The organism is Pseudomonas sp. Irchel s3f10 (assembly GCF_900187515.1).
GTDB lineage: Bacteria > Pseudomonadota > Gammaproteobacteria > Pseudomonadales > Pseudomonadaceae > Aquipseudomonas > Aquipseudomonas tensinigenes.
This window is the reverse complement of record NZ_FYDZ01000017.1, coordinates 57,672-115,342: the sequence shown is the minus strand read 5'-3', so window position 1 is coordinate 115,342 and position 57,671 is coordinate 57,672. Positions and strand designations below refer to the sequence as shown.

Sequence of the window (57,671 nt, the reverse complement as noted above, 5' to 3'; positions counted from 1 at the left end):
CACCGTGCACCAGACCGACCGGGCGCTGTCCACCCTGACTCTGGCGCCAGCGCTGCGCGGTGCCAACCATTTTGCGGCCATCGAGATTGACGTTGAAACGTCCGTCGCAGAACGCGCCGTCGATTTCGCCCAACGATGCCGTGCCACCCAACTCGTCGAGCAACTGACAGATCGGATCGCACAGACGGCGGTAGCCGGTTTCGATGCGGTTCAGATCGCCTTCGCTGCGTGGTGGTGCGTAGACCAGGGCGATATTGATTGTCGCGGCAGATTGCGGCACGGGTTCGCCGCCGGTTTCGCGCAGCAGGACGGGCCAGCCGCCGGCGGCGGAGACTTCGCAGGCGTGGTCGAATCCGGGGAGGCGATTGAGGCGGCGCGGCATGACCAAGGCGCGATCGCTGGGTTGCCAGAATAGGAGGCCGAATTCTGCGTCGCCGGCGCAGACCGAGGCCAGCAAATCCTGTTCGGCTTGCAGGCCGGCTTCGATGGTCAGCGGGGTTGGCAGCGACATGGAGGGCTCCGGCAGGTTGAATCTCTTTAGCGGATTTTAGGGACCCATCGCGAGCAGGCTCACTCCTACAGGGGGAACGCATTCCAAGTGTAGGAGTGAGCCTGCTCGCGATGGCGTCGACTCGGTCTGAAGCGAATCAGTCGAGGGTCGAACCGCTGATGGAAGTGCCACGCTCCGGGAAGAACAGGCGCTGCAGTTCAGTGCCCGGATTCTCGGCGCGCATGAACGCTTCGCCGACCAGGAACGAATACACGTCGCTGATTTCCATCAACTCGACATCGGCGCGGTTGAGGATGCCGCTCTCGGTAATCACCAGACGATCGCGCGGAATGCGCGGCAGCAGGTCGAGGGTGGTTTCCAGGCTGACGTCGAAGGTATGCAGATTGCGGTTGTTGACCCCGACCAACGGCGTGTCGAGGGTTTTCAACGCACGTTCCAGTTCATTACCGTCGTGCACTTCGACCAACACATCGAGACCGACGCTTTTGGCGACGGCGGCCAGCTCGGCCATTTTTACGCCATCCAGTGCGGAGACGATCAACAGCACGCAGTCGGCGCCCAGCGCACGGGCTTCAACGATCTGGTAAGGATCGATCATGAAGTCCTTGCGGATCACCGGCAGGCTGCACGCGGCGCGGGCCTGTTGCAGATAAGCGTCGGCGCCCTGGAAGTAGTCGATGTCGGTCAGTACCGAAAGACAGGTCGCCCCACCCTTCTCGTAGCTTTTGGCGATGTCGGCGGGAACGAAGTTCTCGCGGATCACGCCTTTGCTTGGCGAAGCCTTTTTGATTTCGGCAATCACCGCAGGCTGCTTTTTCTTCGCCTGGGTCAGCAATGCCTGGGCAAAACCACGGGGTGCATCGGCCGCCTTGGCCAGACTTTCCAGCTCGCTCAGGCTGACGCGAGCGCTACGCTCGGCGACTTCCTGAACTTTGCGCGCCAGAATGTTTTCCAGAACCGTCGGTACACTCATCCCTCATTCTCCACTTTGAATACCGCGGTAAAGGCACCCAGCTCCTCGAGTTTTTCCCGAGCGAGGCCGGTGTGCAGAGCGTCATGCGCAAGCTCGACGCCCTGTTTCAAACTACTGGCCACGTCAGCGGCATACAGCGCTGCACCGGCATTGAGCACAATCATTTCGGCGGCTTTCTGGCCGTTTTCAGTCTTGCGTTTGCCCAGTGCATCGCGGATCAGCGCCAGCGAGGCTTCCGGGCCGTCGACCGACAGACCGTGCAGGCTCTGGCTCTTCATGCCGAGGTCTTCCGGCTCGACCCAATATTCAGTGATTTCGTTGTTCTTCAGCTCGGCGACAAAAGTCGGCGCAGCGAGACTGAACTCGTCCAGACCGTCCTTCGAATGCACCACCAGCACATGCTTGCTGCCCAGACGCTGCAAGACTTCGGCCAATGGCCGGCACAGCGCCTTGTTGAATACGCCCACAACCTGATGCTTCACACCGGCCGGATTCGTAAGCGGGCCGAGCATGTTGAACAGCGTACGCAGGCCGAGATCGCGGCGCGGGCCGGCGGCGTACTTCATGGCTTTGTGATGGGTCTGGGCGAACATGAAACCGATGCCGACGTTGTCGATACAACGGGCGACCTGAACCGGCGTCAGGTTCAGATAGATGCCAGCCGCTTCCAGCAAGTCGGCGCTGCCGCTCTTGCCCGATACCGCGCGGTTACCGTGTTTGGCCACGGTGCAACCGGCTGCCGCGACGACGAACGAAGAAGCCGTCGACACGTTGAAGATGTTTGCACCGTCACCGCCGGTACCTACCACATCGACCACGCCGTCGAGAGTCTTCAGTTCGACCTGATCGGCCAGCTCACGCATTACCGACACCGCGCCAACGATCTCGTCGATGCTTTCGCTCTTCATGCGCATGGCCATCATGAACGCGCCGATCTGCGCGTCGCTGCATTGGCCGGTCATGATTTCGCGCATAACGTCGCGCATTTCATCGGTGCTGAGGTCGAGGTGTTCGACGATACGGCTCAGGGCTGTCTTGATATTCATGGGAAGTCCTTAGCGCGTGCCGCCGGTTTGTTTGAGGAAGTTGGCAAACAGTTCATGACCCTGCTCGGTCAGGATCGACTCGGGGTGGAACTGTACGCCCTCAATGTTCAGGGTCTTGTGACGCAGGCCCATGATTTCGTCGACCGAGCCGTCATCGTGTTGGGTCCACGCGGTCAGTTCGAGGCAATCGGGCAAAGTGTCCTGCTTGACGATCAGCGAGTGGTAACGAGTGACGGTCAACGGATGATTGAGGCCGGCGAAAACGCCCTTGTCCTCGTGGAATACCGGGCTAGTCTTACCGTGCATCACTTGGCGGGCGCGGACTACATCGCCGCCAAACGCCTGGCCGATGGACTGGTGGCCAAGGCAGACACCGAGGATCGGCAGCTTGCCGGCGAAGTGTTTGATGGCTTCGATGGAGATGCCGGCTTCGGTCGGTGTACACGGGCCTGGCGATACCACGATGCGCTCAGGTTTCAGCGCCTCGATTTCGGCGACGGTCAATTCGTCGTTGCGCACAACTTTGACCTCGGCACCCAGCTCGCCGAGGTATTGCACAACGTTGTAAGTAAAGGAGTCGTAGTTGTCGATCATCAGCAACATGGCGTGTCGAACCTCTTGAATTCTGATTTGAAAACAGCCTTCAGATCACTTGCCCGCAGGGCGCTGCACGATGTCGGACACAGGTAGGTGCGTCGGCACAGCGGCATTTCAAACGGGCAAGGAAGGCAAAGCGATACAGATCCGGCGGGGCCGGCAGAAAAGATTCAGGCGCGCCAACGCCAGCGGGCGTGTGCCTTGATGACTTGATCCAGAAGTTTGCTGGTGATCAACACGGGGGAGGTCTCGTTCATACGTTCCGGCACAGTAACTTAGCTGGGCGGAGCGTGCAATATGGCCGGGACTGCGGGAGATAAAACCGAGGGAGGATTCGCGACCGATGGCAAAACGCCGGGAGTTTTTGGTACTGTCGTTTCGTTCACCTACAACAATAAATAAACGGACTTGCTCATGATCAAACAGACGTTGTTTGTACCGCTGGCCGGATGCTTGCTCGCACTGGCCTGCGCCCAGGCCAATGCTGCGCCCAACCCCTATTCGAATTTCATTGTTTTCGGCGATAGCCTGAACGATGCCGGGACCTTTACCGACACCGGCGGCCCGGCCGGCTCGACCGAGCGTTATACCAACCGTACCGGGCCGGTGTATCAGGATGGCAGCGGTGAACTGTATTCATTGAATTCCACGCAACTACTCGGCGGGCGCCTGGGTTTTTCCGCAGACCAGACAGCCTCTTCCAGTTCCGCAGTGCGTGCCGAAAACGGTCAACCTGATGGCAACAACTGGGCGGTCGGCGGCTATCGCACTGACCAGATCCTCGATTCGATCACCACACAATCCGCTACCGGTGAACGCACCCGTGCCGGTTACCTGCCATCCAACGGTTTGCGCGCCGACCCGAATGCGCTGTATTACATTTCCGGCGGCGGCAACGATTTCCTGCAAGGGCGCATTCTCAGCCTGCCGCAAGCCAACGCCGCCGCCGATCGACTGGCTGACAGCGTGCAAACCCTGCAAACCGCCGGCGCCAAATACGTGATGGTCTGGCTGTTGCCTGATGTTGGCCTGACCCCGGCCATCAACGGTACGCCGCTGCAAGCCTTCAGCAGCCAGCTCGCCACGCAGTTCAACAGCCAGTTGGTCACACGCCTGCAAGGCATCAACGCCGAAATCATTCCGTTGAACATTCCGGTCCTGTTGTCGGAAGTGTTTGCCGATCCAGGACGTTTTGGCCTCGCAACCGATCAGAACCTGACCGCGACCTGCTTCAGTGGCAATAGCTGCACCGAGAACGCCCGTTACGGGATCAACAGCGCGACACCAGACCCGAGCAAGCTGATCTACAACGACGGCGTACACCCGACCGAGGCCGGGCAAAAGCTGATCTCTGACTATGCCTATTCCCTGCTCGCCGCACCGTGGGAACTGACGCTGTTGCCGGAAATGGCCCACGCCACCGTGCGCGCGCATCAGGATGAACTGCGCAACCAATGGCAAGCGGATTGGGAGAACTGGCAGGCAGTCGGCCAGTGGCGGGCGATTGTTTCCGCCGGTGGCCAGCATCTGGATGTCGACAGCCAAAGCAGCGGCGCCAGCGCCGACGGCAGCGGTTACAACCTCAACGTCGGTGGCAGCTATCGCTTGAATGAAGCCTGGCGCGTCGGTGTGGCGGGCGGTTTCTACCGGCAGAATCTGGAAGCCGGACATAACGACTCGGACTACAAACTCAATAGCTACATGGCTACGGCATTTGCCCAGTACCAGCAAAATCGCTGGTGGGCTGATGCAGCGTTGACCGGTGGCAAACTCGACTACGACAACCTCAAACGCAAGTTCGATCTTGGCGCCAGCGAAGGTGCGGAGAAAGGCGACACTGACGGCAGCCTCTGGGCCTTCAGCGCTCGTGTCGGTTACGACATTGCCCAGCCGGGCAGCGAGTGGCACCTGTCGCCATTCGTCAGCGCCGACTACGCCAGCGTTGATGTCGATGGTTATTCAGAGAAGAGCAACCGCGCCACGGCATTGACCTTTGATGATCAGACCCGTGACTCGAAGCGTCTGGGTCTGGGCTTGCAGGGCAAATACAACATCACCCCGCAAACTCAGGTGTTCGGCGAGTACGCTCATGAGCGTGAGTACGAAGACGACGTGCAAAAGGTCAACATCGCGCTCAATACCTTGCCGGCGAATGACTTCAAACTTGAAGGCTATACGCCGCAGAGTCATTTGAACCGTTTGAGTCTGGGCGTAAGTCACAAGCTCACGGCTGATCTGGCGCTGCGTGGCGGTTACTCGTTGCGCAAGGATGATGATTTTACCCAGCAGGGTGTGAATGTCGGGGTTGTGCTCGACTTCTAAAACCGCAGGCACAAAAAAGCGGCGCCCTCACAGGCGCCGCTTTTTTATGACCGAACACAGATCAAATGTAGGAGTGAGCCTGCTCGCGATTGCGGTGCTTCATTCAACACATCTGTTGAATGTTAATCCGCTATCGCGAGCAGGCTCACTCCTACAAAGGTTTTGTGTGAACTCAGGCTTCCGGGGTTTGCTCGGCTAGGGCCACGGCGCGGAACATCGCGCGGCGTTTGTTCAGGGTTTCTTCCCATTCCAGCGCCGGCACCGAGTCAGCAACGATGCCGCCACCGGCCTGCACGTGCAGTTCGCCGTTCTTGATCACCGCGGTGCGGATGGCAATCGCGGTGTCCATATTGCCGTTCCAGGCGAAGTAACCGACCGCGCCGCCGTAAACACCACGCTTGACCGGCTCCAGTTCGTCGATGATTTCCATCGCGCGAATCTTCGGCGCGCCCGACAAGGTGCCGGCCGGCAGAATCGCTCGCAACGCGTCCATCGCCGTCAGCCCTTCTTTCAACTGGCCGGTGACGTTGGAGACGATGTGCATCACGTTGGAATAACGCTCGATGACCATTTTCTCGGTGAGTTTCACCGAGCCAATCTCCGAGACGCGACCGGTATCGTTGCGACCGAGATCGATCAGCATCAGGTGCTCGGCGATCTCTTTGTCATCCGACAGCAGGTCTTCTTCCAGCGCCACATCGGCTTCTTCGGTGGCACCACGTGGGCGAGTACCGGCGATCGGGCGCACAGTGATCAGGTTGTCTTCGACCCGCACCAGCACTTCCGGGGAACTGCCAACAACATGGAAGTCGCCGAAGTTGAAGAAGTACATGTACGGCGTCGGGTTGAAGCAACGCAGGGCGCGGTACAGATCGATCGGTGCAGCCTTGAAGTCGATCGACATACGCTGCGACGGCACAACCTGCATGCAGTCGCCAGCAAGGATGTACTCCTTGATGGTGTCGACGGCTTTTTCGTAGTCGTCCTGAGTGAAGCTCGAACGGAACACCGGATCAGCCGATTGCTGTTTGCTGAAGTCCAGGCCTCGGCGTGGGGTGATCGGCTGGCGCAGTTTTTCCAGAAGTGCCTGCAGTTGCGCCTGACCTTGTTCGAAGGCATCCGCCTGCGCGGGATCGGCCAGCACGATCGCGTGCATCTTGCCGGCGAGGTTGTCGAACACCACGACAGCGTCGGAAACCATCAGCAGAATGTCCGGTACGCCCAGCGGATCCGGGTTCGGGCACTTGCCCAGACGCTTCTCGACATAACGCACGCAGTCATAACCGAAATAACCGACCAGACCACCGTTGAAACGCGGCAAACCGGCAATGGTCGGCACGTTATAGCGCGCCTTGAAGGTTTCAACGAACGCCAACGGGTCTTCCACGTCGTGGCTTTCGGTCTCGACGCCATCAACGGTGATGCTGACGTGATGGTCGTGAACCCGCAGCACGGTGCGGCATGGCAGACCGATGATCGAGTAACGGCCCCACTTCTCGCCGCCCTGCACCGATTCGAGCAGGTAGGAGTTGGGCTGGTCGGCCAGTTTCAGGTAGATCGACAGCGGCGTGTCGAAGTCGGCCAGGGTTTCGCAGGCCAACGGAATGCGGTTGTAGCCGTCAGCGGCCAAGCGCAGGAATTCTTCGCGGATCATAAGGTGCCTCGTGGTGTGAGGGGCAAATCAGTCAGGTATGCAAACGCGCCGGCAGGCCGGCCAGGAACAAGTCAGGCGCGCCAACGCCAGCGGGCCAGGGCCTTGATGACTTTCATCCAGAGTTTGCGAGTGACCACCACGATGGCGTTTCCAGAATGGGATTGAGCAGCGTCGGGCAACGTTATCTCAGCGGCCGAACCGAGGCAACCGGGAATTAGCTTGCGCAGATCGTCGATGACCAGCGCCGGTGATTCTTCGGCAATCGGTCGACCGTGGTTGTAGCCATAGCTCAGCGCCACGCATTTGACCCCCGCCGCTTTCGCCGCCAGTACGTCGCTGCGCGAGTCGCCGACGAACAACGATTGCGAGGCCGGGATGTTGGCCATTTTCATTACGAAGAACAGCGCGGCTGGATCCGGTTTTTTCTGCGGCAAGGTATCGCCACCGATGATCCACTTGAAGTAGCGGCCGATCTTCATCTGATCCAGCAGCGGCGCGACGAAACGCTCCGGTTTGTTGGTGATCAGCGCCATCGCCACGCCTTGCTTGTGCAGCCACTTGAGGGTGTCGCGCACGCCGGGATAGACCACGGTCAGCTCATGGCTGGCGCCGTAGGCTTGCATGAACACTTCCAGAGCATGTTCGGCTTCGACGTCATCCACCGCCGAATGATCGATACCACCGGCCAACGCACGGCGCACCAGGACCGGCGCGCCGTTGCCAACCCACTCGCGCACCGAATCGATGCCCGCAGGCTTGCGGCCGAGGGAGAGCAGCATGGTGTCCACCGCCGCTGCCAGGTCTGGAACCGAGTCGATCAGCGTGCCATCCAGATCGAACATCACCAGCCGTGGCAGTTTTCCCGGGAACAGCTGCTCAAACCCGCTCATGGGCGCGCCAGCGCCAGTTCGGAACGCATCTTGTCGATGACTTCCTGATAGTTCGGCGCATTGAAGATCGCCGAGCCGGCAACAAAGGTGTCAGCACCAGCAGCGGCGATTTCGCGGATGTTGTTGACGTTGACGCCGCCGTCGATTTCCAGGCGGATGTCACGGCCCGAGGCATCAATGATCGCCCGTGCTTCGCGCAGTTTGTCGAGGGTGCCGGGAATGAACTTCTGCCCGCCGAAGCCCGGGTTGACGCTCATCAGCAAGACCATGTCGACCTTGTCGATCACGTACTTGAGCACGTCCAGCGGGGTCGCCGGGTTGAACACCAGACCGGATTTGCAGCCGCCTTCACGGATCAGTTGCAGCGAGCGATCAACGTGCAGCGTGGCTTCCGGGTGGAAAGTGATGTAGGTGGCGCCGGCTTCGATGAAGTCGCCAACGATGCGATCCACCGGGCTGACCATCAGGTGCGCATCGATCGGCGCGGTGACGCCGTATTTGCGCAATGCCGCGCAGACCATCGGGCCGATGGTCAGGTTTGGCACATAGTGGTTGTCCATGACGTCGAAGTGGACGAAGTCGGCGCCAGCGGCCAGAACGTTGTCGACTTCCTCGCCGAGGCGGGCGAAGTCGGCGGAGAGAATCGACGGAGCAATTACGAAGGGCTGCATGACGCACCTTTTCTGAGCTAAATCACGATGGCGCGCATTGTATACCTCAAGTTTCCAAGCGCGCACCGTGACCGCGATGATTGGGTTGTGCCATGACGGAGGACGGGCGCTGACTCAATACGCCGCGCGGTAGATCTTCTCGATGTCCCCAGCGCTGAGTTTGCGCGGATTGTTGCGCATCAGGCGCTCGATCCCCGCCGCTTCCACGGCCATCGCCGGGATCGCTTCTTCCGGCACGCCGAAACTACGCAGTCCGGCCGGAATTTCCACGGCTGCGCACAGATCGCTCATTGCCTGCACGGCTTTGTCCGCTGCTTCGGCGGCGCTCAGATGAGCGGTCTTCACCCCCATGGCTTCGGCGATATCCTGCATGCGCTCAACGCAGGCCATCTTGTTCCAGGTCATGACGTACGGCAGCAGCAACGCATTGCTCACGCCATGGGCGATGTTGAAACGCCCGCCCAGTGGATACGCCAGCGCATGCACCGCGCCGACCCCGGCATTGCCGAACGCCATGCCGGCCATCAGGCTGGCGGTGGCCATGTCTTCGCGGGCTTGCAGGTTGGCGCCGTTGGCGTAGGCCTTGGGCAGGGCTTTGGCGATCAGCTTGATTGCGCCGATTGCCAGCGAGTCGGTGATCGGCGAGGCGTTGACCGACAGGTAGGATTCGATAGCGTGCACCAGCGCGTCGACACCACTGGCGGCGGTGACGCTGCGTGGGCAGGTCAGGGTCATCTGCGGGCTGACCAGCGCGACGTCCGGCAACAGATAGTCGCTGACGATGCCTTTCTTCAGTTGCGCGACTTTGTCCGAAAGGATTGCGACGTTAGTGACTTCTGAACCGGTGCCGGCGGTGGTCGGGATGGCGATCAGTGGCGGGCCTTTGCGTGGCACCTGGTCGACACCGAACAGATCTTCCAGTGCGCCGTGGTAACCGGCATACGCCGCGACACTTTTGGCGATGTCGATGGCACTGCCGCCACCGAGACCGATCAAGCCGTCGTGCCCGCCTTCGCGGTAGACACGCATGCAGTCTTCGACGATGGCGATTTCCGGGTCGGGCAGCACACGGTCGAAAATCTCGTAGTCGCGCCCGCCGAGTTGCACCAGCGCAAGCTCGACCGTGCCGGATTTGACCAGCGCGGCGTCGGTGACGATCAGGGGGTTGTCGATGTCGAGGCGGGTGAGTTCGGCGGCCAGTTGTTCGATGGCGGCGGCGCCGGTGATCAGTTTGTGGGCGATTTTGAACTGGGACAGACTCATCGTGCGCAGCCTCTTATAGATGTGGGAGCTGGGCACAAGATTAGCTGGGGATTTGGGGTTGTCTGCTATTCAGGTGGTGAATGACTCATCGCAGGCGAGAGCAAGATCAAGAGCCCCTCACCCTAGCCCTCTCCCAAAGGGAGAGGGGACTGACCGCGCTGTACTTTCGAAGTACACTGACCTGAAATACCGAGTCGAACTCAGATTCTGAACAGCACGAATATCTGCTCCCTTTCCCCTCTACCCCTTGGGGGAGAGGGCTGGGGTGAGGGGGTAAGCTCTTGATCTGGCCCTTAAACCTGAGCAGTACGCAGTTTTTCGCTACGACCGCGCAGCCATTCCAGCGTCAGCAGCAGGATCACCGAGAAGGCAATCAGCAACGTAGCCGCAGCCGCAATCGTCGGGCTCAGGTTCTCACGAATCCCGCTAAACATTTGCCGTGGCAACGTCGCCTGCTCAGGTCCCGCGAGAAACAACGTCACCACCACCTCATCAAACGAAGTCGCAAACGCAAACAGCGCCCCGGAAATCACCCCCGGCGCAATCAGCGGCAAGGTCACCCGGCGGAACGCAGTCAACGGTGATGCACCCAAACTCGCCGCCGCCCGCACCAGATTATGGTTAAACCCCTGCAACGTCGCCGACACCGTGATGATCACAAACGGCACGCCCAACACCGCGTGCACCACGATCAACGAGAAGAAGCTGTTACCCAAGCCCAATGGCGCGAAGAACAGATAACTCGCCACGCCGATGATCACCACCGGCACCACCATCGGCGAAATCACCAGCGCCATCACCAGCGCTTTACCGGGAAAGTCACCGCGAGTGAGACCGATCGCCGCCAGCGTGCCAAAGATCATCGCCAGTACCGTCGCCGCCGGGGCGACGATGATGCTGTTCTTCAGAGCGCGCATCCATTCCGCCGAAGCGAAGAAGTCGTGATACCACTGCAGCGAGAAGCCTTGCAGCGGATAGACCAGAAAACTGCCCGAGTTGAACGACAGCGGAATAATCACCAGCACCGGCAGAATCAGGAACAACAGAATCAGGCCGCAGAGGATCCGCAGGCTGTAGAACCACACCCGTTCAATGGGCGACATGTAAGGACTCAGCATCTCGAATTCCCCTTAGCTCAGGCGCAGGCGACTGGCGCCGACCAGCCAGCTGTAAATCAGATAAAGCACCACGGTCGCCAGCAGCAACAGGCCGCCCAGTGCGGTGGCCATGCCCCAGTTGATGCTGGTGTTGGTGTAGAAGGCGACGAAGTAGCTGACCATTTGATCGTTCGGGCTGCCGAGCAGCGCCGGGGTGATGTAGTAGCCAATGGCGAGGATGAACACCAACAGGCAACCGGCGCCGACACCGGCGTAGGTCTGCGGGAAGTACACCCGCCAGAAACTGGCGAACGGGTGGCAGCCGAGGGAAATGGCGGCACGCATGTAGGTCGGCGAGATGCCTTTCATCACGCTGTAGATCGGCAGGATCATGAACGGCAGCAGGATGTGCACCATCGAGATGTACACACCGGTACGGTTGAATACCAACTCCAGCGGTTTATCGATGATGCCCATGGCCATCAAGCCACTGTTGATCAGACCGCCCGATTGCAACAGCACGATCCACGCCGCCACCCGCACCAGAATCGACGTCCAGAACGGCAGCAGCACCAGAATCATCAGCAGGTTGCTTTGCCGCGATGGCAGGTTCGCCAGCAGATAAGCCAGTGGATACGCCAGCAACAGGCAGATCACGGTGATGACCAGACCCATCCAGAAGGTGCGGGCGAAGATGTCGAGGTAGATCGCCTGATCCGGGGTGGCCGGGGCGATTTCGCCGAGGTCGTCGATGCGATGATCGACGGACGCCAGCAAGTAATACGGGGTGATGCTGCTGGTGTTGCGTTTGACCGCCTGCCAGTAGGCCGGGTCGCCCCAACGTTCGTCGAGTGCTTCCAGGGCTTCTTTATAAGAGGCCGGTTCGCTGGCGAAGGGCAGCGCCCGGGCGGTTTTGGTCAACAGGCTGCGATAGCCGGCCAACTCCATGTTCAAGCGCTTGGACAAATCGCCCAGCGTCTGGTTTTTGCGCGCTTCGGCGAGGTCTTCGCCGGCGGCTTTGTAGACTGGTTCAGCGGGCAGGCCACGGCCGTCCCAACTGGCGATGGCCGCCACGGTGCGCGGCATGCCGCTGACCACTTCGGGGTTGCCGACGCTTTTGTAGAGCAGCGCCACGATCGGCACCAGAAACACCAGCAACAGAAACAGCACCAGCGGCGCAATCAGCGCTTGAGCCTTCCAGCGGTTGACCCGCTCGGCGCGCTTGAGCTTCTGCTTCAAGGTGGGGCTGTTGCCCTCGTTCAGGGGAACGGCGATGGCCATGACGTACTCCGCAAATCTTTGATCGTTACAGAGGTGGCGAACCACCGCTGTTGTGTTGAAACACAGCTACCTGTGGGAGCGAGCCTGCTCGCGAAGAGGCCAGCACATTCAACATCCATGCTGGCTGATCCACCGCTTTCGCGAGCAGGCTCGCTCCCACAGGGGTGGGCAAGCCCACCCTCACCAGGCTCGGCTTATTTCGCCGCCCAGGAGTTGAAGCGCTGCTCCAGTTGCTCGCCGTTGTCAGCCCAGAAGCTGACGTCGATCTGCACCTGGTTGGCGATGTTTTCCGGGGTGGTCGGCATGTCTTTCAGGACATCCTTGGCCAGCAGCGGCACGGCTTGGGTGTTGGCCGGGCCGTAGGCGATGTTTTCCGAGTAGGTCTTCTGTTGCTGCGGCTGTACCGAGAAGGCGATGAATTTCTTCGCCGCTTCGGCACGCTTGGCGTCCAGACCTTTCGGGATGGCCCACGCGTCGAAGTCGTAGATGCCGCCGTTCCACACCACTTTCAGGTTGGATTCTTTCTGTACGGCAGCGATGCGACCGTTGTAGGCCGAGCTCATCACCACGTCACCGGAAGCGAGGTATTGCGGCGGTTGCGCGCCGGCTTCCCACCATTGGATGCTCGGCTTCAGCTCATCAAGCTTCTTGAACGCGCGATCCTGGCCACCCTTGCTCGCCAGCTCCTTGTAGACGTCTTTCGGCGCCACACCATCGGCCATCAAAGCGAATTCGAGGGTGTACTTGGCGCCTTTACGCAGACCACGCTTGCCCGGGAATTTCTTGGTGTCCCAGAAATCCGCCCAACTGGTCGGTGCGGTTTTCAGCTTGTCGGCGTTGTAAGCGAGTACGGTCGACCAAACGAAGAAGCCCACGCCGCACGGCTGAATTGCGCCTTTGACGTAGTCTTCGGTCTTGCCGAACAGTGCCGGATCGAGTTGTTCGAACATGTCTTCGTCGCAACCACGGGACAGCTCTGGCGATTCAACTTCGACCAGGTCCCACGACACGCTCTTGGTGTCGACCATGGCTTTGACCTTGGCCATTTCGCCGTTGTACTCGCCAGCGACGATCTTGCCGTTGCCCGCCGCTTCCCACGGGGCGTAGAAGGCTTTGACTTGCGCCGCCTTGTTCGCCCCGCCAAACGACACCACGGTCAAATCCGGGCCAGCGGCCATTGCGCTGGCCGCACCCATCAGGCCCAGGGTCAGGGCGGTGAACTTCAGGGATCTCAACATTTATTGTTCTCTCCACGTGCAGGGTTGGTGTTGGTATTGCCGGGGCGATCAGTTCGCCTCTAGAAGAGGATCGAGTGCGCGTACGTGCTCGACCTGCCAGCCAAGCGGAACCACGTCGCCGACCGCGAGCGCTGGATCGAGCTCGGCAATCGGTTGTTTCACGAAGAAGTCGGTCTTGCCGCAGACTTCCAGGCGCACCCGGACGTGGTCGCCCAGATAGATGAATTCCGCCACCCTCCCTGAGAAGCGGTTAACGCATTGATCGCTCGAACCGTTGAGGCTGACGCGCTCCGGACGGATCGACAGGGTTACCGGTTCGCCGGTCTGGCCGACGTTGACCGCCAGCGCCTCGACCTTTTCGCCACGACCCAACTCGACCACGCAACGCTCGCCGCTCTGGCTGAGCAAGCGGCCGTTGAGGCGGTTGTTTTCACCGATGAAATTGGCGACAAAAGTGTTTTTCGGTTCTTCGTAAAGGGTTCGCGGTGGGGCGATCTGCTGGATCTCGCCTTGATGGAACACTGCGACGCGGTCGGACATGGTCAGCGCTTCACCCTGATCGTGGGTCACGTAGACCACGGTCACGCCGAGGCGCTGGTGCAGGTGTTTGATTTCCATCTGCATGTGTTCACGCAGTTGTTTGTCGAGGGCGCCGAGGGGTTCGTCCATCAGCACCAGTTGCGGTTCGAACACCAGCGCGCGGGCCAATGCCACACGTTGTTGCTGACCACCGGACAACTGCGCTGGATAGCGGGAAGCGAACGCATCGAGCTGAACCATGCTGAGGACTTTCTTCACGCGGTCGCTGACATCACTTTTGTTCAGGCCACGGACGGTCAGCGGGAACGCGAGGTTTTCCGCCACGGTCATGTGCGGGAACAGCGCGTAGTTCTGGAACACCATGCCGATGTCACGCTTGTGCGGCGGCACGTTATTGATCGAGCGCCCGGCCAGCAGAATTTCGCCGGCGGTCGGTGTTTCGAACCCGGCGAGCATCATCAGGCTGGTGGTCTTGCCGGAACCGGACGGCCCGAGCAGGGTGAGAAATTCGCCTTTGCGAATGTCCAGGTTGAGGTCTTTGACGATCAGGTTCTCGCCGTCGTAGCTCTTCTGCACACCACGAAAGCTGACCAGCACATCACTGGCCCCTGCGTTTGTATCGACCTGGCTCATACCCACACCTTTGTTGTTGATGACTGCTTGTGGATTAAGCCTAGTGGTTGCTGACGGCCACGCAAATCGGGGCGCAGGAGAGAATCGCCTCAGCCGGATGGAAGGTTGGGGGTAGGGATTGCCCTACAAGGATGGCGCTGATGGATAAGGCAGTGAAGAGGGTTGAGCTGCAGGCTGCAAGAACAAGCAAAAGCGCGTGTCGCTAATGGATATGCCCACATTTCCCGAAGGCTGAGGAGGTCCCTTGTAGGAGTGAGCCTGCTCGCGATACCGGTGGATCAGCCGACACTTCAGTGAATGATCCACCGCTATCGCGAGCAGGCTCACTCCTACAATTTTGATCACGGTGACTGTTAGAGAAGTTTGTGTTCCATCGCATATTTGACCAGTTCGGCCAGCGAGGTGATGTTGAGCTTCTGCATCAGCCGCGCCTTGTGGGTGCTGATGGTTTTGCTGCTCAGGGCCAGTTGCTGGGCGATGTCATTGACGTTGGCGCCTTGGGCCAAGCGTTCGAACACCGAGAACTCGCGTTCGGACAGCAGCGAATGCAGCGGCCGCGCATCGGTCAGGCCAACCTCGAAGACCATGCGGTCCGCCAGATCCGGATCGATATAACGCCCACCCGCCGCGACTTTGCGAATGGCGGTCAGCAACAGCGCCGGATCGCTGTCCTTGGTCGCATACCCGGCCGCGCCGACCTTGAGCGCCCGCGCGGCCATCTGCGCTTCGTCGTGCATCGACAGCACCAGAATCGCCGGCGGATTGTTCAGCGCACGGATGCGCGGAATTGCTTCGAGGCCATTGACCCCTGGCATGGAGATGTCGAGCAGCACCACTTCGCACGGAATATGGCGCAGGGTCTCGAGCAGTTGTTCACCATTGCTCGCCTCGCCCACCACTTGCAGATCCTTGGCCAGGCCGATCAATTGCTTGATGCCCTCGCGCACGATGGTGTGGTCTTCGGCTACCAGTACACGGATCACGTTTTTCTCCATTGCTCTTGTTTAGACGCCGAAATTCGCGAGCAGGCTCGCTCCCACAAGGACATGCATTCCAAGGTGGGAGCGAGCCTGCTCGCGAAGAGGCCAGCATCAACACCACCCGACCCTCAGACCTCACTCACCGGCACCCGCACCACCAGACTGGTGCCCTCCCCCGGCTCACTCTCCAGCGTCAGCCGTCCACCCATGATCAGCACCCGCTCACGCATGCCCACCAGTCCAAACGAAGTCGGCCGACCGGCAGCGGCGACAAATCCTACGCCATCATCACTGACCGTCAGACACACTTCGTCGCCTTCCAGCGCCAGCGTCAGTTCCACAGTATGCGCCTGGGCATGGCGCATCACATTGGTCAGCGCCTCCTGCAAAATCCGAAACAACCCAATCGCCTTGGCATCACTGAGCGCCGGCAGATTGTCCGGCACCTGCACCAGACACGGAATCTGTGTCCGCGCCTCGAAACGCCGCGCCTGCCATTCGATCGCCGACGCAATCCCGGCATCGAGAATCGGCGGACGCAATGCCGTCGCCACATCGCGCACCAACTGGAACAGCTGGGCGATCAGGCGCTTCATGCTGTTCAACCGCTCGTTCAGCCCCGGATCGAGTTGCGCGTAGGCCAATTCGCACATCGATGTCTCCAGTTTCAGCACCGTCAACATCTGCCCCAGCTCATCGTGCACCTCGCGGGCAATTCGCGCCTTCTCTTCTTCGCGCACGCTCTCAAGGTGCGCCGACAGTTCGCGCAGTTGCTCACGGGAGGCGGCCAGCTCCAGCTCGATACGCTTGCTCTCGGTGATGTCCCAGACGATGCCGTCCCACACGTAGGCGCCATCCTCCAGTTGCCGGGTGATCGCCTTGATCTCGGCCCAGCGCTGCTGGCCCTGACGCGTGAGGATTCGGCCCTGCCATGACCAATCGCTGTCGGTGTCCAGCGCCTGATCCTGAGTTTGGTGATAACTGGCCTTGTCGTCGGGATGCACCAGGCTGCGCAGACCCATGTCGCGATGCGCGATAGCGGCCGGTGCGTAGCCGACCAGACTTTCACTGCCTTCACTGATGTAGGCAAAGTCGATCTGCCCGGTCACTGGCGCACGCTCCAGACGGAACACCAGCCCCGGCACGTTGGCGGCGATACCTTGCAGGCGCGCCTCGCTTTCCTGCAACGCCGCCAGTGCACGGCGGCGCTCGGTGACATCTGTGAGGTAAACCACCAGATATTCGCTGTCGCGAAAACGCAGAAAACTCAGCGAAACGTCCGCCGGCAAGACACTGCCATCGGCGCGCACGCAACTGGTTTCGAAACTCAGCGGCCCTTCTTCACTGGCCCGCGCGCGCTTCCACAGATTGAGCCAGCGGTCCATGTGCAGCCCCGGTTCGAAGTCGATCAGCGGGCGCTCGATCAATCCACCTGAGGGATAACCGAGCATGACTTCCGCCGCACGATTGGCGTAGCGCACATGGCTGTCCCAGTTGACCCAGAGGATGCCGACAGTGCTTTGATCGATGGAGAACTGCGTCAACCGCAGCGCTTCTTCGCTGGCCGCGCGCAAGGCGATGTCTTCCCGGGCGGCCAGCAGCCGCTGTTCGAGGCTGTGCTGTTGGCGGCGCTGCCAGAATACGATCGCGACACAACTGAGCAGCATTACCGCGAACAACAGACTGAGGTTCTGCCAGAACCCCGGCGACTCCGACAGCCGCGGATATTTCGGTTGCAGCCATTGGCTGTGCAATTGCTCCAGATCCTTGGCCGGGATTGCACGCAAGGCGCTTTGGACGATGCCAGCCAACTCTGGCCAATCGCGGCGTGAGCCGACTCGCAGCAGTTGCGGCAGGCCAATATCGCCAACCACCACCAGTTCGGCGAACTCCGGTTCTACCGACAAGCGTCCGAGCTGCGCCTCATCGACCACGGCGTAAGTGGCCTGCTGACTCAACAGCAACTGCAAGGCCTGACGCTCCAGCGGCACACCTTGCAGATTCAGATGCGGATAGTTGCCGCGCAGATAGTCGGCGGTGCTGCTGGGCATGCGCACGGCGACGCGGGTCTGGCTGTCGAGTTTCTCCAGATCGACCACGCCACTGGCTTTCTGATCGCTGACCACCAGTTGTGGGACACGCATGTAAGGATCGGAGAACTGCCACAGGCGCAGCGCACTCGGGGTCTGGCTCAGGCCCGGAGCGATATCGATCTCGCCCTCACGCACGGCGGTTTCCAATTGCGCGAGATCCTGAAAATTGCGCCAGCTCAATTCGACATTGAGCGCCTTGGCCAATAACTTCATCAGCTCGACGTTGGCCCCCGACAACCGCTGCAAGCGCCGGTCGTATAGCGCGTACGGCGCTTGCAACACCAGGCCGACGCGCAATTCATTGTGCTGCGCCAGCCATTGCTGCTGGCCCGCCGACAATTGCGCAACATGCGCCGGGGGCGCAGGCGCCGCCCAGCCCATCAAGGGAAACCATAAACAGCCGATAACCCACAGGCAGCAAAATCGCTTCATTGAAGCCTCATACACTGACAAATACTGACCAACCCATTAGGCTGCCGGGATACTTTCTGGCCTGGAATAACCGATGCCCTCTGTTTACCGCCTGGCAATGCCAGCATTGTGCCTGTCGCTGCTCCTGCCTTGTGCGTTTTCCGTCAACGCCGCCGACCCCACCCCTGCGGCGGAAAAACCAGCAGAAGAAAAACCGGCCGAACGCCAGCCACTGCTTGAGCGTAGTCAGGAAGAGGCCGCCGCACTGGAACGTAAAGTCCCGGCGCAAGAACAGCAACAGTTGCAGGCCGGCAGCGACACCTTTCTCGCCCTGTGGAAACCGGCCAACACTGCCGAGCCCAAAGGCGCGGTGATCATCATCCCCGGCGCCGGCGAAACCGCTGACTGGCCGCAGGCAATCGGCCCATTGCGACAAAAACTGCCAAACGCCGACTGGAGCAGCCTGAGCATCACGCTGCCTGACCTGCAAAGCGATACCATTGCCCCGCGCGTCGTCGAAGCAGCTGCAGCGCCGAAGGCACCGGAAAGCGGCAGCAAGGACGCCACCACTGCACAGCCAATCGAACAGGCGGCGGGTGGTGAAGCCGAAGTGGCGGATCAAGTGGTCGCCGAAACCACTGAAGAACAATCCAAGGCTGACGCCGAACGAATCTTCGCGCGCATCGACGCGGCGATTGCCTACGCCGAGCAGCAGAGCGCGCGCAGCATAGTCGTGCTCGGACACGGCACCGGTGCCTATTGGGCCGCGCGCTACTTGAGCGAAAAACAAACTTCGCAGGTCGAAAAGTTCGTCATGGTTGATGTGCAGACACCAACCAAGGCCAAACCGGCGCTGGTAGAACTGACGCCGACGCTGAAATTGCCGACCGTGGATATTTTCTACATGGACAAGCCGCTGGATCGCAACGCAGCGCTGGAGCGCATGCAAGCGAGCAAGCGCTTGAAGACCTCGGCGTTCAGCCAGGTCGCGCTCAAGGCCTTGCCGGATAACAAGGCTGAACAGGAACAGTTGTTCCGCCGGGTGCGTGGCTGGTTGAATCCGCAGAACCCTGACTGATCGGTAAACCGCGTCGCCACCTTCGCGAGCAGGCTCGCTCCCACATTGGATCTGCGTACACAATCCATTGTGGGAGCGAGCCTGCTCGCGAAGGGGCCAGCGCAGTCGCTACACCTCTAACGACTAGCGAAAATCCCGCCGCTCACGAATCAACGTGTAGGCACTGTGCAACTCGCGGGTTTTCTCGGTTGCTTCACGCACCTGCGCTGGCGTCGCCCCCGTCCCGGCAATCTTGTCCGGATGATGACGACTGAGCAGGCGTCGATAGGCCCGTTTGATCTGCGCCGGTTCACTGGACGTGGACACGCCCAATAAACGCATCGCCTCCTGATAGCTCACCGCGGCGCTGACGATCGGTCGTTTACCCGGCTCGTAATCACTGGCCAATGCCTGCACCTGATGTGTCGTCCAGCCCAGCCACTTGCCCCACTGCGCCAGCAACTCACGCTCACTGACGCCCGCGCGACCATCGGCCCAGACCATCCGCCAACAGGCGCGCAACACACCTTCGGCGGCATGCGGCTGGGTGCTGAGGCGGCGCAGATAACCGCGCAGACTGTCACTGCCGGACTTGCCACGGTTGAACGCGGCAATCGCCCGACGCGTCGCCGGCTCGCTCATCTCCAGCGCACGCATCTCGTTGCGCGCCTGCTGGATATGGCCGTCGGTGACCCGACCATCACTCTTGGCCAGACGTCCGAGCAACACAAACAACAGTTCGTCGTTGCGCAGCATCGGCCGACCGCCGAGCTTTTCCCGCAAGTGCCCCCAGCTCTGCAAGTGCAAACGCCGATCCAGCGCTTGCCCCAACAATGCCCCAAGCATGGCCCCCGGAATGCTGGCAATCGCAAAACCCGCTCCGGCTCCAATCAGAGTCCCTGGCCACAACATGTCAGCGACTCGCTTCTATCAAGGTTTCAGCTTCTGCCAGACGCTCGTGCGTACCGACATCGACCCAGTGACCTTTCAGACGCTCGCCCGTGACTTCGCCAGCCGCCATGGCGTTGCGCAACAGCGGTGCCAGTTTGAAAGCACCGTCGGCGCAGCCGTCGAACAACTGAGGATGCAGCACCGCGATGCCGCTGTAGGTCAGGGTTGCAGCGTCCGGCTGACCGTCGTGCACCTTGCCATCGACCAAAGTGAAATCTCCACTCGGGTGATGCGCCGGGTTGTCCGCCAGCACCAGATGCGCGAGCCCGTTGATCGGCTGGTGCAGCACGCTGAAATCGTAATCGGTCCAGATATCACCGTTGACCACCAGAAAGGCATCATCGCCGAGCAGCGGCAGCGCACGGAAAATCCCGCCGCCGGTTTCCAGCGGTTCACCCTCCGGCGAGTACTGAATGCTCACGCCAAACTGCGAACCGTCACCCAGGTAATCTTCGATCTGCTGGCCGAGCCAGGCGTGGTTGATGACGATCTCGTTGAACCCCGCGGCCGCGAGGGCGCGCAGGTGATATTCGATCAGCGGGACGCCGCCGGCACGCACCAGCGGTTTCGGAGTGGTCAGGGTCAGCGGGCGCATGCGCTCGCCTTTGCCTGCCGCCAGAATCATTGCCTTCATGCCGTCGCTCCACCCCGCAGGCTGGTGAACAGCGTTTGCAGTTCCGCCAGTTCCGGACGACGCGCAATCACCGCTTCTATATAAGAGAAGAAACGCGACACGTCGGCCAGATAACGCGGCTTGCCGTCGCGGTGACAGATGCGCGCAAAGATGCCGATGACTTTCAGGTGACGCTGCACGCCCATCAGATCGCTGGCGCGCAGGAAGTCTTCGAAGTCCGGCTGCACCGGGATGTTCAGCGCCGAGGCTTGTTGCCAGTAACTTTCCAGCCAGCCGCGTACGCGTTCTTCAGGCCAGCTGAGAAACGCATCTTTGAACAAGCAGGTCACGTCGTAGGTCACCGGACCATAGACCGCATCCTGGAAATCCAGCACACCGGGATTCGGCTCGCTGAGCATCAGGTTGCGCGGCATGTAGTCGCGGTGCACCAGCACTTTCGGCTGCGCAAGGGCGCTGTCGATCAACAGGTCGCTGATGTGTTGCCATTGTTGCTGCTGGGTCGCGTCGAACTCGATGCCAAGCTCACGCTTCACGTACCACTCGGGGAACAGTTCCAGTTCACGGCGCAGCAACGCCACGTCGTAACTCGGCAACGGCGCGACCATCGGCAACTGCTGAAAAGCCAGCAGCGCTTGCAGGGCATCGTCGAACAAAGCGTCGGCATTCTCGCCATCCATCACGTCGAGATAGGTCTTGTTGCCCAGGTCATTGAGCAAAAGAAAACCGCGTTCGAGGTCTTCGGCATAAATTTTCGGCACATTTATTCCGGATTTCGCCAGCAAAAAAGCGATATCCACGAACGGTTTGCAGTTTTCCTGGGGCGGCGGCGCGTCCATCACGACGAAGCTGCGACCCTCACCTTCCCAACGGAAGTAACGGCGAAAACTCGCGTCGCTGCTGGCCGCAGTCAACGTGGCCGGGGGCACGGCGCCCCAGCCCTGATCTGCAAACAGGTTTGCCAACTGCTCATCGAGCCAAACTTTCAGGTGTTGCAAGCGTACATCTTGGTCAGGCATTGCAAGGGTCTCCGACGGCGCTAGCCGTCAAGCGGGTCATGCTTTATTATCCAGCATCTTTTTCAGACCATCGAGAGGCGTGCGGCCCACACCGCGGGCAGATGGCACGCAGGAAGCCCGGACTAATAAGATGGCATTGAAATCCCCCGCGTTTCGTAAAAAATTTCCGTTGTTGGTAACCGGCAGTCTGCTGGCTATGCAACCTCTGGCCAGTCAATTCGTTGTTGCCGCCGAGCAGTATGACTGCTCCGTCTCGGCTTCGGGTGGTTGGGCCTGTGCGCCCAAATCAACCGCTGCTGCGTTGCCGCCGCGCCCGGTGCATGACGGCAGTGCCGTCAGCGCCACTGGCGAAGCCGCGACCGAGACCGGTTCGGTTGCCGACACAGCGCCTAAAACGGCGCTGGTCACCGAAGCCAAGGGCCGCGGTCTGAAATCCCGTAGCGAAGACTTCAGTCACCTCGACTGGGTTCCGCGCGAGAAGCTCACCGCCGCCCAATTGGCCGAGACCGGGCCTTACTGCTCTGGTGCCTATATCGAACCGATTCGTCCTGGCATGAATGACAAGACGAACAAAAGCGATGCTCCGACCTTTATCGGCGCAAAAGCCTCGCGCTATAACACCGATGATCAAGTCGGTACGCTGGCCGGCGATGTCGTCCTGCGTCAGGGCAGCATGCAGGTCGAGTCCGACGAGGCCAGCCTGTATCAGGCCGAGAGCCGCGCCGAACTCAATGGCGATGTGCGCATCCGCGACAACGGCGCGCTGATCGTTGGCGACCACGCCGATGTGCAGCTCGACACCGGTGAAGCCAAAGTCGACAACGCCGAATACGTGATGCACAAATCGCGTATCCGCGGCAACGCGCTGTACGCCAAGCGTGCGGAAAACGCGATCATCCGCCTGAAGGACGGCACGTACACCACGTGCGAACCGAACAGCAACGCCTGGCAGCTCAAGGGCAACAACATCACCTTGAACCCGGCTACCGGTTTCGGTACCGCGACCAACGTGACGTTGCGCGTAAAAGACATTCCGATTCTGTACACGCCGTACATCTATTTCCCGATCGACGATCGTCGTCAGTCGGGCTTCCTGCCGCCGACCATCGGCAGCGGCAGCGATACCGGCTTCATGCTGGTGACCCCGTACTACTTCAACCTGGCACCGAATTACGACGCCACGTTGTACCCGCGCTACATGAGCAAGCGTGGCATGTTGGTGGAAGGCGAATTCCGTTACCTGACCAAGTCGAGTGAAGGTCAGTTCGGTGCGGCGTATCTCAATGACGAAGACGATGATCGCAAGCGTCAGTCCGACTACAACGAGACTCGCTACATGTACAACTGGCAGCACAAGGGCGGTCTGGACTCCCGCGTGCTCACCCAGGTTGACTACACCAAGATCAGCGATCCTTATTACTTCCAGGATCTGCAGACCGATCAGATTGGTGTGAAATCCGAAGACTTCGTCAATCAGCAGGGTTCGGTTACCTATCGTGGTGACAGCTACACGGCTCGGCTGAATGCTCAGCAGTACCAACTGGCTACCGTTTCGAACATCACACCGTATGGTCGTTTGCCGCAGATCACCTTCAACGGTCAACTGCCGTATCACCCGGAAGGCTTGAATTTCGATTACGAGACTGAGCTGGTCCGTTTCGACCGTGATCTGAGAAGTGGCACTTTTGTACAGGAAGACGGCGTTACAACCGAGTCGCGCCTGGACAACAACATTACGGGTCTGGCACGCGCCAATGGCGACCGCTTGAATCTCAAGCCGGGTGTCAGCCTGCCGATGAACTGGACTTATGGCTTCCTGAAGCCATCGCTGAAGTATCAGTACACCCAGTATCAGCTTGACCTGGACAACACCGGCAAATCGCAGATCGATGCGATGACTGCAGAGCAGAGAAAACTCAACGGTGAGTTCGACAGCAACCAGAACCGTGGTGTACCGATCGCCAGCATCGACGGCGGCCTGTACTTCGACCGCAATACCCAGTATTTCGGCAAAAACTACCGCCAGACCCTGGAACCACGCCTGTTCTATCTCTATGTACCTGAGGTCGACCAGGAAGATATTCCAGTGTTCGATACCAGCGAATACACCTTTAACTATGCATCGCTGTTCCGTGACAACCGCTTCTCCGGCTCCGACCGTGTCGGTGACGAGAACAAACTGTCGCTGGGCGTGACCAGCCGCTGGATCGAAGACGACGGTTTCGAACGTCAACGCATCAGTGTTGGTCAGGCGTTGTACTTCAAGGATCGCAAGGTTCAATTACCTGGCATCGCTTTCAACGATCGTGACGACGCGAAATCCAACGTTTCGCCATATGCACTGGAATACGAATACCGCTGGAACCGCGACTGGCGCACCACTGCCGACTACAACTGGGATCCGGACAGCCGCAGCCCGCGTTCCGGCAGTGCGATGTTCCACTACCAGCCTGAAGACAACCCGAACAAGGTTATCAACGCCGGCTATCGCTATCGCAACGACCAGGTTCGTTACGACCAGAACACCGGTAAATGGTCGGTGGGTGGTGGTGACTACGGCACTCCTGGCCAACCTGGCTACGTGAAGGACTACTACAAGATCCAGCAGCATGACTTCTCGGTCATCTGGCCGATCGTTCCGCAGTGGAACGCGATCAGCCGCTGGCAGTACGACTACAACCGCAACCGTACGCTGGAAGCCTTCGGTGGTTTCGAGTACGACAACTGCTGCTGGAAACTGCGCCTGATCAACCGTTACTGGGTTTCCTACGACGAGTTCAGTCAGGAAGCTCCGCAAAACGAAAAAGGCGACCATGGCGTCTTCCTCCAAATTGTTCTGAAGGGACTCGGCGGCCTCACCGGCGCCAAGGTAGAGAGCTTCCTCGACAAAGGCATTCAAGGTTATCGTGAACGTGAAGACCAAGCTTTCTGATTGTCTGCGCCCGCTGATGCTGGGCGCGCTGTTCCTGGGTACTGCGGCTAACGCCGCAGTTCAATCCATCGACAAAGTGGTAGCGATCGTCGACAACGATGTGGTCATGCAGAGCCAACTGGACCAGCGCGTCCACGAAGTGCAGCAGACCATCGCCAAGCGTGGCGGCGGTTTGCCGCCTCCTGGCGTGCTGGATCAACAGGTGCTTGAGCGCCTGATCGTCGAAAACCTGCAACTGCAGATTGGCGAGCGTTCCGGCATCCGCATCACCGATGAAGAATTGAACCAGGCAGTCGGTACCATTGCTCAGCGCAACAACATGACGGTTGAGCAGTTCCGTGCTGCTCTGGCTCGCGACGGCCTGTCCTACGACGATGCCCGTGACCAGATCAAACGCGAAATGGTCATCAGCCGTGTGCGTCAGCGTCGCGTGGCAGAACGCATTCAGGTCTCCGAACAGGAAGTGAAAAACTTCCTCGCCTCCGACCTGGGCAAAATGCAACTGTCCGAAGAACTGCACCTGGCCAACATCCTGATCCCGACGCCGGAAAGCGCCAACTCTGACGCGATTCAGAGTGCTGCCCGTCAGGCCATGGAGGTTTACCAGCAGCTCAAGCAAGGCGCTGACTTCGGCCAGATGGCCGTTGCCAAATCCGGCAGCGACAACGCTCTGGAAGGCGGCGACATGGGCTGGCGTAAAGCCGCGCAACTGCCACCGCCGTTCGACCGCGAGCTGAGCAGCATGGCCGTCGGCGACATCACTCAACCTGCACGCACACCGGGTGGTTTCATCATCCTCAAGCTGCTGGCCAAGCGTGGTGGCGAAGCGCAAATGCGTGACGAAGTGCATGTTCGTCACATTCTGGTGAAGCCAAGCCCGATTCGTGATGAAGCGAAAACCAAAGCGCTGGTTCAATCTTTGTATGAACGCATCGTGGCCGGTGAAGACTTCGCCACTCTGGCGAAAAACTACTCAGAAGACCCGGGCTCGGCGCTCAACGGCGGCGACCTGAACTGGATCGATCCGAATGCACTGGTTCCGGAGTTCCGCGAAGTGATGGCCAAGACCCCACAAGGTCAGCTGTCCAAGCCGTTCCAGACTCAATACGGCTGGCACGTTCTGGAAGTCCTTGGCCGTCGTGCCACTGACAGCACCGAACAAGCCCGCGAGCAGCAAGCCATGACCGTACTGCGTAACCGCAAATACGACGAAGAGCTGCAAACCTGGCTGCGTCAGATCCGTGACGAAGCGTACGTAGAGATCAAACTCCCTGGTGCAGACCAGGCAGCGCAGTGAAACCCAAGCGTTTCGCGCTGACACCCGGCGAACCAGCCGGCATCGGTCCCGACCTGTGCCTGCTGCTCGCCTCGCAAACCCAGCCACATCCCCTGATTGCCATCACCAGCCGCGACCTGCTCACCGAGCGGGCCGCGCAGCTGGGGCTGGCCGTCAACTTGCTGGATATCGGCCCGAATCACTGGCCGGACGCCCCGGCACCCGCAGGCAGCCTGTATGTCTGGGATACGCCGCTGAGCGCCCCCGTGGTTGCCGGGCAACTGGACAAGGCCAACGCTGCGTTCGTCCTCGAAACCCTGACCCGCGCCGGCAACGGCTGCCTCAACGGCGACTTCGCCGGGATGATTACCGCCCCTGTACACAAGGGCGTGATCAACGAGTCGGGCATCGCGTTCTCCGGACACACCGAATTCCTCGCCGACCTGACTCACACCGCCCAAGTGGTGATGATGCTCGCCACCCGTGGCTTGCGCGTGGCACTGGTCACCACTCACCTGCCCCTGCGCGAGATTGCCGATGCGATCACGCCAGAACGGCTGGAGCGGGTCACACGGATTCTGCACAGCGACCTGCAAAACAAATTCGGCATCGCCCAGCCACGTATCCTCGTCTGCGGACTCAACCCGCACGCCGGTGAAGGCGGCCACCTGGGCCATGAAGAAATCGACATCATTGAACCGACATTAGAGCGCCTGCGCGGCGAGGGCATGGACCTTCGTGGCCCGCTGCCTGCCGACACTCTGTTTACCCCCAAATATCTGGAGCACTGCGACGCAGTGCTGGCGATGTACCACGACCAGGGATTGCCTGTGCTCAAGTACAAAGGCTTCGGCGCTGCCGTCAACGTGACCCTTGGTCTGCCGATCATCCGCACGTCGGTCGATCACGGCACCGCCCTGGATCTGGCCGGCAGCGGCAAGATCGACACCGGCAGCCTGCAAGTCGCCCTGGAAACCGCCTACCAGATGGCCGAGACCCGTTTATGACCGAGCAATACCAACACAAGGCGCGCAAACGCTTTGGCCAGAACTTCCTGCACGATGCCGGCGTTATCGACCGTATCCTGCGTTCCATCAGCGCCAAGTCTGAAGACCGCCTGCTGGAAATCGGCCCGGGCCAGGGCGCCTTGACCGCCGGCCTGCTCAACTCCGGCGCGCAACTCGACGTAGTGGAGCTGGACAAGGATCTGATCCCGATCCTCAACCAGCAGTTTGCCGGCAAGAGCAATTTCAACCTGCATCAGGGCGATGCACTGAAGTTCGACTTCAACACGCTCAACGCCGCGCCGAACAGCCTGCGCGTGGTCGGCAACCTGCCGTACAACATCTCGACGCCGCTGATTTTTCACCTGCTGAACAACGCCGGCATCATTCGCGACATGCATTTCATGCTGCAGAAGGAAGTGGTCGAGCGTCTGGCCGCAGGCCCTGGCGGTGGTGACTGGGGTCGCCTGTCGATCATGGTTCAGTACCACTGCCGCGTAGAGCACCTGTTCAACGTTGGCCCGGGCGCGTTCAACCCGCCGCCGAAGGTCGACTCGGCGATCGTCCGCTTGGTGCCGCACGCGGTACTGCCGCACCCGGCCAAGGATCACAAGCTACTGGAGCGAGTCGTCCGCGAAGCGTTCAACCAGCGTCGTAAAACCTTGCGCAACACCCTCAAGCAATTGCTCAGCAACGCTGAAATCGAAGCCGCCGGCGTCGATGGCAGCCTGCGTCCGGAGCAACTGGATCTGGCCGCGTTCGTACGTCTGGCCGACCAGCTCGCGGTACAAGTCCCGGCCTCCCCCGCCGCCGACTGATAAACGATGAACGCTATCGGGCAGGACGCCACTCTGGTTTACTGCCCGATACTTGCCTAGACTGATTCCCCATCAGCTACGCCCCGCGTTCCGCTTCGTTTAAGGCCCCTTGCATGTCCGATTCCCGTTACCAGGTCGATGTCAGCGTCGTTACCCGCTATCTGGCAGACCAATCGCAACCCGAGCACGACCGCTTCGCCTTCGCCTACACCATCACTGTGCAGAACAATGGCGAGCAACCCGCACGCCTGATGTCACGGCATTGGGTGATCACCGATGGCGACGGCCATGTCGAAGAGGTGCGCGGCGCCGGCGTGGTGGGTCAGCAACCGTTGATCGATGCTGGCCAGAGTCATACCTACAGCAGCGGTACAGTGATGACCACCAAGGTCGGCACCATGCAGGGCACCTATGAAATGGTCGCCACTGACGGTAAACATTTCGACGCCATCATCAAACCTTTCCGCCTGGCGGTGCCAGGAGCCCTGCACTGATGGCAACGTATGCCGTTGGCGACCTGCAAGGCTGCCTCGAACCACTCAAGTGCCTGCTCAAGCAAGTAGCGTTCGACACGAAACTCGATCGGCTATGGCTGGTCGGTGATCTGGTCAATCGTGGCCCGCAGTCACTGGACACCCTGCGCTTTTTGTATGGCATGCGTGAATCGCTGGTCTGCGTGCTGGGCAACCACGATCTGCACCTGCTGGCTGCGGCTAAAAACATCGAGCGCCTGAAGAAGTCCGACACCCTGCGCGAGATTCTCGAAGCGCCGGACAGTGCCGAGCTGCTGGAATGGGTGCGCCAACAAAAGCTCATGCACTACGACGAGCAGCGCGATGTCGCCATGGTCCACGCCGGCATACCACCGCAATGGTCGCTGAGCCGCGCACTGAAGTGCGCCGCCGAAGTCGAATCGGCCCTGCGTGACGACAATCTGTTCCCTGCGTACCTCGACGGCATGTACGGCAACGACCCGGCGAAATGGGACAACGACCTTAAAGGCGTGACCCGCCTGCGCGTCATCACCAACTATTTCACGCGGATGCGCTTCTGCACTGCCGAAGGCAAGCTCGACCTGAAGAGCAAGGAAGGCCTCGACACCGCGCCCGCCGGTTACAAACCGTGGTTCCAGCATAAAGAGCGCAAGACGAAAGGTTTGCGAATCATCTTCGGCCACTGGGCGGCACTCGAAGGCAATATCCATGAGCCAGGTATCTCGGCGCTGGACACCGGTTGTGTCTGGGGCGGCAGCCTGACCCTGATGAATGTCGACAGCGGCGAACGGCTGTCATGCAAATGCGATGAACACGGCGGCCTCGCGCCAACTGTCGCACCACTTATCCCCCAAACTTCGCCAGTCAGCGCACCGCGTTAGACTGCGCTTTCAGCCGAGCAACAGGAACCCGCCATGAGCGAATTCAAACGAATCCCCCCGGAACAGGCCCAGGCCCTGCGTGAACAAGGTGCCGTCGTCGTCGACGTACGCGACCCGGCGACTTTCGCTGCCCTGCACATCAGCGGCTCGAAGCATCTGGACAATCATTCCCTGCACGCTTTCATTCAAGGCGCTGACCTTGATGCACCGACCGTGGTCGTCTGCTACCACGGCAACTCCAGCCAGGGTGCTGCGGCCTACCTGATCAGCCAAGGCTTCTCCGACGTTTACAGCATGGACGGCGGCTTCGAACTGTGGCGTACGACTTATCCTGCGGAAACTGCGCAAGGCACCGCCGAATAATTTTTTTGTCACGCGCAGGCCCCGGCTTCCGTGGGCCTGCGCGGGCAGACGAACGGTCTTGCCACAACTAATTACGTATCTCGCCTTTACCTCCCGAATTCCCAACTATCCTTAAGCCCAGGCCATCCAAATCAGGGGAGAGCCGGTACACCGGCGCACGGGTCATCGGGAGTGACTTTCACGATTGTCGATCGTGAAAGTGTTCTGGGGGGTAAACAAACAGCCGCCAAAACGGTTGTTTGCCAGCATCGACTGAGTGATCCGGCGTCGGCTCCACGTATCGAGCGAGGTGACGTCATGAGTATCTTTAGCCACTTCCAACAACGCTTCGAGTCCACACGCCAGGAAGAACTCTCACTGCAAGAGTACCTGGAGCTGTGCAAGAAAGACCGTAGCGCCTACGTTTCCGCTGCCGAGCGTCTGTTACTGGCCATCGGCGAGCCGGAACTGCTCGACACCTCGACCAACTCGAGGCTGTCACGCATCTTCTCCAACAAGGTGATCCGTCGCTATCCGGCCTTTGAAGACTTCCACGGGATGGAAGAATGCATTGACCAGATCGTCTCGTATTTCCGCCATGCCGCCCAAGGCCTGGAAGAGAAGAAACAGATCCTTTATCTGCTCGGCCCTGTCGGCGGTGGTAAATCGTCTTTGGCCGAGAAGCTGAAACAACTGATTGAAAAAGTGCCCTTCTATGCGATCAAGGGCTCGCCGGTATTCGAATCGCCACTGGGTCTGTTCAACGCCACCGAAGATGGCGCGATCCTCGAAGAAGACTTCGGTATCCCACGGCGCTACCTGAACACCATCATGTCGCCATGGGCGACCAAACGCCTGGCCGAATTCGGTGGCGACATCAGCCAGTTCCGCGTGGTCAAACTGTATCCGTCGATCCTCAACCAGATCGCCGTCGCCAAGACCGAACCGGGTGACGAGAACAATCAGGACATTTCCGCCCTGGTCGGTAAAGTCGACATCCGCAAACTCGAGGAATACCCACAGAACGACGCCGACGCCTACAGCTACTCCGGTGCGCTGTGCCGGGCCAACCAGGGCCTGATGGAATTCGTCGAAATGTTCAAGGCACCGATCAAGGTGCTCCACCCGTTGCTGACCGCGACTCAGGAAGGCAACTACAACAGTACCGAAGGCCTCGGCGCGATTCCGTTCACCGGGATCCTGCTCGCCCACTCCAACGAATCGGAATGGCACACCTTCCGCAACAACAAGAACAACGAAGCGTTCATCGACCGGATCTACATCGTCAAAGTGCCGTACTGCCTGCGCGTCAGTGACGAAGTGAAGATCTACGACAAACTGCTGTTCAACAGCTCCCTGGCCAAGGCGCATTGCGCGCCGGATACCTTGAAAATGCTGGCGCAGTTCACTGTCCTGTCACGCCTCAAGGAGCCGGAAAACTCCAACATCTATTCGAAAATGCGCGTCTACGACGGTGAGAACCTCAAGGACACCGATCCGAAGGCCAAGTCGATTCAGGAATACCGCGACTCGGCAGGTGTTGACGAAGGCATGAACGGTCTGTCGACCCGCTTCGCGTTCAAGATCCTCTCCAAGGTCTTCAACTTCGATCCGCATGAAATCGCCGCCAACCCGGTGCACCTGCTCTATGTGCTGGAACAGCAGATCGAACAGGAACAGTTCCAGGCCGAAACCCGCGAGCGCTATCTGCGCTACCTCAAGGAATACCTGGCACCGCGTTATATCGAATTCATCGGCAAGGAGATCCAGACCGCGTACCTCGAGTCTTACAGCGAGTACGGCCAGAACATTTTCGACCGCTACGTGCTGTACGCCGACTTCTGGATTCAGGATCAGGAATACCGCGACCCGGAAACCGGCGAGATCCTCAACCGCGTCGCGCTGAACGAAGAACTGGAGAAAATCGAGAAACCGGCCGGCATCAGCAATCCGAAGGATTTCCGCAACGAGATCGTCAATTTCGTATTGCGCGCACGGGCCAACAACAACGGCAAGAACCCGACCTGGCTCAGCTACGAAAAACTGCGGGTGGTCATCGAGAAGAAAATGTTCTCCAACACCGAGGATCTGCTGCCGGTCATCAGCTTCAACGCCAAGGCCAGCAAGGAGGACCAACAGAAGCACAACGATTTCGTCACTCGCATGGTCGAACGTGGCTATACCGACAAACAGGTACGACTGCTGTCCGAATGGTACCTACGGGTCCGGAAGTCGCAGTGAAGCAGCAGCAAGCTTCCAGCTACGAGCTGCAAGAACAAAGCGCGTAACCCACTGATGCCCGGGAACCTGCTTTTACTTGCAGCTTGAGGCTCACAACTTGAAGCTGCCCGGAGGGCTTCCTATGAGTTATGTGATCGACCGACGTCTCAATGGCAAGAACAAGAGCACGGTGAACCGCCAGCGTTTCCTGCGGCGCTACCGTGACCACATCAAAAAGGCTGTCGAAGAGGCGGTCAGCCGGCGTTCCATTACCGATATGGAGCACGGCGAACAGATCAGCATTCCCGGTCGCGACATCGACGAACCGGTGCTTCACCATGGTCGCGGCGGCAAGCAAACCGTGGTTCATCCCGGCAACAAGGAATTCACCGCCGGCGAGCATATTGCCCGCCCACCGGGAGGTGGTGGTGGACGCGGTCCCGGCAAGGCCGGCAATTCCGGCGAGGGCATGGACGAGTTCGTCTTCCAGATCACCCAGGAAGAATTTCTCGAATTCATGTTCGAAGACCTTGAGCTGCCGAACCTGGTCAAGCGCAACCTCAGCGGCACCGACACCTTCAAAACCGTGCGCGCCGGCATCAGCAATGAAGGCAACCCGTCACGGATCAACATCATCCGCACCCTGCGTTCGGCCCACGCACGGCGCATTGCGCTGTCCGGCAGCAGCCGCGCCAAACTGCGCGAAGTCAAAGAAGAACTTGAACGTCTGAGACGCGAAGAGCCAGACAACTTCGGCGATATTCAAGAACTCGAGGCGGAAATCGAAAAACTCAGCGCGCGCATCCATCGCGTGCCGTTCCTCGACACCTTCGACTTGAAATACAACCTGCTGATCAAACAGCCAAACCCCAGTTCGAAAGCGGTGATGTTCTGCCTGATGGACGTTTCCGGCTCCATGACCCAGGCGACCAAGGACATCGCCAAACGCTTTTTCATCCTGTTGTACCTGTTCCTGAAAAGGAATTACGACAAGATCGACGTCGTGTTCATCCGTCACCACACCAGTGCCCGGGAAGTCGATGAAGAGGAGTTTTTCTACTCGCGGGAAACCGGCGGCACCATCGTTTCCAGTGCCCTGAAACTGATGCAGGAGATCATGGCCGAGCGTTACCCGAGCAACGAGTGGAACATCTACGCAGCCCAGGCTTCCGACGGCGACAACTGGAACGACGACTCGCCAATCTGCCGCGACATCCTGATCAACCAGATCATGCCATTTGTGCAGTACTACACTTACGTGGAGATCACCCCGCGCGAACATCAGGCTTTGTGGTACGAGTACGAACGCATCGCCGAAGCCTTTTCTGACACGTTTGCCCAGCAGCAACTGGTCTCGGCCGGAGATATCTATCCGGTCTTCCGTGAACTCTTCCAGCGCAGGTTAGTGACATGACCGCCAAAGAGCAGAAGCGCCAACCCATTTCCACCGGCTCCGAATGGACGTTCGAGCTGATCCAGACCTACGACCGCGAAATCGCCCGTATCGCGGCCCGCTATGCGCTGGATACCTACCCCAACCAGATTGAAGTGATTACCGCCGAGCAGATGATGGATGCGTACGCCTCGGTGGGTATGCCGCTGGGTTACCACCACTGGTCCTACGGTAAACACTTCCTCAGCACCGAAAAGTCCTACAGCCGTGGACAGATGGGTCTGGCCTATGAAATCGTGATCAACTCCGACCCGTGCATTGCCTATCTGATGGAAGAAAACACCATCTGCATGCAGGCCCTGGTGGTGGCGCACGCGTGCTATGGCCACAACAGTTTCTTCAAGGGCAACTACCTGTTCCGCACTTGGACCGATGCCAGCTCGATCATCGATTACCTGGTGTTTGCCAAGCAGTACATCATGCAGTGCGAAGAGCGCCACGGCATCGACGCGGTGGAAGACCTGCTCGACTCCTGCCATGCGCTGATGAACTACGGCGTCGATCGCTACAAGCGTCCGTATCCGATTTCCGCCGAAGAGGAGCGCCGGCGGCAGAAGGATCGCGAAGAGCACCTGCAGAAGCAGATCAACGATCTGTGGCGCACCATTCCCAAAGGCGCGGACAAGTACAGCGACAGGGACAACGCACGCTTCCCGGCCGAGCCACAGGAAAACATTCTGTACTTCATCGAGAAACACGCGCCGCTGCTCGAGCCATGGCAGCGCGAGATCGTGCGGATCGTGCGCAAGATCGCTCAGTATTTCTATCCACAACGCCAGACCCAGGTAATGAACGAAGGCTGGGCAACGTTCTGGCACTACACGCTGATGAACGACCTGTACGACGAAGGGCTGGTCACCGACGGCTTCATGATGGAGTTCCTGACGTCGCACACCAGCGTGGTGTTCCAGCCGGGTTTCGACAGCCCTTACTACAGCGGCATCAATCCCTATGCATTGGGCTTCGCCATGTACCGCGACATTCGGCGCATGTGTGAAGAACCTACCGAAGAAGATCGTCACTGGTTCCCGGAAATTGCCGGGAGCGACTGGCTGTCGACCATCAAATTCGCCATGAGCAGCTTCAAGGATGAGAGTTTCATCCTGCAGTATCTGTCGCCGAAGGTGATCCGTGACCTGAAACTGTTCAGCATCATGGATGACGATCAGAAGGACGACTTGTTGGTGCCTGCGATTCATGACGAGCCCGGCTACCGGATCATCCGCGAAACTCTGGCCGCGCAATACAACCTCGGCAACCGCGAGCCGAACGTGCAGATCTACAGCATTGATCGGCGCGGGGACCGTTCACTGACCTTGCGTCACCAACAGCACGACCGCAAACCATTGGGCGATTCCACCGAAGAAGTGCTCAAACACTTGCATCGCCTGTGGGGCTTCGACATTCACCTGGAAACCCTGCAAGGCGACCAGATCATGAAAACCCATCACGTTCCGCCACGCAGTGAACACAGCGAAGGGGATTACGGTCGGCTCGACCTCGCAGTCATTCATCTTTGAAACGGTTCTGGCCTCCGAAAGTCCGACGCAAGGGTTATCCTGTCGGGCTAACGGAGGTTTTTTATGCAGATTTTCAAGGTTGGCGGCGCGGTCCGTGATCGCTTGCTGGGCAAACCGGTCACGGACATTGATTGGGTGGTGGTCGGAGCCACCACGGAGGAGATGCTCGCCCAGGGTTATCGCCCGGTCGGTGCGGATTTCCCGGTGTTTCTTCACCCAAAAAGCGGCGAGGAATACGCCCTTGCCCGCACCGAGCGCAAAAGCGGGCGCGGTTATGGTGGCTTCACCTTTCACGCCAGCCCCGAAGTCACGCTTGAAGAAGACCTGATCCGCCGCGATCTGACCATCAACGCCATGGCTGAGGACGACCAGCAGAATCTGACCGATCCGTACCATGGCCAGCGCGATCTCGATGCTCGCATCCTGCGCCACGTATCACCGGCGTTTGCCGAAGATCCCCTCCGAGTATTGCGCGTAGCCCGTTTCGCCGCGCGCTATGCCGAACTCGGTTTCACGGTCGCGCCAGAGACGCTGGAATTAATGCGGCAGCTCAGCGAGTCCGGCGAACTGGAGGCGTTGACCGCAGAACGCAGCTGGAAGGAAATCTCCCGCGCATTGATGGAAGATCAACCGCAGGTATTTATCCAAGTGCTTCGCGACTGTGGAGCGCTCAAGGTACTGATGCCAGAGGTCGACGCGCTGTTTGGTGTGCCGCAACCGGAAGCGCATCATCCGGAAATCGACACTGGCGTCCACACACTCAGCGTGCTCGAGCAGTCGGCGCTGCATAAACAACCGCTGACGGTACGTTGGGCCTGCCTGCTGCATGACCTAGGCAAAGGCCTCACACCGGAAGAAGAGTGGCCACGGCATATCGCTCATGAGCACACCGGACTGAAACTGATCAAAGCCGTAAACGAACGCTTCAAGGCGCCGAAGGATTGCCAGGAGTTGGCGCTATTGGTTGGCAAGTACCACACCCATGGCCACCGGGCGCTGGAGTTGAAGGCTTCAACGTTGCTGGAGTTGTTGCAGAGTTTTGATGTGTATCGTCGACCGCAGCGGTTTGAGGAGTTTATCGTCGCATGCGAAATGGACGCCCGAGGCCGCAAAGGGCTGGAACAGAGAAGTTATCCACAGGCGGATTATTTGCGCGGCGCTGCCAAGGTTGCGCGTGAAGTCGCGGTGCAACCGTTGCTGGAGAAGGGATTCAAAGGCCCGGAGCTGGGAGAAGCGCTCAAGCGTGAGCGACTGAAGGCGCTGAAAGCCTACAAAGACGCGGCGTCCGCTTGAAAAGCTTCGCGAGCAGGCTCGCTCCCACATTTTGGAATGCATTTCCCTGTGGGAGCGAGCCTGCTCGCGAAGACGTCAGTCGATCTAAAGCAAATCTGAAGGCGTGAGCCGCTGCCCGCGCCACTCGAACGCTACTGGCGCCAATACCTGATCAATCTGCGCCTCAGCCCACAACGTCGCGAAGCTTTTTCCCACACCCGGATGCACGCGATCCGGCGCAATCAGCGACAACGGCCACAGCACAAAAGCATTTTTCAGAATCTCGGCACGCGGCAGAACCAAACCGTCGAAATTCCCCGCCAGTTCGCCATACAGCAGCACGTCGATATCCAGCGGCAACCCCTTACGATCCGGCGCATAGCGGCCGTTATCCGCCTCGATGAATTTCAAGCGTCGATCCAGTTCCATCAACGGCAGATCGGTAAACGCCGACACCACAAAGTTGAAGAACGGCCCGCTCTTGATCCCCACAGGTGCGCTCTCGAACACCGCCGAACAGCGGATATCCACCAGAAATGTCGCCAAAGCGTCGAGTCCGGCACGCAAATGGGTTTCGCGCTCGATATTGCTACCGAGCCCGAGGTAGACCTGAGTCAGCGACATCCGCGCTCGATCTCCACACCCACGCCGCCCTTGGCAGCCGGAACGGCGCCAGGCTTGGTCAGCTTCAGACGCACCCACGTGATCTTGAATTCGCTCATCAGCACTTCAACCAGACGTTCGGCAAAGGTCTCGACCAGTTGAAACTGCGCCTGCTCGGCAAAAGCCTGAATCCGCGTGGAAACGCTAGCGTAGTCGAGCGCCAGGGTCAGGTCGTCACCGGCGGCGGCCGGGCGATTGTCCCAGGCGAAGCTCAGATCAAGTCGCAAGCACTGTCGGATGCCGCGCTCCCAGTCGTAGGCACCAATGACGGTGTCGACTTCCAGGCCCTCGATAAACACTCTGTCCAAGCACTTCTCTCCGCTGCACGACAAGGGCGCAATGCGCCGTTAGAATCAGGGCGTCCTCGCCCGGAATAGTTAGCATGTTTTGGTTACTGGCGACTTTCGCCTACCTGCTCGGCTCGCTGTCCTTCGCCATTTTGCTCAGCCGCCTGACCGGAAATCCGGATCCGCGAATGAGTGGCTCGGGCAATGCCGGTGCCACCAACATGCTGCGCTTGGCCGGTCGCAAACTGGCGATCCTGACCCTGCTGGGTGATCTGTGCAAAGGCCTGGTGCCGGTGCTGATCGCCTCGGCTGTCGGCCTTTCGCTGCAGGATCAGGCGTGGATCGGCGTGTGCGCCGTGATCGGTCACCTGTTCCCGCTGTATTTCCGCTTCCGTGGTGGCAAAGGTGTTGCCACCGCTGCCGGCATGCTGCTGGGCCTGTATCCACCCGCCGCGCTGCTGGCCGTGTGCGCCTGGCTGCTGACGTTCTACCTGACCCGTACCAGCTCGCTGGCCGCGCTGATTGCCACGCCGCTGACCCTGCCGTTGCTGGCCTGGCAGGAACCGGAGGCGCTGTTGCCAATGAGCGCGCTAACACTGCTGATCGTCTGGCGCCACCGCGGCAATCTACGCGACCTGTTTGCCGGGCGCGAACGGCATTTTTAAATACCGCCCATGAGCGCCACTCATCACAACGGCGACAATTGCTCCATTGGCCAGCGCGCCTGCACGCTGATTGCCAGACTTTCCTGCTGACCGGCCTGCAAGCGCTGGCAACCGGCAAACGCGATCATCGCGCCGTTGTCGGTGCAGAACTCGGGACGGGCGTAGAACACATCACCCTTCATATCGCCGAGCATCTTTTCCAGCGAAACGCGCAAGGCCTTGTTGGCACTGACGCCGCCAGCGATCACCAGACGCTTCATGCCGGCCTGTTTCAGGGCACGCTTGCACTTGATGGTCAAAGTCTCCACCACGGCCTGCTGGAACGCCAGCGCGATGTCGCAACGGGCTTGCTCGTTGTCGTCCCCGGCGCTGACGCACTGCTGCCAAGCGTTGAGCGCAGAGGTTTTCAGACCACTGAAGCTGAATTGCAGACCCGGGCGATCGCACATCGGACGCGGAAAGGTAAAACGTCCTGCAACGCCCTTCTCCGCCAACTTGGCAATTTCCGGCCCGCCCGGATAATTCAGACCCATCATCTTCGCGGTTTTGTCGAATGCTTCGCCCGCAGCGTCGTCGAGTGTCTCGCCGAGCAAGGCGTATTGGCCGATACCATCGACCTGAACCAGTTGCGTATGACCGCCCGAAACCAACAAAGCGACGAACGGGAATTCCGGCGGTTTTGGCTCCAGCATCGGTGCGAGCAAATGCCCTTCCATGTGGTGCACGCCGAGCGCTGGAATGCCCCAGGCAAACGCCAGCGCCTGAGCGCAGGAAGCACCGACCAACAGCGCGCCAACCAGGCCAGGACCCGCGGTATAGGCGATCGCATCGATCTCTGTCGGCACACAGTCAGCCTCGGCCAACACCTGACGAATCAAGGGCAGCATGCGTTTGACGTGATCACGCGAGGCCAGCTCCGGCACTACACCGCCATAGGCCCGGTGCAGGTCGATCTGGCTGAACAGCGCGTCGGCCAGCAGGCCGCGTTCACTGTCATATAATGCGACGCCGGTTTCGTCGCAGGAGGTTTCTAATCCCAGTACTAGCATGGGTTTGCGCCTTGTTTAGGCTGAATTCGAAGGCGCGCATAATAGTCGCCGCGCGATGCCCCGACCAGCGGTTTTCGATCAGAGGCTTTGCATTCCGAGCGATGAGGGGTTAACATCCGCAACCCTTAAAAACCGACGTCTTCAAGTGCTCTTTTGCCGCGAGGATGTTGACCCCGGTAATGAATGAAGGTAGCTCTGGATGCCAGCCGTCAAAGTTAAAGAGAACGAACCCTTCGACGTAGCTCTGCGTCGTTTCAAGCGCTCCTGCGAAAAAGCCGGTGTACTGGCTGAAGTTCGTAGCCGCGAATTTTACGAGAAGCCAACTTCTGAGCGTAAGCGCAAAGCAGCAGCCGCTGTTAAGCGTCACGCCAAGAAAGTTCAGCGCGAACAGCGCCGCGCCGTTCGTCTGTACTAATACACAGACGTTCGTAGCAAGCTTCTTGCCTAAGCCCGGCTCTCAGCCGGGCTAATGGCATTTGCGTAAAACGCTTGATGCTTCACCGTCGAAGCCGCACACGCGACCGAGACAAATCTGCTTCACGCGTCAGACCTGGCTCTTTTGCCAGCGGTGCACGTCTTTTCTGACGAGCCTTTCAAGGCTACTGACGAGCACACCCACTGATTCCTCTTACGACGATCAGCCCAAGGCACCTGCATGCGTGCCCGCTTTATTGAGCTATCCGAGGCCCTTTACCGGCCGCCAGCGGATTCAGCGCAACACTTTCAAATAGTCGAAGGCTGATGAGTACTAACGTCAGTGGATTTTCGGCAGATACACTTCCCGACAGCGATTACGCAGACGACACCGGTCGAGCCGCATATTTTGCGCGCTTCAAACAATGACCCGCGTTCGGCAGCATTTCGCATCGGACTTATTACAGCGCAGACAACGAGTACGCCATGGCCGGGCTGATTCCCCAGAGCTTCATTGACGACCTGCTGAACCGCACCGACATCGTCGACGTGGTCAGTTCGCGCGTGCAATTGAAGAAGGCCGGCAAGAACTACACCGCCTGTTGCCCGTTTCACAAAGAGAAAACCCCGTCCTTCAGCGTCAGCCCCGACAAGCAGTTTTATTATTGCTTCGGCTGCGGCGCCGGCGGCAACGCCCTCGGCTTTCTCATGGATCACGACAACCTGGATTTCCCCCAGGCCGTCGAGGATCTGGCCAAAGCCGCCGGCATGGAAATCCCCCGCGAAGAAAGCGGCCGCGAGCGCAAGCCACGGCAACCGACCGATTCGCCGCTCTACCCGCTGCTCACCGCTGCCGCTGACTTCTACAAGCAGGCGCTCAAGAGCCATCCCGCCCGCAAGGCTGCCGTGGATTACCTCAAGGGCCGCGGCCTGACCGGCGAAATCGCCCGCGATTTCGGCCTCGGTTTCGCGCCGCCGGGCTGGGACAACCTGTTCAAACACTTGAGCAGCGACACGCTTCAGCAAAAAGCCATGATCGACGCCGGCCTGCTGATCGAGAACGCCGAAACCGGCAAACGCTATGACCGCTTCCGCGATCGCGTAATGTTCCCGATCCGCGATACCCGTGGCCGAATCATCGCTTTCGGCGGCCGCGTTCTCGGCGACGACAAGCCGAAATACCTGAACTCACCGGAAACCCCGGTCTTCCATAAAGGCCAGGAACTCTATGGCCTCTACGAAGCGCGCAAGAACAACCGCAACCTCGACGAAATCATTGTCGTTGAGGGTTACATGGACGTCATCGCCCTCGCCCAACAAGGCCTGAAGAATGCCGTCGCGACGCTGGGCACAGCGACCAGCGAAGAACATTTGAAGCGCCTGTTCCGCGTAGTGCCGAACGTGCTGTTTTGCTTCGACGGTGACCAGGCCGGCCGCAACGCTGCATGGCGCGCACTGGAAGCAACGCTTTCAAGCCTGCAGGACGGGCGTCGTGCACGCTTCCTGTTTCTGCCCGAAGGCGAAGACCCGGACACCCTGGTGCGCGCCGAAGGCACTGACGCCTTCAAGGCACGAATCAATCAGCACGCTCAGCCGCTGGCGGACTATTTCTTCCAGCAACTGACCGAAGAAGCCGACCCGCGCTCGCTCGAAGGCAAGGCGCACATGGCCACCCTCGCGGCCCCGCTGATCGACAAAGTACCGGGCGCCAACCTGCGCATCCTGATGCGTCAACGCCTGACCGAAATTACTGGTCTGAGCAGTGAAACCGTCAGTCAGCTCGCACAAAGTGCGCCGCAGGAAGCGCCGCCCGCCTACGATCCGGGCATCGATTACGACGCAATGCCGGACTACAGCGACTACCATCAGCCGCAGGCACAGGACCTGTATGTGCCGCAGCAGGAATGGACGCCGAAAAAACCCGGCGCGGGCGGCAAGAAGTGGGACAAGAAGCCCTGGGACAAGAACGGCAAACGCGGCGGCGATCGTGACCAACAACGCCCGCGCACGCCGATCGGCGTCGAATCGCCAACCCTGACCGCCCTTCGCACATTGCTCCATTACCCGCAATTGGCCAAGCGCGTTGAAGACGCCGGACACATTGCGGACGAAAATCAGACCAACGCCCAGTTGCTTGTGGCGTTGCTCGAAGCCGTACAGAAGAATCCCAAGCTAAACTCATTTCAGTTGATCGCGCGATGGCACGGCACTGAACAGGGTCGCCTGCTCAAGGCACTGGCAGAAAAGGAGTGGCTGATTGACGGAGATAACCTTGAACAACAGTTTTTCGACACCATTACTAGCTTGTCAGCCCGCCAACGCGAGCGAAATCTGGAACAGTTGCTCAGGAAAGCGCGTCAAAGCGAACTGAGCATTGAAGAGAAAAACCAACTGCGCGACCTATTAAGTCGCAATGTTTCCGCATCAAACCCGACCTCAACTGGCGCGTGAGGTCATAGCTCAGGTATAATCCTCGGCTTGTTTTTTGCCCGCCAAGACCTTCAGTGGATAGGGTGTTATGTCCGGAAAAGCGCAACAGCAGTCTCGTATTATTGAGTTGATCAAACTGGGTCGTGAGCAGAAGTATCTGACTTACGCCGAGGTCAACGACCACCTGCCCGAGGATATTTCAGATCCAGAGCAGGTGGAAGACATCATCCGCATGATTAACGACATGGGGATCCCCGTACACGAGAGTGCTCCGGATGCGGACGCCCTTATGTTGGCCGACGCCGATACCGACGAGGCCGCTGCGGAAGAAGCAGCCGCCGCGTTGGCCGCGGTGGAGACCGATATCGGTCGCACCACTGACCCAGTGCGCATGTACATGCGTGAAATGGGTACGGTCGAGCTTCTGACTCGTGAAGGCGAAATCGAAATCGCCAAGCGTATCGAAGAGGGCATCCGTGAAGTGATGAGCGCAATCGCGCACTTCCCTGGCACGGTTGACCACATTCTCTCCGAGTACACCCGCGTCACCACCGAAGGTGGTCGCCTGTCCGACGTCCTGAGCGGTTACATCGACCCGGACGACGGCATTGCGCCGCCTGCCGAAGTGCCGCCGCCTGTCGAAGCGAAAGTGGCGAAAGCCGACGACGACACCGACGACGATGAAGCTGAATCTTCCGATGACGAAGAAGAAGCCGAAAGCGGTCCGGATCCGGTCATCGCTGCCCAGCGCTTTGGCGCCGTGGCTGATCAGATGGAAGTCACTCGCAAGGCCCTGAAAAAGCACGGTCGCAGCAACAAGGCAGCGATTGCCGAGTTGCTGGCACTGGCCGAGCTGTTCATGCCGATCAAACTGGTTCCGAAGCAATTCGAAGGCCTGGTCGAGCGTGTTCGCGGTGCCCTGGATCGTCTGCGTCAGCAAGAGCGCGCGATCATGCAACTGTGTGTACGTGATGCACGTATGCCACGCGCCGATTTCCTGCGTCAGTTCCCGAGCAACGAAGTCGACGAAAGCTGGTCCGACGCCCTGGCCAAAGGCAAGAGCAAGTACGCCGAGGCCATTGGTCGCGTGCAGCCGGACATCATTCGTTGCCAGCAGAAACTGATCGCGCTGGAAACCGAAACCGGTCTGACCATCGCAGAAATCAAGGACATCAACCGTCGCATGTCGATCGGTGAGGCCAAGGCCCGCCGCGCGAAGAAAGAGATGGTTGAAGCCAACTTGCGTCTGGTGATCTCGATCGCCAAGAAGTACACCAACCGCGGTCTGCAATTCCTCGATCTGATCCAGGAAGGCAACATCGGTCTGATGAAAGCGGTAGACAAGTTCGAATACCGTCGTGGTTACAAGTTCTCGACTTATGCCACCTGGTGGATCCGTCAGGCGATCACTCGCTCGATCGCCGACCAGGCCCGCACCATCCGTATTCCGGTGCACATGATCGAGACGATCAACAAGCTCAACCGTATTTCCCGGCAGATGTTGCAGGAAATGGGTCGCGAACCGACCCCGGAAGAGCTGGGCGAACGCATGGAAATGCCTGAGGACAAGATCCGCAAGGTATTGAAGATCGCTAAAGAACCGATCTCCATGGAAACGCCGATCGGTGATGACGAAGACTCCCATCTGGGTGACTTCATCGAGGACTCGACCATGCAGTCGCCAATCGATGTCGCCACTGTTGAGAGCCTGAAAGAAGCGACTCGCGAAGTGCTGTCCGGCCTCACTGCCCGTGAAGCCAAAGTACTGCGCATGCGTTTCGGTATCGACATGAACACCGACCACACACTCGAAGAAGTGGGCAAACAGTTTGACGTAACGCGTGAGCGGATCCGTCAGATCGAAGCCAAGGCGCTGCGCAAGCTGCGCCACCCGACGCGAAGCGAGCATCTGCGCTCCTTCCTCGACGAGTGATACCAGAACCCCCGGCCCAGGCCGGGGGTTTTGTTTATATGGCAGATTAAATCCTTCGCAACGCCCCTCCCCCGCATACCCCGTCTACACTCGAAACAATCATCCCCGAGCCATAACGAGAGCGTTATGCCCAGATTGGCGTCCGTGCTTTTTTTGCTGTCACTGATGATCTGGACCGCAACGGCTGACGCGCTGACTCTGACCGATGAAGAACGTAGCTGGCTGGCGGCTCACCCGGATTTGCGCCTGGGTGTCGATGCATCGTGGCCGCCCTTTGAGTTTCGCGACGATCAGAGCCGCTACCAGGGCCTCGCTGCCGACTATATCGACGTGATTCGCCAACGCCTGGCAATCAAGTTGACCCCCATTGAGCCAGTGAGCTGGACGGTGGTGCTGGAGCAGGTCAAATCGGGCAAAATCGATCTTCTACCCGGGATCATGTCCACCCCTGAGCGCCAGACCTACCTGTCGTTCACCCGCCCTTATCTTGATTTCCCGATTGTCATCCTTGCCCACATCGGCGGCGCGCAACCGCGCAAGCTCGACGACCTGTACGGTTTGAAAATCGCCGTGGTGGAAAACTATGCGCCCCACGAACTGCTGCGCACCCACCACCCCGATCTGAATCTGGTGGCCATGCCCAATGTCAGTTCGGCGCTGCAGGCGTTGGCGACCGACGAAGTGGACGCCGTGGTCGGCGACCTCGCTTCGAGTGTCTGGAGCCTGCGCCAGCTCAAGCTCGACGGCCTGTACGTCAGTGGCGAAACCCCGTATCGCTACCAACTGGCAATGGCCGTGCCCCGCGATAACAAGGTACTGGTGGGGATTCTCGACAAAGTGCTCGCGGACATGAGCCCTGATGAAATCAGCAGCATTCAGGAGCACTGGGTCGGCAACGTCCTTGATCATCGAACATTCTGGTCAGATTTGTTGATCTACGGATTGCCAGGACTGTTGCTGCTGATGACGATCCTCGCCGTGGTGATCCGCATCAACCGCCGCCTGAGCTCGGAAATCGCCCGACGTATCGACCTCGAACAGGAACTGCGCAGCAGCGAATATCACTATCGCGGCCTGGTAGAGAGCCTGTCGGCCATCGCCTGGGAAGCGCGGATAAGCGACTTCACCTACAGCTATGTGTCGCCCCACGCCGAAGATCTGCTCGGCTACCCCCAATCCCATTGGCTGATCCCCGGCTTCTGGCACAACATCATTCACCCGGCCGATCTGACCCGTACGCAGAGCTACTGCAAGGAGGCCCTGCGCGAGGGCCGTGATCACATCGTCGACTATCGGGTGATCACCGCCGATGGTCGCTGCTTGTGGGTGCGCGACATCGTCAGCCTGATCGAACATGGTCATGAGCCGGTGATGCGCGGCCTGATGATCGACATCAGCGAAATCAAGCGCACTGAAGAAGCACTGCAGCTCTCGGAGCAAAAATTCGCTTCGGTTTTCCAGCAATGCCCGGACATTCTGGTGATTGCACGGCTGTCCGACGGTTGCCTGCTGGAGGTCAACGAAGCGTTTGAAGAACAGATCGGGCTGAAAGCCGAGGAAGTCCTTGGCCAAACGGCGACCGACCTGAATATCTGGGGCATTCCCGGCGTCGGTCCGGGACTTCTGCAACGTTTGCAGGCGGGCAGCATTCGCAACCTGGAGATGCCCTTTCGCCGCAACAATGGCCAGTTGTTCACCGGTCTGATCTCCGCCGAGCCCTTCGATCTGGACACCACGCCAGCGCTGGTGGTCGTTGTACGTGACATCACCCAGCTCAAGGAAACCCAGCAGCAGCTGCAAACCTCCGAAGAGAAATTCGCCAAAGCCTTCCATGCCTCGCCAGATGGTTTGTTGTTATCACGCCAGAGCGATGGCCTGCTGCTGGAGGTCAACGAAGGTTTCAGCCGCATCACCGGTTTCAATAGCGCCATGTCGGTGGATCGCTCGGCACTGGACCTGGGAATCTGGGTCAACCTCAACGAGCGTAAACAGATGCTCGACCTGCTGCATCGCGATGGCTTCGTCCGTGACTTCACCTGCCATATCCGTCGCAGTGACGGGCAGATTCGCCTCTGCGAAGTCTCCAGCCGTCCGCTGCCGATCGGTGAAGAAGACTGCATGCTGACCATCGCCCGCGACATCACCGAGCGTCATCTGATGCAGGAAAAACTGCAACAGGCCGCCACCGTGTTCGAAAGCACCGCTGAAGGTGTATTGATCACCGACACCCAACAGCACATCAGTGCGGTCAACCGCGCCTTCACCGAGATTACCGGTTACAGCGAAAGCGAAGCGCTCGGCCATACACCGCGCTTGCTCGCCTCCGGCCTGCATGACAGCGCGTTCTACGCGGCAATGTGGCACCAGTTGACCGACGAAGGTCACTGGCAGGGCGAGATCTCCAACCGGCGCAAGAACGGCGAGTTGTACCCGAGCTGGCTGACCATCAGTGCCGTACGCAATCGCGACAAGTTCATTACTCACTTTGTCGCGGTGTTTGCCGACATCTCCAGTCTCAAGCATGCACAAGCCAAACTCGACTATCAGGCACACCACGACCCGCTCACCGGCCTGCCGAACCGCACACTATTCGAAAACCGCCTGTTGATGGCACTGAACAGTCAGCAGGAAAACGGCGGTCAGGGCGCCGTGCTGTTTCTCGATCTCGACCGCTTCAAACACATCAATGATAGCCTCGGTCACCCGGTCGGCGACCTGCTGCTCAAGGGCATCGCCGTGCGCCTGAAAGAGCAACTGCGCGACATCGATACCGTGGCGCGCCTGGGCGGTGACGAATTCATCATTCTGCTGCCCGGCCTGCAACAGGCCAGCGATGCCGACAACATCGCCACCAAACTGCTCAACTGCTTTGGTGCGCCGTTCCAGGCTGGCGAACATGAGTTCTTCATCAGCGCCAGTATTGGCACCAGCCTCTATCCGCGGGACGGTTGCGACGTCGCCACTCTGGTGAAAAACGCCGACGCGGCGATGTACCGCTCCAAGGCCAAGGGCCGCAACCGCGTCGAGAGCTACACCCGCGACCTCACTGCCCAGGCCAGCGAGCGCATCGCGCTGGAGCACGAACTGCGTCGGGCCATCGAGCGCGATGAACTGTTTCTCTACTACCAGCCGAAAATCAGCCTCGACGACCATCGCCTGGTCGGTGCAGAGGCGCTGATCCGCTGGCGTCACCCGACTTTCGGCGACGTACCGCCAGAGCACTTCATTCCGCTGGCCGAAGAAAACGGCATGATTCTGCAGATTGGTGACTGGGTGCTCGAGACAGCGTGCCGGCAGATGTTCGAATGGAATCAGGTCTACGACAGCCTCGGCCCTCTGTCGGTGAACCTCGCCGGCGCGCAACTGCGTCAGCCGAATCTACTCGGACGCATCGAACAACTGCTCAACGACAACGGCCTGCAGCCGGATTTACTGCAACTGGAAATTACCGAGAATTTCATCATGAGTCAGGCCGAAGAGGCGCTGGCCGTGCTGCACCAGCTCAAACATCTCGGCGTACAACTGGCGATCGACGACTTCGGTACCGGATATTCTTCGCTCAGTTACCTCAAACGCCTGCCGCTGGATATCCTCAAGATCGACCAGTCATTCGTTCGGGGACTGCCCGACGATCCCCACGACGCGGCCATTGTCCGGGCCATTATCGCGCTGGGCCGGAGCATGCAATTCACCGTCATCGCCGAAGGTGTGGAAACCCAGGCGCAACAACAATTCCTCGCCGCTGAAGGTTGCGAGCAGATCCAGGGCTACATCGTCAGCCTGCCGTTACCACCAGAAGAATTCGCCGCGACGTTTCTTCGTGTAACCGTATCGGATTATTCGGATAGCACAGCCGAGAAACCGTCGCTATAATCCGCGACCTACTGAGGGCCTATAGCTCAGTTGGTTAGAGCAGAGGACTCATAATCCTTTGGTCCACGGTTCAAGTCCGTGTGGGCCCACCAAATTGAAAGCCGCGCTATGCGCGGCTTTTTCTTGGGCGATGGATTGAGGTTCGAAGTCTTGGCGAGCGCAATGTTCGGAAACGCATTGTTAGGAATATAACCGCAAGATCTGTAGGAATTTTCCCAAACTATGTTTTCTCCCCTCTCCGCGCGTTGTCGGCCAATTCTCCAGACGAGTAATCTCCGGACGCCACCGCCCGCCCAGGATTGTTTTTATGCTCGTGAATGCTGCGCCACTGATAAAGGAAGCAGCCCACCAACCAACCTGGATCAACCTTGCTTTACCTGATCTGAGAACGTTATCGAGAGAACTTCGGTCAGCGGCAATCGACGAGATGAAAAGGGCTGACAACGCAGAAGACGCCCTCAAAATCCTTCTGGACCACTTTGGGTTCGTAGACGAGTCCGTACTGACCGTTACTATCCTCACACCCATTGGGAGAGTGGCAGTCATGAGAGACAAACTGGCTCATATCGTTGAGAAACGTCCAGACTCCCGAGAGCGCTATGTTCGACATGCCATCGATACGCTCACGGGACCTTTCGAAGTCTGGAAAGTCCTTTACGATAATGGCGGTCACCGAATGGCATTCATCAATGCCTATGAGGCAAAAAACGACATGCTTGTCGTGGTCGATGTGCGAAACGGGCATGTCCTCTGGAACTTCATGCACGCACCGGCAAGAGCGATGAACAAACACCGCCAAGGCGAGCTTTTGTACAAGCGGTACATTCTTGAAGACAAAGAAAAGGGCAGCCATTCGGCTGCCCTTGATGTTTGAATCCTGATATTTGCACCCTCAGGAAATGGGATGAAGAGGTCTCACCTTACACCGATGTTGCAGCATCGCTGAGGTACCTACGTCCGCTAATGCCCTGCAAGGCAGCAGATTTCGCGCTCTTGCTGGCATTCTTGATAAATAGGCCAGGCAAGTCAAATCAAATATCCGATGTTTTGTTTCAGCGCACCGTTAGCGTCGACGATTGGGTGAACCGCTCCAACATCACCCGCAGCGTGTCGTTTGTAGTGCCTGTAACATGCACAACTCATCGCCCCCCACACACACCGGAGCCACCCCTTGCCAGACACCCGCCCGCCCGTGCTCGATGAAATCGACCGTCAACTAATCGCCGCCCTTCAGATCAACGCCCGCGAAAGCGTGGCCATGCTTGCCCGGCAATTAGGCATTGCGCGCACTACCGTAACCTCACGTTTGGCACGCCTGGAAAAAGCCAAAGTGATCACCGGTTACGGTGTGCGTTTGGGTCAACGCGTGGTTGATGGCGGGTTGCAAGCGTATGTCGGGATCAAGGTGCAGCCGCGTTCCGGCAAGGAGGTCTTGCGTCGGCTGAGTGCGATGGCCCAAGTGCAACAGCTGTGTGCGGTGAGTGGCGAGTTTGATTATGTGGCGTGGTTGCGTACCGATTCGCCGGAGCAACTGGATCAGTTGCTTGATCAGATTGGTGGTGTGGATGGGGTGGAGAAGACCACGACGTCGATCATTTTGAGTAGCAAGATTGATCGGGGGCAGCCGGTTTAAGGTCTGATCGGGCTTTTGGAGAGAACCACAGGGCCTCTTCGCGAGCAGGCTCGCTCCCACATCTTGGTCGGTGTGCAGTCTACAATCGTCATATTGATTGGTAATCCGGCAAAACGACGACACTTTGCGTCTTATTAACGTGTTCTACGCTCCCTAGAATGGCTGGCATCTTTTCCTATACTCAGACGCGCATCCCGCGTCGGGTCGCCAGCAAGGTCAGCCATGAACAAGAACAATCGCCATCCTGCAGACGGTAAGAAACCAGTCACCATTTTCGGCCCGGACTTTCCGTTCGCGTTTGACGACTGGATCGAACACCCGGCCGGTCTCGGCACTATTCCTGAACATAATCACGGCGCCGAAGTGGCGATTGTCGGCGCGGGTATCGCCGGTCTGGTAGCCGCTTACGAGTTGATGAAACTCGGCCTGAAGCCTGTGGTTTATGAGGCATCGAAACTCGGTGGGCGTCTGCGTTCGCAGGCCTTCAACGGCACTGACGGCATCGTCGCTGAACTGGGTGGCATGCGTTTTCCGGTGTCCTCCACCGCGTTTTATCACTACGTCGACAAGCTCGGCCTGGAAACCAAACCTTTCCCGAACCCGCTGACGCCGGCCTCCGGCAGCACCGTGATCGACCTCGAAGGCAAAACCCATTACGCACAGAAGCTAGCGGATCTTCCTGCACTGTTCCAGGAAGTGGCTGACGCCTGGGCGGACGCACTGGAGGCCGGCTCGCAGTTCGCCGATATCCAGCAAGCCATTCGCGACCGTGATGTGCCACGCCTGAAAGAGCTGTGGAATACCCTGGTACCGCTGTGGGATGACCGCACCTTCTACGACTTCGTCGCCACCTCCGAAGCCTTCGCCAAACTGTCGTTCCATCACCGCGAAGTGTTCGGTCAGGTTGGTTTCGGCACCGGCGGCTGGGACTCGGATTTCCCTAACTCGATGCTGGAAATCTTCCGCGTGGTGATGACCAACTGCGACGATCACCAGCACCTGGTGGTCGGCGGCGTCGAGCAAGTGCCGCAAGGCATCTGGCGCCATGTGCCGGAGCGCTGCGTGCACTGGCCCGAAGGCACCAGCCTGAAATCCCTGCACCGTGGAGCACCGCGCTCGGGCGTGAAGAAAATCGCTCACGCGCCGGACGGCCGTTTCGCTGTCACCGACAACAACGGCGATACCCGCGAATACGCCGCCGTGCTGACCACTTGCCAGAGCTGGCTGCTGACCACGCAGATCGAATGCGACGAAACCCTGTTCTCGCAGAAGATGTGGATGGCCCTCGACCGTACTCGCTACATGCAGTCATCGAAAACTTTCGTGATGGTCGACCGGCCGTTCTGGAAGGACAAAGACCCGGAAACCGGTCGCGACCTGATGAGCATGACCCTCACCGATCGCCTGACCCGTGGCACCTACCTGTTCGACAACGGTGACGACAAGCCGGGCGTAATCTGCCTGTCATACTCATGGATGAGCGATGCGTTGAAAATGCTCCCGCACCCTGTGGAAAAGCGCGTTGAGCTGGCGTTGAACGCGCTGAAAAAGATCTACCCGAAAGTCGACATCGCCGCGCGGATCATTGGCGACCCGATCACCGTGTCGTGGGAAGCCGACCCGTACTTCCTCGGCGCCTTCAAAGGTGCACTGCCGGGCCACTATCGCTACAACCAGCGCATGTACGCGCACTTCATGCAGGACGAGATGCCGGCCGAACAGCGCGGGATTTTTATCGCTGGCGACGACGTTTCGTGGACACCGGCGTGGGTCGAAGGCGCAGTGCAGACCTCGCTCAACGCGGTGTGGGGGATCATGAAGCATTTCGGTGGTTCGACACATAAAGCGAACCCGGGCCCGGGTGATGTGTTCAAAGACATCGGCCCTATCGCCCTGCCCGAGTAAGAGGAATCCCTGATGCGTGTAGCCCTTTACCAATGTCCACCGCTGCCACTGGACCCCGCCGCCAACCTGCAACGCTTGCATCAACTGGCGATGGAGGCCAAGGGCGCCGACCTGTTGGTGCTGCCGGAGATGTTCATGACCGGCTACAACATCGGCGCCGAAGCAGTCAGCACCTTGGCCGAGGTCTACAACGGTGAATGGGCGCAGCAGATCGGGCGGATCGCCAAAGCCGCAGGTTTAGCGATTGTTTACGGCTATCCGGAGCGCACTGCCGAAGGGCAGATTTACAACGCCGTGCAGTTGATCGATTCGCACGGCGAGCGCCTGTGCAATTACCGCAAGACGCATCTGTTTGGTGATCTGGATCGCTCGATGTTCAGCCCCGGCAATGATGATTTCCCGATCGTCGAACTCAACGGCTGGAAGCTCGGTTTCTTGATCTGTTACGACCTGGAGTTTCCGGAAAACACCCGCCGTCTGGCACTCGCCGGCGCCGAGCTGATTCTGGTGCCGACGGCGAACATGATTCCGTTCGATTTCGTCGCTGATGTCACCGTGCGTTCACGCGCCTTCGAAAACCAGTGCTACGTGGCCTACGCCAACTATTGCGGCAGCGAAGGCGAGATCCACTATTGCGGGCAAAGCAGCATCGCTGCACCGGACGGCAGCCGCATCGCACAGGCCGGTCTCGACGAAGCGCTGATCGTCGGTGAACTGGATCGGCAGTTGATGCTCGACTCGCGCGCGGCCAATCGCTACCTCAGCGACCGCCGTCCGGAGCTTTACGGCGCGCTCAACCAGCGCTAATCCGCTAGCATTGGCACTTCACTGTTCTGGAAGTGCCCATGCCTGCGCCGACTCACCCCCGCCCTCACACTGAAACCCTGGCCAACGGCTTGCGCGTGACCCTGCGTCATGTGCCCGGCCTGAAGCGCAGCGCCGCTGTACTACGCGTGGCCGCCGGTAGCCATGACGTGTCATTGACATGGCCGGGGCTGGCGCATTTTCTCGAGCATTTGTTGTTTCTCGGCACCGAGCGTTTTCCTGCGGGCGAAGGACTGATGGCCTACGTGCAAGGCCATGGCGGGCAAGTGAATGCCAGCACGCGAGAACGTACCACCGACTTTTTCTTTGAGCTGCCGACACAAGCGTTCAGCGCTGGATTGGAGCGTCTGTCAGACATGCTCGCCAATCCGCGTATGAATCTGGACGATCAGTTGCGGGAACGGGAAGTGTTGCAGGCGGAGTTTGTCGCCTGGTCGCAGGATCCTGCGGCTCAGCAGCAGTTTGCGTTGTATGAAGGTTTACCGGCAGAGCATCCGTTGCGCGGGTTTCACGCGGGGAATCGGGACAGTCTCAGAGTGGAGGATCCGGCGTTTCAGCAGGCGTTGAACGATTTCCACCAACAGTTTTATCAGACCGGGCAAATGACCTTGAGTCTGGCGGGGCCGCAAAGTCTTGAAGAACTAAAAGCGCTGGCTGAGCATTTCGCGTCTATGTTGCCGGTTGGGGATAAAGTTGCGCAGGTCATGCCCCTGCCGCTGGCGGTGAAAAGTTATCAACAGGTCGGTAAACAGCGCGGCAACCTGATGTTCGCCTTCGATACCGTGCCTGAATCGTCCGGCGAGGCTTTGGCGTTTCTCTGTCATTGGTTGAACAGCGGCAAACCCGGCGGATTGCTGGCGCATTTGCAGCAGCAGAATCTCGCCGATGGTTTGAACGCAGTGCCGGTTTATCACTTTGCCGGACAAGCGTTACTGCATCTGGAATTCACTGCTCCATCCGAATCGTTGACGGCCATTCGCGAACATCTGCGCGATTGGCTGAGTTTCTTTGCCCAGCAGGATTGGGCGCCACTGCGCGAGGAATACGCCGCCCTGCTTCAACGTCAGCAGCAAGTCAGTGGCGCGCTGCAACTGGCGCGGCTCGACAGTGAGCAGTTGGAACACGGCTTGGCCGATTCCGGCGTTGCAGCCCTCAGGCAGATCCTCGGCGACATCGGCACTGTGGATAACTTCAGCGAGCACTGGCACCTGCCCGCTGCCAATCCATTCCTGCGCGCCAGCGAACCTCTGGCCAATGCCGGGCTGATTCGCGGCCAGACCAGCGCCCACCGTGGCCTGCGCACGTTTGCTCAGGATCGCTCACGCGGGCGCCGCGAACGCTCGCCGATGCAGTTCAGCCAGGCATTGACGGACAGCGGCGATGAAGGCGCGATCTACCTGCGTTGGTACATGGAAGCTGCAGCCACCGCTGATCTGCACTCAAGATTGCAACGCAGTCTTCGGCAAACGCAGCAGGACGCGCGCGAAGCCGGGGTGGAGTTGTCTTTCAACGCCAGCGGTACGCAATGGCTCCTGAAGCTCACCGGTTTTCAGGAATCGATACCCAGCATCCTTGAGCACGCGCTGAAAAATCTGACGCAAGTTGACGCGAATTCCCCACGTAGTGAGCCGGAAACGCCGCTGATCCCCATTCGCCAGCTGCTTAAAGCGTTGCCGGAACATGTTCTGCAATCTGCCAAAACCGGCGACGACGCCAAACACCTGTGGACAACTTCGCGCTGGGACGGCCTCGCCTTGGGTCTGAATCAACAGACACAGTCAGCCATGGGCCTGGCCCTTAGCCGCATTCCCGGGATTCCGGACAATCAGTTGCCAGCAGCTGAGGCGATCGCAGTGCAAAAACACTGGAGCCACATCGATACCGCATCCAGCGAACACGCCTTGCTGCTGTGCTGCCCGACCGCCAATCGTGACATCGCCGACGAAGCCGCGTGGCGCCTGCTCGCGCAGCTTTGCCAGACACCGTTCTATCAGCGTTTGCGAGTCGAGTTGCAATTGGGCTACGCGGTATTCAGTGCGCTGCGCCAGATCCAGGGTCAAACCGCCCTCCTGTTCGGTGTGCAATCGCCAAATGCCAAACCTGCGGAGTTGCTCGAGCACATTCAACAGTTTCTCAACGGCATTCCCGCGCTGATCGAACAGCTTGATGACGTCGGCCTCAGCCAACACCGGCAAAAGCTCGCCGATCAATTCGACGACGCCACCCTGGCCGGCAAAGAGGCGGCCGAATTGCTCTGGCAGGCCAAACTCGCTGGCCACTCGTCGGATTATCTTGAGCAACTGATCGCTGTCATCGGCCTACTGGATCGCCAGACACTGCTCAGCGCTGCACAGCGCTTGATCAACGCAGAAGGTGGCTGGCTCTGCCTCGCCAGCGATCCAGTGCCGCAAACCCCATGGCAAGCGGCAAATTGATCATTACCGAGGCTGCAAGGAGCTTTCTCAAAGATTCACGGGCAATCCCGGTGAAATTTTGAGTAACATAGCAGCCTAACTATTTGGAACATCTCTGCGCTGCCGTGGACTATAACTATGGACAGCGCTATCCCACCCACCCTGAGGAGACACACCATGTCCTGGACAAAACCTGCTTACACCGACCTGCGTATCGGCTTCGAAGTCACCATGTACTTCGCCAGCCGCTGAGTTCTGCTCACGTAGAATTGCAGTGCAACGCCTCGGCTCGCCGAGGCGTTTTATTTTCCGCGTTGAAATGATGGAGTGTTCATGTTCGTCCAGATTCTGGGTTCGGCCGCTGGCGGCGGTTTTCCGCAGTGGAACTGCAACTGCGTCAATTGCGCAGGCTTTCGCGACGGCAGCCTGAATGCCAAGGCCCGCACCCAATCGTCCATCGCGATTTCCGATGACGGCGTGAACTGGGTGTTGTGCAACGCCTCGCCGGACATCCGCGCGCAGCTGCAAAGCTTCGCCCCGATGCAACCGGGCCGCGCCCTGCGTGACACCGGCATCAGCGCGATCATCCTGATGGACAGCCAGATCGACCACACCACCGGCCTGCTCAGTCTGCGCGAAGGTTGCCCGCATCAGGTCTGGTGCACGGACATGGTTCACGAAGACCTCAGTACCGGTTTTCCACTGTTCAAGATGCTCACCCACTGGAACGGCGGGCTGGACTGGAATCGCATCGAACTCGACCAGAGCTTCACCGTGGCCGCGTGCCCGAACCTGCGCTTCACCCCGCTGCCGTTGCGCAGCGCTGCGCCGCCGTACTCGCCGCACCGCTTCGATCCGCATCCGGGCGACAACATTGGTTTGATCGTGGAAGACCTGAACACCGGCGGCAAATTGTTCTATGCGCCGGGGCTGGGCAAGGTCGATGCGCCGTTGCTGGAAATCATGGCGGGCAGCGATTGCCTGTTGGTCGACGGCACGATGTGGGATGACGATGAAATGCAGCGCCGTGGCGTTGGCACTCGCACCGGTCGCGAGATGGGCCATCTGGCACAGAACGGGCCTGGCGGCATGCTGGAAGTGCTGGAGCAGTTGCCGAAGCAGCGCAAGGTACTTATCCACATCAACAATACCAATCCGATTCTCGATGAAGATTCGCCGGAGCGTGCGGAACTGGCGCGGCGGAATGTTGAAGTGGCGTTCGATGGCATGAGTATTGTGCTGTAAGCATTTGAGACCGCTGCGCGGTCTATCGCGAGCAGGCTCACTCCTACATTGGAATGCGATCCCCTGTAGGAGTGAGCCTGCTCGCGATAAGGCCGGCACAGACACCAGATATTTCTAGGGTTGTTCCCCGGAGAACCGCAATGACCGACACCCCGCTGTCCCCCGCCGAATTCGAAGCGGCCCTGCGCGCCAAAGGCGCCTACTACCACATCTACCACCCGTATCATGTGGCGATGTATGAAGGCCGCGCCACTCGCGAGCAGATTCAGGGCTGGGTCGCCAACCGCTTCTACTATCAGGTGAACATCCCCCTGAAGGACGCGGCGATCCTCGCCAATTGCCCGGACCGCGAAATCCGTCGCGAGTGGATTCAGCGCCTGCTCGACCATGACGGAGCTCCCGGCGAAGACGGCGGCATCGAAGCCTGGCTGCGTCTCGGCCAAGCGGTCGGTCTCGACCCGGATCAACTGCGCTCCCAGGAACTGGTGCTGCCCGGCGTGCGTTTCGCCGTCGACGCCTACGTCAACTTCGCCCGCCGCGCCAGTTGGCAGGAAGCCGCCAGCAGCTCGTTGACCGAACTGTTCGCACCGCACATCCACCAGTCGCGCCTCGACAGTTGGCCGCAGCATTACCCGTGGATCGATCCGGCCGGTTACGAATACTTCCGCACCCGCCTCGGTCAGGCGCGACGCGATGTCGAGCACGGTCTGGCGATCACGCTGGAGCACTACAAGACGCGCGAAGGCCAGGAGCGCATGCTGGAAATTCTCCAGTTCAAACTGGACATTCTTTGGAGCATGCTCGATGCCATGAGCATGGCCTACGAACTGAACCGCCCGCCGTATCACAGCGTCACCGAACAACGGGTCTGGCATAAAGGAATCACCTTATGAGTTTCGACCGCAGCAAAATCCCGACCTGGCGTCCCGGCTACCGCTTCCAGTACGAACCGGCACAAAAAGGTCATGTGCTGCTTTATCCGGAAGGCATGATCAAGCTCAATGAATCTGCCGCGCTGATCGGCGGTTTGATTGACGGTCAAAGCAATGTCGCGGCGATCATCGCCAAACTCGATGAGCAGTTCCCCGGCGTGCCTGAGCTCGGTGACGACATCGAGCAATTCATGGAGGTTGCCCGTGCGCAGCACTGGATCGAACTTGCCTGATCTGCCACCCAAGCCTGAAGTCGGCCTGCCGCTGTGGCTGCTCGCCGAGCTGACCTACCGCTGCCCGCTGCAATGCCCGTACTGCTCCAATCCGCTGGATTTCGCCGAGCAGGGCAAAGAGCTGAGCACCGAGCAGTGGATCAAGGTGTTCCGCGAAGCGCGGGAGATGGGCGCAGCGCAATTGGGCTTTTCCGGTGGTGAGCCGCTGGTGCGTCAGGATCTCGCCGAGCTGATTCATGAAGCGCGGCAATTGGGTTTCTACACCAACCTGATCACCTCAGGCATCGGTCTGACCGAGCAGAAAATCAGCGACTTCAAGAAGGCCGGTCTCGATCACATCCAGATCAGTTTCCAGGCCAGCGACGAGCAAGTGAACAACCTGCTGGCCGGTTCGAAAAAGGCTTTCGCACAGAAGCTGGAAATGGCCCGCGCGGTTAAGGCCCACGGCTATCCGATGGTGCTGAACTTCGTCACCCATCGGCACAACATCGACAAGATCGACCGCATCATCGAGCTGTGCATTGCGCTCGAAGCCGACTTCGTCGAGCTCGCCACCTGCCAGTTCTACGGTTGGGCGCAGCTCAATCGTGTCGGCCTGTTGCCGACCAAGGAACAACTGGTGCGTGCCGAACGCATCACCAACGAATACCGGGCAAAACTGGAAGCCGAAGGGCATCCGTGCAAGCTGATTTTCGTCACCCCGGATTACTACGAAGAACGCCCGAAAGCCTGCATGAACGGCTGGGGCAGCATCTTTCTGACAGTCACCCCGGACGGCACCGCGCTGCCCTGCCATGGCGCCCGGCAGATGCCGGTGCAATTTCCCAATGTGCGCGATCACAGCATGCAGCACATCTGGTACGACTCGTTCGGCTTCAACCGCTTTCGCGGTTACGACTGGATGCCCGAGCCGTGCCGCTCGTGCGATGAGAAAGAAAAAGACTTCGGCGGCTGCCGCTGTCAGGCGTTCATGCTCACTGGTGATGCGAGCAATGCTGACCCTGTGTGCAGCAAATCCGAACATCACGGCGTGATTCTCAAGGCCCGCGAAGAAGCCGAGACCGCCACTCAAACCATCGAACAATTGGCCTTCCGCAATG

49 protein-coding genes and 1 tRNA gene (3 of these 50 running past the window's edge) are annotated in these 57,671 nt (G+C 59.4%); 30 read left to right on the top strand and 20 right to left on the bottom strand.

Going from position 1 to position 57,671, the window contains the following annotated elements:
* The 4 genes from CKW17_RS26080 to CKW17_RS26065 all read right to left on the bottom strand — a co-directional run.
* On the bottom strand, positions 1 to 511 hold the 5' portion of the coding sequence (locus CKW17_RS26080; protein WP_095122648.1) for a lipoate--protein ligase family protein. The gene continues 191 nt to the left of window position 1, outside the view; only the first 511 of its 702 coding nucleotides appear in the window; it begins with the start codon at positions 509 to 511; its stop codon lies off the left edge, out of view.
* A gap of 136 nt (positions 512 to 647) precedes the next feature.
* Positions 648 to 1,484, bottom strand: coding sequence for an indole-3-glycerol phosphate synthase TrpC (gene trpC, locus CKW17_RS26075; protein WP_095122646.1), 837 nt, complete (start codon positions 1,482 to 1,484; stop codon positions 648 to 650).
* Complete coding sequence (gene trpD, locus CKW17_RS26070; protein WP_095122644.1) at positions 1,481 to 2,530, bottom strand: anthranilate phosphoribosyltransferase; 1,050 nt, start codon at positions 2,528 to 2,530, stop codon at positions 1,481 to 1,483. The genes trpC and trpD overlap by 4 nt, the downstream gene beginning before the upstream one ends.
* 9 nt (positions 2,531 to 2,539) lie before the next feature.
* Entirely contained in the window at positions 2,540 to 3,133 is a 594-nt protein-coding gene (locus CKW17_RS26065; protein ID WP_095122642.1) for an aminodeoxychorismate/anthranilate synthase component II, read from the bottom strand.
* A gap of 408 nt (positions 3,134 to 3,541) precedes the next feature.
* Between CKW17_RS26065 and estP the strand changes: the two genes are divergently transcribed.
* Positions 3,542 to 5,449, top strand: a complete 1,908-nt coding sequence (estP, locus tag CKW17_RS26060; RefSeq protein ID WP_095122640.1) for an esterase EstP — start codon at positions 3,542 to 3,544, stop codon at positions 5,447 to 5,449.
* A gap of 172 nt (positions 5,450 to 5,621) precedes the next feature.
* On the opposite strand, the gene trpE is transcribed toward estP, so the two are convergent.
* The 10 genes from trpE to CKW17_RS26010 all read right to left on the bottom strand — a co-directional run bounded on the left by trpE (position 5,622) and on the right by CKW17_RS26010 (position 18,221).
* A complete protein-coding gene (trpE, locus tag CKW17_RS26055) occupies positions 5,622 to 7,103 on the bottom strand; it encodes an anthranilate synthase component I (protein WP_095122638.1) in 1,482 nt (493 codons plus the stop codon).
* A 71-nt stretch (positions 7,104 to 7,174) separates the two neighbouring features.
* Positions 7,175 to 7,993 carry a phosphoglycolate phosphatase gene (locus tag CKW17_RS26050; RefSeq protein ID WP_095122636.1) on the bottom strand — a complete coding sequence of 273 codons (819 nt, stop codon included), beginning with the start codon at positions 7,991 to 7,993 and terminating at the stop codon, positions 7,175 to 7,177.
* Positions 7,990 to 8,664: a ribulose-phosphate 3-epimerase gene (rpe, locus tag CKW17_RS26045; protein WP_007918813.1), complete on the bottom strand. Its 675-nt coding sequence runs from the start codon at positions 8,662 to 8,664 to the stop codon at positions 7,990 to 7,992. The genes CKW17_RS26050 and rpe overlap by 4 nt, the downstream gene beginning before the upstream one ends.
* A 114-nt stretch (positions 8,665 to 8,778) precedes the next feature.
* A complete protein-coding gene (locus CKW17_RS26040) occupies positions 8,779 to 9,927 on the bottom strand; it encodes an iron-containing alcohol dehydrogenase (RefSeq protein ID WP_095122634.1) in 1,149 nt (382 codons plus the stop codon).
* 293 nt (positions 9,928 to 10,220) lie between these two features.
* Positions 10,221 to 11,045, bottom strand: coding sequence for an ABC transporter permease (locus CKW17_RS26035; RefSeq protein ID WP_008084123.1), 825 nt, complete (start codon positions 11,043 to 11,045; stop codon positions 10,221 to 10,223).
* A 12-nt stretch (positions 11,046 to 11,057) separates the two neighbouring features.
* Complete coding sequence (locus CKW17_RS26030; protein WP_095122632.1) at positions 11,058 to 12,305, bottom strand: ABC transporter permease; 1,248 nt, start codon at positions 12,303 to 12,305, stop codon at positions 11,058 to 11,060.
* Positions 12,306 to 12,499: 194 nt separating this feature from the next.
* The gene (locus CKW17_RS26025) at positions 12,500 to 13,543 is read right to left on the bottom strand and encodes an ABC transporter substrate-binding protein (RefSeq protein WP_038363355.1); all 1,044 of its coding nucleotides are present in this window, start codon (positions 13,541 to 13,543) and stop codon (positions 12,500 to 12,502) included.
* A gap of 48 nt (positions 13,544 to 13,591) precedes the next feature.
* Positions 13,592 to 14,716, bottom strand: a complete 1,125-nt coding sequence (locus CKW17_RS26020) for an ABC transporter ATP-binding protein (RefSeq protein ID WP_038363353.1) — start codon at positions 14,714 to 14,716, stop codon at positions 13,592 to 13,594.
* Positions 14,717 to 15,069: 353 nt separating this feature from the next.
* Entirely contained in the window at positions 15,070 to 15,711 is a 642-nt protein-coding gene (locus tag CKW17_RS26015; protein ID WP_176470121.1) for a response regulator transcription factor, read from the bottom strand.
* 113 nt (positions 15,712 to 15,824) lie between these two features.
* Positions 15,825 to 18,221, bottom strand: a complete 2,397-nt coding sequence (locus CKW17_RS26010; protein WP_095122630.1) for a PAS domain S-box protein — start codon at positions 18,219 to 18,221, stop codon at positions 15,825 to 15,827.
* Between the two features lie 73 nt (positions 18,222 to 18,294).
* On the opposite strand from CKW17_RS26010, the gene CKW17_RS26005 reads away from it, so the two are divergent.
* Positions 18,295 to 19,278 carry an alpha/beta hydrolase family protein gene (locus CKW17_RS26005; RefSeq protein ID WP_095122628.1) on the top strand — a complete coding sequence of 328 codons (984 nt, stop codon included), beginning with the start codon at positions 18,295 to 18,297 and terminating at the stop codon, positions 19,276 to 19,278.
* A 123-nt stretch (positions 19,279 to 19,401) separates the two neighbouring features.
* On the opposite strand, the gene CKW17_RS26000 is transcribed toward CKW17_RS26005, so the two are convergent.
* The 3 genes from CKW17_RS26000 to CKW17_RS25990 are packed head-to-tail and all read right to left on the bottom strand — an operon-like array spanning position 19,402 to position 21,858.
* Positions 19,402 to 20,169 (bottom strand): TerB family tellurite resistance protein, encoded by a 768-nt coding sequence (locus CKW17_RS26000; RefSeq protein WP_095122626.1) that lies wholly within the window; start codon positions 20,167 to 20,169, stop codon positions 19,402 to 19,404.
* Between the two features lies 1 nt (position 20,170).
* Positions 20,171 to 20,842, bottom strand: a complete 672-nt coding sequence (gene murU, locus CKW17_RS25995; protein ID WP_095122624.1) for an N-acetylmuramate alpha-1-phosphate uridylyltransferase MurU — start codon at positions 20,840 to 20,842, stop codon at positions 20,171 to 20,173.
* Positions 20,839 to 21,858, bottom strand: coding sequence for an aminoglycoside phosphotransferase family protein (locus CKW17_RS25990; protein WP_095122622.1), 1,020 nt, complete (start codon positions 21,856 to 21,858; stop codon positions 20,839 to 20,841). Before CKW17_RS25990 ends, murU begins: the two co-directional genes overlap by 4 nt.
* 130 nt (positions 21,859 to 21,988) lie before the next feature.
* Between CKW17_RS25990 and CKW17_RS25985 the strand changes: the two genes are divergently transcribed.
* The 11 genes from CKW17_RS25985 to CKW17_RS25935 all read left to right on the top strand — a co-directional run bounded on the left by CKW17_RS25985 (position 21,989) and on the right by CKW17_RS25935 (position 36,091).
* On the top strand, positions 21,989 to 24,790 hold the full coding sequence (locus CKW17_RS25985) for an LPS-assembly protein LptD (RefSeq protein WP_095122620.1): 2,802 nt from the start codon (positions 21,989 to 21,991) through the stop codon (positions 24,788 to 24,790).
* Complete coding sequence (gene surA, locus CKW17_RS25980) at positions 24,771 to 26,087, top strand: peptidylprolyl isomerase SurA (RefSeq protein ID WP_141234595.1); 1,317 nt, start codon at positions 24,771 to 24,773, stop codon at positions 26,085 to 26,087. Before CKW17_RS25985 ends, surA begins: the two co-directional genes overlap by 20 nt.
* Complete coding sequence (gene pdxA, locus CKW17_RS25975) at positions 26,084 to 27,073, top strand: 4-hydroxythreonine-4-phosphate dehydrogenase PdxA (RefSeq protein WP_095122618.1); 990 nt, start codon at positions 26,084 to 26,086, stop codon at positions 27,071 to 27,073. Before surA ends, pdxA begins: the two co-directional genes overlap by 4 nt.
* Entirely contained in the window at positions 27,070 to 27,888 is an 819-nt protein-coding gene (gene rsmA, locus CKW17_RS25970) for a 16S rRNA (adenine(1518)-N(6)/adenine(1519)-N(6))-dimethyltransferase RsmA (RefSeq protein WP_095122616.1), read from the top strand. The genes pdxA and rsmA overlap by 4 nt, the downstream gene beginning before the upstream one ends.
* A 113-nt stretch (positions 27,889 to 28,001) precedes the next feature.
* Positions 28,002 to 28,382, top strand: coding sequence for a Co2+/Mg2+ efflux protein ApaG (apaG, locus tag CKW17_RS25965; RefSeq protein WP_095122614.1), 381 nt, complete (start codon positions 28,002 to 28,004; stop codon positions 28,380 to 28,382).
* Positions 28,382 to 29,263: a symmetrical bis(5'-nucleosyl)-tetraphosphatase gene (locus CKW17_RS25960; protein ID WP_095122612.1), complete on the top strand. Its 882-nt coding sequence runs from the start codon at positions 28,382 to 28,384 to the stop codon at positions 29,261 to 29,263. Before apaG ends, CKW17_RS25960 begins: the two co-directional genes overlap by 1 nt.
* Before the next feature lie 33 nt (positions 29,264 to 29,296).
* Positions 29,297 to 29,626 (top strand): thiosulfate sulfurtransferase GlpE, encoded by a 330-nt coding sequence (gene glpE, locus CKW17_RS25955; protein ID WP_016983139.1) that lies wholly within the window; start codon positions 29,297 to 29,299, stop codon positions 29,624 to 29,626.
* Positions 29,627 to 29,923: 297 nt separating this feature from the next.
* Positions 29,924 to 31,846 carry a PrkA family serine protein kinase gene (locus tag CKW17_RS25950; protein ID WP_007910115.1) on the top strand — a complete coding sequence of 641 codons (1,923 nt, stop codon included), beginning with the start codon at positions 29,924 to 29,926 and terminating at the stop codon, positions 31,844 to 31,846.
* A 121-nt stretch (positions 31,847 to 31,967) separates the two neighbouring features.
* On the top strand, positions 31,968 to 33,239 hold the full coding sequence (locus tag CKW17_RS25945; RefSeq protein WP_007910114.1) for a YeaH/YhbH family protein: 1,272 nt from the start codon (positions 31,968 to 31,970) through the stop codon (positions 33,237 to 33,239).
* Complete coding sequence (locus CKW17_RS25940; RefSeq protein WP_095122610.1) at positions 33,236 to 34,798, top strand: SpoVR family protein; 1,563 nt, start codon at positions 33,236 to 33,238, stop codon at positions 34,796 to 34,798. Before CKW17_RS25945 ends, CKW17_RS25940 begins: the two co-directional genes overlap by 4 nt.
* Before the next feature lie 63 nt (positions 34,799 to 34,861).
* On the top strand, positions 34,862 to 36,091 hold the full coding sequence (locus tag CKW17_RS25935; protein WP_095122608.1) for a multifunctional CCA addition/repair protein: 1,230 nt from the start codon (positions 34,862 to 34,864) through the stop codon (positions 36,089 to 36,091).
* Positions 36,092 to 36,175: 84 nt separating this feature from the next.
* Here the strand turns inward: CKW17_RS25935 and folK are convergent, their stop codons facing one another.
* Both folK and folB read right to left on the bottom strand, forming a co-directional pair.
* Positions 36,176 to 36,694 (bottom strand): 2-amino-4-hydroxy-6-hydroxymethyldihydropteridine diphosphokinase, encoded by a 519-nt coding sequence (gene folK / locus CKW17_RS25930; protein WP_095122605.1) that lies wholly within the window; start codon positions 36,692 to 36,694, stop codon positions 36,176 to 36,178.
* The gene (gene folB / locus CKW17_RS25925; protein ID WP_064390789.1) at positions 36,685 to 37,041 is read right to left on the bottom strand and encodes a dihydroneopterin aldolase; all 357 of its coding nucleotides are present in this window, start codon (positions 37,039 to 37,041) and stop codon (positions 36,685 to 36,687) included. The genes folK and folB overlap by 10 nt, the downstream gene beginning before the upstream one ends.
* A gap of 74 nt (positions 37,042 to 37,115) precedes the next feature.
* On the opposite strand from folB, the gene plsY reads away from it, so the two are divergent.
* Entirely contained in the window at positions 37,116 to 37,685 is a 570-nt protein-coding gene (gene plsY / locus CKW17_RS25920) for a glycerol-3-phosphate 1-O-acyltransferase PlsY (RefSeq protein WP_038363312.1), read from the top strand.
* A gap of 23 nt (positions 37,686 to 37,708) precedes the next feature.
* On the opposite strand, the gene tsaD is transcribed toward plsY, so the two are convergent.
* Positions 37,709 to 38,734 carry a tRNA (adenosine(37)-N6)-threonylcarbamoyltransferase complex transferase subunit TsaD gene (tsaD, locus tag CKW17_RS25915; RefSeq protein WP_095122603.1) on the bottom strand — a complete coding sequence of 342 codons (1,026 nt, stop codon included), beginning with the start codon at positions 38,732 to 38,734 and terminating at the stop codon, positions 37,709 to 37,711.
* A 199-nt stretch (positions 38,735 to 38,933) separates the two neighbouring features.
* On the opposite strand from tsaD, the gene rpsU reads away from it, so the two are divergent.
* A complete protein-coding gene (gene rpsU / locus CKW17_RS25910) occupies positions 38,934 to 39,149 on the top strand; it encodes a 30S ribosomal protein S21 (RefSeq protein ID WP_002551877.1) in 216 nt (71 codons plus the stop codon).
* A 485-nt stretch (positions 39,150 to 39,634) separates the two neighbouring features.
* Positions 39,635 to 41,599 carry a DNA primase gene (dnaG, locus tag CKW17_RS25905; RefSeq protein ID WP_095122600.1) on the top strand — a complete coding sequence of 655 codons (1,965 nt, stop codon included), beginning with the start codon at positions 39,635 to 39,637 and terminating at the stop codon, positions 41,597 to 41,599.
* Positions 41,600 to 41,666: 67 nt separating this feature from the next.
* Positions 41,667 to 43,511 (top strand): RNA polymerase sigma factor RpoD, encoded by a 1,845-nt coding sequence (gene rpoD / locus CKW17_RS25895; RefSeq protein ID WP_095122598.1) that lies wholly within the window; start codon positions 41,667 to 41,669, stop codon positions 43,509 to 43,511.
* 126 nt (positions 43,512 to 43,637) lie between these two features.
* Positions 43,638 to 47,384, top strand: coding sequence for a bifunctional diguanylate cyclase/phosphodiesterase (locus CKW17_RS25890; protein WP_095122596.1), 3,747 nt, complete (start codon positions 43,638 to 43,640; stop codon positions 47,382 to 47,384).
* 15 nt (positions 47,385 to 47,399) lie between these two features.
* Positions 47,400 to 47,476, top strand: a tRNA-Ile gene (locus tag CKW17_RS25885).
* Between the two features lie 215 nt (positions 47,477 to 47,691).
* Entirely contained in the window at positions 47,692 to 48,258 is a 567-nt protein-coding gene (locus CKW17_RS25880) for a PBECR2 nuclease fold domain-containing protein (protein WP_095122594.1), read from the top strand.
* A 297-nt stretch (positions 48,259 to 48,555) separates the two neighbouring features.
* Positions 48,556 to 49,017, top strand: coding sequence for an Lrp/AsnC family transcriptional regulator (locus CKW17_RS25875; protein ID WP_095122592.1), 462 nt, complete (start codon positions 48,556 to 48,558; stop codon positions 49,015 to 49,017).
* Positions 49,018 to 49,239: 222 nt separating this feature from the next.
* A complete protein-coding gene (locus CKW17_RS25870; protein WP_008085177.1) occupies positions 49,240 to 50,922 on the top strand; it encodes an NAD(P)/FAD-dependent oxidoreductase in 1,683 nt (560 codons plus the stop codon).
* A gap of 12 nt (positions 50,923 to 50,934) precedes the next feature.
* A complete protein-coding gene (locus CKW17_RS25865; protein WP_095122590.1) occupies positions 50,935 to 51,729 on the top strand; it encodes a carbon-nitrogen hydrolase family protein in 795 nt (264 codons plus the stop codon).
* Positions 51,730 to 51,767: 38 nt separating this feature from the next.
* Positions 51,768 to 54,182: a pyrroloquinoline quinone biosynthesis protein PqqF gene (pqqF, locus tag CKW17_RS25860; protein WP_095122588.1), complete on the top strand. Its 2,415-nt coding sequence runs from the start codon at positions 51,768 to 51,770 to the stop codon at positions 54,180 to 54,182.
* A 156-nt stretch (positions 54,183 to 54,338) separates the two neighbouring features.
* Entirely contained in the window at positions 54,339 to 54,413 is a 75-nt protein-coding gene (pqqA, locus tag CKW17_RS25855) for a pyrroloquinoline quinone precursor peptide PqqA (RefSeq protein ID WP_003422658.1), read from the top strand.
* Positions 54,414 to 54,494: 81 nt separating this feature from the next.
* On the top strand, positions 54,495 to 55,406 hold the full coding sequence (pqqB, locus tag CKW17_RS25850; RefSeq protein ID WP_095122586.1) for a pyrroloquinoline quinone biosynthesis protein PqqB: 912 nt from the start codon (positions 54,495 to 54,497) through the stop codon (positions 55,404 to 55,406).
* A 140-nt stretch (positions 55,407 to 55,546) separates the two neighbouring features.
* Positions 55,547 to 56,299, top strand: coding sequence for a pyrroloquinoline-quinone synthase PqqC (gene pqqC / locus CKW17_RS25845; RefSeq protein WP_095122584.1), 753 nt, complete (start codon positions 55,547 to 55,549; stop codon positions 56,297 to 56,299).
* A complete protein-coding gene (gene pqqD, locus CKW17_RS25840; protein ID WP_095122582.1) occupies positions 56,296 to 56,571 on the top strand; it encodes a pyrroloquinoline quinone biosynthesis peptide chaperone PqqD in 276 nt (91 codons plus the stop codon). The genes pqqC and pqqD overlap by 4 nt, the downstream gene beginning before the upstream one ends.
* A protein-coding gene (gene pqqE / locus CKW17_RS25835; RefSeq protein WP_228759287.1) for a pyrroloquinoline quinone biosynthesis protein PqqE crosses the window boundary here: on the top strand, positions 56,564 to 57,671 show its 5' portion. It continues 32 nt past the right edge of the window; 1,108 of the gene's 1,140 nt are visible here — the first part of the coding sequence; it begins with the start codon at positions 56,564 to 56,566; its stop codon lies off the right edge, out of view. The genes pqqD and pqqE overlap by 8 nt, the downstream gene beginning before the upstream one ends.
* Positions 57,669 to 57,671: the 5' end (the start) of a S9 family peptidase gene (locus CKW17_RS25830; RefSeq protein WP_095122579.1), read on the top strand. The gene runs 1,809 nt beyond the window's last position; the window shows 3 of its 1,812 coding nt (coding positions 1-3); it begins with the start codon at positions 57,669 to 57,671; its stop codon lies off the right edge, out of view. Before pqqE ends, CKW17_RS25830 begins: the two co-directional genes overlap by 35 nt.

Coding starts and splice junctions, on each gene's coding strand:
- CKW17_RS25940 (WP_095122610.1), top strand. CDS start 33,236: ATGACCGCCAAAGAGCAGAAGCGCCAACCCATTTCCACCGGCTCCGAA.
- CKW17_RS26000 (WP_095122626.1), bottom strand. CDS start 20,169: ATGTTGTGGCCAGGGACTCTGATTGGAGCCGGAGCGGGTTTTGCGATT.
- trpD (WP_095122644.1), bottom strand. CDS start 2,530: ATGAATATCAAGACAGCCCTGAGCCGTATCGTCGAACACCTCGACCTC.
- rpoD (WP_095122598.1), top strand. CDS start 41,667: ATGTCCGGAAAAGCGCAACAGCAGTCTCGTATTATTGAGTTGATCAAA.
- pqqB (WP_095122586.1), top strand. CDS start 54,495: ATGTTCGTCCAGATTCTGGGTTCGGCCGCTGGCGGCGGTTTTCCGCAG.
- CKW17_RS26050 (WP_095122636.1), bottom strand. CDS start 7,993: ATGAGCGGGTTTGAGCAGCTGTTCCCGGGAAAACTGCCACGGCTGGTG.
- CKW17_RS26065 (WP_095122642.1), bottom strand. CDS start 3,133: ATGTTGCTGATGATCGACAACTACGACTCCTTTACTTACAACGTTGTG.
- CKW17_RS26015 (WP_176470121.1), bottom strand. CDS start 15,711: ATGGAGAAAAACGTGATCCGTGTACTGGTAGCCGAAGACCACACCATC.
- glpE (WP_016983139.1), top strand. CDS start 29,297: ATGAGCGAATTCAAACGAATCCCCCCGGAACAGGCCCAGGCCCTGCGT.
- dnaG (WP_095122600.1), top strand. CDS start 39,635: ATGGCCGGGCTGATTCCCCAGAGCTTCATTGACGACCTGCTGAACCGC.
- rsmA (WP_095122616.1), top strand. CDS start 27,070: ATGACCGAGCAATACCAACACAAGGCGCGCAAACGCTTTGGCCAGAAC.
- CKW17_RS25935 (WP_095122608.1), top strand. CDS start 34,862: ATGCAGATTTTCAAGGTTGGCGGCGCGGTCCGTGATCGCTTGCTGGGC.
- CKW17_RS26030 (WP_095122632.1), bottom strand. CDS start 12,305: ATGGCCATCGCCGTTCCCCTGAACGAGGGCAACAGCCCCACCTTGAAG.
- CKW17_RS26025 (WP_038363355.1), bottom strand. CDS start 13,543: ATGTTGAGATCCCTGAAGTTCACCGCCCTGACCCTGGGCCTGATGGGT.
- pqqC (WP_095122584.1), top strand. CDS start 55,547: ATGACCGACACCCCGCTGTCCCCCGCCGAATTCGAAGCGGCCCTGCGC.
- CKW17_RS25985 (WP_095122620.1), top strand. CDS start 21,989: ATGGCATTGAAATCCCCCGCGTTTCGTAAAAAATTTCCGTTGTTGGTA.
- pqqD (WP_095122582.1), top strand. CDS start 56,296: ATGAGTTTCGACCGCAGCAAAATCCCGACCTGGCGTCCCGGCTACCGC.
- rpsU (WP_002551877.1), top strand. CDS start 38,934: ATGCCAGCCGTCAAAGTTAAAGAGAACGAACCCTTCGACGTAGCTCTG.
- folK (WP_095122605.1), bottom strand. CDS start 36,694: ATGTCGCTGACTCAGGTCTACCTCGGGCTCGGTAGCAATATCGAGCGC.
- estP (WP_095122640.1), top strand. CDS start 3,542: ATGATCAAACAGACGTTGTTTGTACCGCTGGCCGGATGCTTGCTCGCA.
- CKW17_RS26035 (WP_008084123.1), bottom strand. CDS start 11,045: ATGCTGAGTCCTTACATGTCGCCCATTGAACGGGTGTGGTTCTACAGC.
- tsaD (WP_095122603.1), bottom strand. CDS start 38,734: ATGCTAGTACTGGGATTAGAAACCTCCTGCGACGAAACCGGCGTCGCA.
- trpC (WP_095122646.1), bottom strand. CDS start 1,484: ATGAGTGTACCGACGGTTCTGGAAAACATTCTGGCGCGCAAAGTTCAG.
- CKW17_RS25990 (WP_095122622.1), bottom strand. CDS start 21,858: ATGCCTGACCAAGATGTACGCTTGCAACACCTGAAAGTTTGGCTCGAT.
- CKW17_RS25880 (WP_095122594.1), top strand. CDS start 47,692: ATGCTCGTGAATGCTGCGCCACTGATAAAGGAAGCAGCCCACCAACCA.
- apaG (WP_095122614.1), top strand. CDS start 28,002: ATGTCCGATTCCCGTTACCAGGTCGATGTCAGCGTCGTTACCCGCTAT.
- CKW17_RS25890 (WP_095122596.1), top strand. CDS start 43,638: ATGCCCAGATTGGCGTCCGTGCTTTTTTTGCTGTCACTGATGATCTGG.
- trpE (WP_095122638.1), bottom strand. CDS start 7,103: ATGATCCGCGAAGAATTCCTGCGCTTGGCCGCTGACGGCTACAACCGC.
- pqqF (WP_095122588.1), top strand. CDS start 51,768: ATGCCTGCGCCGACTCACCCCCGCCCTCACACTGAAACCCTGGCCAAC.
- murU (WP_095122624.1), bottom strand. CDS start 20,842: ATGAAGGCAATGATTCTGGCGGCAGGCAAAGGCGAGCGCATGCGCCCG.
- CKW17_RS26010 (WP_095122630.1), bottom strand. CDS start 18,221: ATGAAGCGATTTTGCTGCCTGTGGGTTATCGGCTGTTTATGGTTTCCC.
- CKW17_RS25870 (WP_008085177.1), top strand. CDS start 49,240: ATGAACAAGAACAATCGCCATCCTGCAGACGGTAAGAAACCAGTCACC.
- CKW17_RS26040 (WP_095122634.1), bottom strand. CDS start 9,927: ATGAGTCTGTCCCAGTTCAAAATCGCCCACAAACTGATCACCGGCGCC.
- plsY (WP_038363312.1), top strand. CDS start 37,116: ATGTTTTGGTTACTGGCGACTTTCGCCTACCTGCTCGGCTCGCTGTCC.
- CKW17_RS25950 (WP_007910115.1), top strand. CDS start 29,924: ATGAGTATCTTTAGCCACTTCCAACAACGCTTCGAGTCCACACGCCAG.
- CKW17_RS26020 (WP_038363353.1), bottom strand. CDS start 14,716: ATGAGCCAGGTCGATACAAACGCAGGGGCCAGTGATGTGCTGGTCAGC.
- CKW17_RS26005 (WP_095122628.1), top strand. CDS start 18,295: ATGCCCTCTGTTTACCGCCTGGCAATGCCAGCATTGTGCCTGTCGCTG.
- CKW17_RS25960 (WP_095122612.1), top strand. CDS start 28,382: ATGGCAACGTATGCCGTTGGCGACCTGCAAGGCTGCCTCGAACCACTC.
- rpe (WP_007918813.1), bottom strand. CDS start 8,664: ATGCAGCCCTTCGTAATTGCTCCGTCGATTCTCTCCGCCGACTTCGCC.
- CKW17_RS25945 (WP_007910114.1), top strand. CDS start 31,968: ATGAGTTATGTGATCGACCGACGTCTCAATGGCAAGAACAAGAGCACG.
- CKW17_RS25865 (WP_095122590.1), top strand. CDS start 50,935: ATGCGTGTAGCCCTTTACCAATGTCCACCGCTGCCACTGGACCCCGCC.